At 64.2% G+C, this 55515-nt stretch carries 58 protein-coding genes and 1 tRNA gene (2 of these 59 only partly in view); 34 read left to right on the top strand and 25 right to left on the bottom strand.

What is annotated here, in order from left to right; genetic code table 11:
* Together FG93_RS19515 and pcaB are read right to left on the bottom strand one after the other, a co-directional pair.
* Window positions 1–735, bottom strand: the 5' portion of a protein-coding gene (locus FG93_RS19515; protein WP_081881664.1) for an aconitase X catalytic domain-containing protein. 525 nt of this gene lie to the left of the window's left edge; the window shows 735 of its 1260 coding nt (coding positions 1–735); the start codon lies at window positions 733–735; its stop codon lies beyond the left edge, outside the window.
* A 1-nt stretch (window position 736) separates the two neighbouring features.
* A complete protein-coding gene (gene pcaB / locus FG93_RS19510) occupies window positions 737–2095 on the bottom strand; it encodes a 3-carboxy-cis,cis-muconate cycloisomerase (RefSeq protein WP_043237229.1) in 1359 nt (452 codons plus the stop codon).
* Window positions 2096–2261: 166 nt separating this feature from the next.
* Here pcaB and FG93_RS19505 point away from each other — a divergent pair, with 166 nt between their 5' ends.
* A complete protein-coding gene (locus FG93_RS19505; RefSeq protein ID WP_043237227.1) occupies window positions 2262–2714 on the top strand; it encodes a carbon monoxide dehydrogenase subunit G in 453 nt (150 codons plus the stop codon).
* Between the two features lie 101 nt (window positions 2715–2815).
* On the opposite strand, the gene FG93_RS34060 is transcribed toward FG93_RS19505, so the two are convergent.
* Complete coding sequence (locus FG93_RS34060) at window positions 2816–4159, bottom strand: methyl-accepting chemotaxis protein (RefSeq protein WP_161783849.1); 1344 nt, start codon at window positions 4157–4159, stop codon at window positions 2816–2818.
* Here FG93_RS34060 and FG93_RS33875 point away from each other — a divergent pair.
* The 14 genes from FG93_RS33875 to FG93_RS19435 all read left to right on the top strand — a co-directional run bounded on the left by FG93_RS33875 (window position 4149) and on the right by FG93_RS19435 (window position 16179).
* Window positions 4149–4274: a hypothetical protein gene (locus FG93_RS33875; RefSeq protein WP_280114150.1), complete on the top strand. Its 126-nt coding sequence runs from the start codon at window positions 4149–4151 to the stop codon at window positions 4272–4274. The two genes, FG93_RS34060 and FG93_RS33875, sit on opposite strands and share 11 nt — an antisense overlap.
* A 243-nt stretch (window positions 4275–4517) precedes the next feature.
* Window positions 4518–5018 carry a (2Fe-2S)-binding protein gene (locus FG93_RS19495; protein WP_043237226.1) on the top strand — a complete coding sequence of 167 codons (501 nt, stop codon included), beginning with the start codon at window positions 4518–4520 and terminating at the stop codon, window positions 5016–5018.
* An 84-nt stretch (window positions 5019–5102) separates the two neighbouring features.
* Entirely contained in the window at window positions 5103–7466 is a 2364-nt protein-coding gene (locus FG93_RS19490) for a xanthine dehydrogenase family protein molybdopterin-binding subunit (RefSeq protein ID WP_043237224.1), read from the top strand.
* A gap of 17 nt (window positions 7467–7483) precedes the next feature.
* Entirely contained in the window at window positions 7484–8287 is an 804-nt protein-coding gene (locus FG93_RS19485) for a xanthine dehydrogenase family protein subunit M (RefSeq protein ID WP_043237223.1), read from the top strand.
* A gap of 79 nt (window positions 8288–8366) precedes the next feature.
* Window positions 8367–8750 carry a RidA family protein gene (locus FG93_RS19480; protein WP_043237221.1) on the top strand — a complete coding sequence of 128 codons (384 nt, stop codon included), beginning with the start codon at window positions 8367–8369 and terminating at the stop codon, window positions 8748–8750.
* 29 nt (window positions 8751–8779) lie between these two features.
* Entirely contained in the window at window positions 8780–9688 is a 909-nt protein-coding gene (locus FG93_RS19475) for a MoxR family ATPase (protein ID WP_043237220.1), read from the top strand.
* A 110-nt stretch (window positions 9689–9798) separates the two neighbouring features.
* Complete coding sequence (locus tag FG93_RS19470) at window positions 9799–10173, top strand: nuclear transport factor 2 family protein (protein WP_043237218.1); 375 nt, start codon at window positions 9799–9801, stop codon at window positions 10171–10173.
* A gap of 76 nt (window positions 10174–10249) precedes the next feature.
* Window positions 10250–11494: a VWA domain-containing protein gene (locus tag FG93_RS19465; protein ID WP_244448662.1), complete on the top strand. Its 1245-nt coding sequence runs from the start codon at window positions 10250–10252 to the stop codon at window positions 11492–11494.
* Window positions 11495–11532: 38 nt separating this feature from the next.
* The gene (locus FG93_RS19460; RefSeq protein ID WP_043237324.1) at window positions 11533–11856 is read left to right on the top strand and encodes an XdhC family protein; all 324 of its coding nucleotides are present in this window, start codon (window positions 11533–11535) and stop codon (window positions 11854–11856) included.
* Complete coding sequence (locus FG93_RS19455; RefSeq protein WP_043237217.1) at window positions 11856–12482, top strand: LysE family translocator; 627 nt, start codon at window positions 11856–11858, stop codon at window positions 12480–12482. The genes FG93_RS19460 and FG93_RS19455 overlap by 1 nt, the downstream gene beginning before the upstream one ends.
* Before the next feature lie 3 nt (window positions 12483–12485).
* The gene (locus tag FG93_RS19450) at window positions 12486–13178 is read left to right on the top strand and encodes an XdhC family protein (protein ID WP_043237215.1); all 693 of its coding nucleotides are present in this window, start codon (window positions 12486–12488) and stop codon (window positions 13176–13178) included.
* Window positions 13175–14776 (top strand): NTP transferase domain-containing protein, encoded by a 1602-nt coding sequence (locus tag FG93_RS19445; RefSeq protein WP_043237214.1) that lies wholly within the window; start codon window positions 13175–13177, stop codon window positions 14774–14776. Before FG93_RS19450 ends, FG93_RS19445 begins: the two co-directional genes overlap by 4 nt.
* A gap of 459 nt (window positions 14777–15235) precedes the next feature.
* Window positions 15236–15505: an usg protein gene (locus tag FG93_RS19440; protein WP_043237212.1), complete on the top strand. Its 270-nt coding sequence runs from the start codon at window positions 15236–15238 to the stop codon at window positions 15503–15505.
* A gap of 77 nt (window positions 15506–15582) precedes the next feature.
* Window positions 15583–16179: an exopolysaccharide biosynthesis protein gene (locus tag FG93_RS19435; RefSeq protein ID WP_052513943.1), complete on the top strand. Its 597-nt coding sequence runs from the start codon at window positions 15583–15585 to the stop codon at window positions 16177–16179.
* Between the two features lie 12 nt (window positions 16180–16191).
* On the opposite strand, the gene FG93_RS31300 is transcribed toward FG93_RS19435, so the two are convergent.
* The 9 genes from FG93_RS31300 to FG93_RS19390 form a co-directional block, all read right to left on the bottom strand.
* The gene (locus FG93_RS31300; RefSeq protein WP_052513942.1) at window positions 16192–18417 is read right to left on the bottom strand and encodes a bifunctional diguanylate cyclase/phosphodiesterase; all 2226 of its coding nucleotides are present in this window, start codon (window positions 18415–18417) and stop codon (window positions 16192–16194) included.
* Between the two features lie 85 nt (window positions 18418–18502).
* A complete protein-coding gene (locus FG93_RS19425; protein ID WP_043237211.1) occupies window positions 18503–19252 on the bottom strand; it encodes a peptidase in 750 nt (249 codons plus the stop codon).
* A gap of 203 nt (window positions 19253–19455) precedes the next feature.
* On the bottom strand, window positions 19456–20283 hold the full coding sequence (locus FG93_RS19420; RefSeq protein ID WP_043237209.1) for a transglutaminase family protein: 828 nt from the start codon (window positions 20281–20283) through the stop codon (window positions 19456–19458).
* Window positions 20284–20367: 84 nt separating this feature from the next.
* A complete protein-coding gene (locus FG93_RS19415; protein WP_043237319.1) occupies window positions 20368–21309 on the bottom strand; it encodes an alpha-E domain-containing protein in 942 nt (313 codons plus the stop codon).
* A 70-nt stretch (window positions 21310–21379) separates the two neighbouring features.
* On the bottom strand, window positions 21380–22795 hold the full coding sequence (locus FG93_RS19410; protein WP_043237208.1) for a circularly permuted type 2 ATP-grasp protein: 1416 nt from the start codon (window positions 22793–22795) through the stop codon (window positions 21380–21382).
* Between the two features lie 559 nt (window positions 22796–23354).
* Window positions 23355–24095, bottom strand: coding sequence for a DNA repair protein RadC (radC, locus tag FG93_RS19405; protein ID WP_043237206.1), 741 nt, complete (start codon window positions 24093–24095; stop codon window positions 23355–23357).
* Complete coding sequence (gene map / locus FG93_RS19400; RefSeq protein WP_043237204.1) at window positions 24092–24916, bottom strand: type I methionyl aminopeptidase; 825 nt, start codon at window positions 24914–24916, stop codon at window positions 24092–24094. Before map ends, radC begins: the two co-directional genes overlap by 4 nt.
* A gap of 111 nt (window positions 24917–25027) precedes the next feature.
* The gene (locus FG93_RS19395) at window positions 25028–25645 is read right to left on the bottom strand and encodes a hypothetical protein (RefSeq protein WP_043237202.1); all 618 of its coding nucleotides are present in this window, start codon (window positions 25643–25645) and stop codon (window positions 25028–25030) included.
* Between the two features lie 42 nt (window positions 25646–25687).
* Window positions 25688–27082: a selenium-binding family protein gene (locus FG93_RS19390; RefSeq protein WP_043237315.1), complete on the bottom strand. Its 1395-nt coding sequence runs from the start codon at window positions 27080–27082 to the stop codon at window positions 25688–25690.
* 177 nt (window positions 27083–27259) lie between these two features.
* On the opposite strand from FG93_RS19390, the gene FG93_RS19385 reads away from it, so the two are divergent.
* The 4 genes from FG93_RS19385 (at window position 27260) to gpt (ending at window position 31895) form a co-directional block, all read left to right on the top strand.
* Window positions 27260–28117 (top strand): FkbM family methyltransferase, encoded by an 858-nt coding sequence (locus FG93_RS19385; protein ID WP_043237201.1) that lies wholly within the window; start codon window positions 27260–27262, stop codon window positions 28115–28117.
* A gap of 220 nt (window positions 28118–28337) precedes the next feature.
* On the top strand, window positions 28338–29096 hold the full coding sequence (locus tag FG93_RS19380) for a molybdopterin-binding protein (protein ID WP_043237200.1): 759 nt from the start codon (window positions 28338–28340) through the stop codon (window positions 29094–29096).
* Window positions 29097–29433: 337 nt separating this feature from the next.
* The gene (locus FG93_RS19375; protein ID WP_052513941.1) at window positions 29434–31269 is read left to right on the top strand and encodes a PAS domain-containing methyl-accepting chemotaxis protein; all 1836 of its coding nucleotides are present in this window, start codon (window positions 29434–29436) and stop codon (window positions 31267–31269) included.
* A 116-nt stretch (window positions 31270–31385) separates the two neighbouring features.
* Entirely contained in the window at window positions 31386–31895 is a 510-nt protein-coding gene (gene gpt / locus FG93_RS19370; protein WP_043237198.1) for a xanthine phosphoribosyltransferase, read from the top strand.
* A gap of 72 nt (window positions 31896–31967) precedes the next feature.
* Here the strand turns inward: gpt and FG93_RS19365 are convergent, their stop codons facing one another.
* On the bottom strand, window positions 31968–32897 hold the full coding sequence (locus FG93_RS19365; RefSeq protein WP_161783848.1) for a DMT family transporter: 930 nt from the start codon (window positions 32895–32897) through the stop codon (window positions 31968–31970).
* A 296-nt stretch (window positions 32898–33193) separates the two neighbouring features.
* On the opposite strand from FG93_RS19365, the gene FG93_RS32955 reads away from it, so the two are divergent.
* The 5 genes from FG93_RS32955 (at window position 33194) to FG93_RS19340 (ending at window position 37451) form a co-directional block, all read left to right on the top strand.
* A complete protein-coding gene (locus FG93_RS32955; protein ID WP_161783847.1) occupies window positions 33194–33349 on the top strand; it encodes a hypothetical protein in 156 nt (51 codons plus the stop codon).
* A gap of 219 nt (window positions 33350–33568) precedes the next feature.
* The gene (locus FG93_RS32505; RefSeq protein ID WP_210165833.1) at window positions 33569–34771 is read left to right on the top strand and encodes a hypothetical protein; all 1203 of its coding nucleotides are present in this window, start codon (window positions 33569–33571) and stop codon (window positions 34769–34771) included.
* A gap of 277 nt (window positions 34772–35048) precedes the next feature.
* A complete protein-coding gene (locus FG93_RS19350) occupies window positions 35049–36629 on the top strand; it encodes an AMP-binding protein (protein ID WP_052513939.1) in 1581 nt (526 codons plus the stop codon).
* A gap of 36 nt (window positions 36630–36665) precedes the next feature.
* Entirely contained in the window at window positions 36666–37322 is a 657-nt protein-coding gene (locus tag FG93_RS19345) for a DUF1190 domain-containing protein (RefSeq protein ID WP_043237194.1), read from the top strand.
* A gap of 43 nt (window positions 37323–37365) precedes the next feature.
* Window positions 37366–37451, top strand: a tRNA-Leu gene (locus FG93_RS19340).
* A gap of 26 nt (window positions 37452–37477) precedes the next feature.
* On the opposite strand, the gene FG93_RS19335 is transcribed toward FG93_RS19340, so the two are convergent.
* Complete coding sequence (locus FG93_RS19335; protein WP_043237192.1) at window positions 37478–38089, bottom strand: DUF938 domain-containing protein; 612 nt, start codon at window positions 38087–38089, stop codon at window positions 37478–37480.
* A gap of 240 nt (window positions 38090–38329) precedes the next feature.
* Between FG93_RS19335 and FG93_RS19330 the strand changes: the two genes are divergently transcribed.
* Both FG93_RS19330 and FG93_RS33165 read left to right on the top strand, forming a co-directional pair.
* Window positions 38330–39592, top strand: a complete 1263-nt coding sequence (locus tag FG93_RS19330; protein ID WP_043237308.1) for a hemolysin family protein — start codon at window positions 38330–38332, stop codon at window positions 39590–39592.
* Window positions 39589–39846, top strand: coding sequence for a hypothetical protein (locus tag FG93_RS33165; protein ID WP_043237191.1), 258 nt, complete (start codon window positions 39589–39591; stop codon window positions 39844–39846). Before FG93_RS19330 ends, FG93_RS33165 begins: the two co-directional genes overlap by 4 nt.
* A gap of 99 nt (window positions 39847–39945) precedes the next feature.
* On the opposite strand, the gene FG93_RS19320 is transcribed toward FG93_RS33165, so the two are convergent.
* The 4 genes from FG93_RS19320 to FG93_RS19305 all read right to left on the bottom strand — a co-directional run bounded on the left by FG93_RS19320 (window position 39946) and on the right by FG93_RS19305 (window position 42890).
* A complete protein-coding gene (locus FG93_RS19320) occupies window positions 39946–40263 on the bottom strand; it encodes a hypothetical protein (protein ID WP_043237190.1) in 318 nt (105 codons plus the stop codon).
* A 63-nt stretch (window positions 40264–40326) separates the two neighbouring features.
* Window positions 40327–41514 (bottom strand): FAD-dependent monooxygenase, encoded by a 1188-nt coding sequence (locus tag FG93_RS19315; RefSeq protein WP_043237307.1) that lies wholly within the window; start codon window positions 41512–41514, stop codon window positions 40327–40329.
* A gap of 85 nt (window positions 41515–41599) precedes the next feature.
* Window positions 41600–41851: a zinc-finger domain-containing protein gene (locus FG93_RS19310; protein ID WP_043237189.1), complete on the bottom strand. Its 252-nt coding sequence runs from the start codon at window positions 41849–41851 to the stop codon at window positions 41600–41602.
* 73 nt (window positions 41852–41924) lie between these two features.
* A complete protein-coding gene (locus FG93_RS19305) occupies window positions 41925–42890 on the bottom strand; it encodes a heparan-alpha-glucosaminide N-acetyltransferase (protein WP_161783846.1) in 966 nt (321 codons plus the stop codon).
* A 94-nt stretch (window positions 42891–42984) separates the two neighbouring features.
* Here FG93_RS19305 and FG93_RS19300 point away from each other — a divergent pair, with 94 nt between their 5' ends.
* Together FG93_RS19300 and cysE are read left to right on the top strand one after the other, a co-directional pair.
* Window positions 42985–43752 (top strand): alpha/beta fold hydrolase, encoded by a 768-nt coding sequence (locus FG93_RS19300; protein ID WP_043237187.1) that lies wholly within the window; start codon window positions 42985–42987, stop codon window positions 43750–43752.
* 187 nt (window positions 43753–43939) lie between these two features.
* Entirely contained in the window at window positions 43940–44788 is an 849-nt protein-coding gene (gene cysE, locus FG93_RS19295; protein WP_043237186.1) for a serine O-acetyltransferase, read from the top strand.
* Here cysE and FG93_RS19290 read toward each other — a convergent pair.
* On the bottom strand, window positions 44779–45675 hold the full coding sequence (locus FG93_RS19290) for a LysR family transcriptional regulator (RefSeq protein ID WP_210165832.1): 897 nt from the start codon (window positions 45673–45675) through the stop codon (window positions 44779–44781). The genes cysE and FG93_RS19290 overlap by 10 nt on opposite strands.
* Window positions 45676–45808: 133 nt before the next feature.
* On the opposite strand from FG93_RS19290, the gene glyA reads away from it, so the two are divergent.
* Window positions 45809–47131 carry a serine hydroxymethyltransferase gene (gene glyA / locus FG93_RS19285; protein ID WP_043237182.1) on the top strand — a complete coding sequence of 441 codons (1323 nt, stop codon included), beginning with the start codon at window positions 45809–45811 and terminating at the stop codon, window positions 47129–47131.
* Between the two features lie 102 nt (window positions 47132–47233).
* Here the strand turns inward: glyA and FG93_RS19280 are convergent, their stop codons facing one another.
* The gene (locus FG93_RS19280) at window positions 47234–47887 is read right to left on the bottom strand and encodes a TetR/AcrR family transcriptional regulator (protein WP_043237181.1); all 654 of its coding nucleotides are present in this window, start codon (window positions 47885–47887) and stop codon (window positions 47234–47236) included.
* Window positions 47888–47984: 97 nt separating this feature from the next.
* On the opposite strand from FG93_RS19280, the gene FG93_RS19275 reads away from it, so the two are divergent.
* On the top strand, window positions 47985–48431 hold the full coding sequence (locus FG93_RS19275) for a hypothetical protein (protein WP_043237179.1): 447 nt from the start codon (window positions 47985–47987) through the stop codon (window positions 48429–48431).
* 157 nt (window positions 48432–48588) lie between these two features.
* On the opposite strand, the gene FG93_RS19270 is transcribed toward FG93_RS19275, so the two are convergent.
* Window positions 48589–49965 carry a serine hydrolase gene (locus tag FG93_RS19270; RefSeq protein ID WP_043237303.1) on the bottom strand — a complete coding sequence of 459 codons (1377 nt, stop codon included), beginning with the start codon at window positions 49963–49965 and terminating at the stop codon, window positions 48589–48591.
* A 202-nt stretch (window positions 49966–50167) separates the two neighbouring features.
* Between FG93_RS19270 and FG93_RS19265 the strand changes: the two genes are divergently transcribed.
* Entirely contained in the window at window positions 50168–50380 is a 213-nt protein-coding gene (locus FG93_RS19265; protein WP_043237178.1) for a DUF3126 family protein, read from the top strand.
* 14 nt (window positions 50381–50394) lie between these two features.
* Here the strand turns inward: FG93_RS19265 and FG93_RS31295 are convergent, their stop codons facing one another.
* Window positions 50395–51108: a hypothetical protein gene (locus tag FG93_RS31295; RefSeq protein ID WP_152579516.1), complete on the bottom strand. Its 714-nt coding sequence runs from the start codon at window positions 51106–51108 to the stop codon at window positions 50395–50397.
* A gap of 184 nt (window positions 51109–51292) precedes the next feature.
* Between FG93_RS31295 and FG93_RS19255 the strand changes: the two genes are divergently transcribed.
* Window positions 51293–51622: a hypothetical protein gene (locus FG93_RS19255; RefSeq protein WP_043237301.1), complete on the top strand. Its 330-nt coding sequence runs from the start codon at window positions 51293–51295 to the stop codon at window positions 51620–51622.
* A 58-nt stretch (window positions 51623–51680) separates the two neighbouring features.
* Window positions 51681–52211 carry a gamma carbonic anhydrase family protein gene (locus tag FG93_RS19250; protein ID WP_043237299.1) on the top strand — a complete coding sequence of 177 codons (531 nt, stop codon included), beginning with the start codon at window positions 51681–51683 and terminating at the stop codon, window positions 52209–52211.
* A 228-nt stretch (window positions 52212–52439) separates the two neighbouring features.
* Here FG93_RS19250 and FG93_RS19245 read toward each other — a convergent pair whose 3' ends face one another.
* The 3 genes from FG93_RS19245 to FG93_RS19235 all read right to left on the bottom strand — a co-directional run bounded on the left by FG93_RS19245 (window position 52440) and on the right by FG93_RS19235 (window position 54904).
* A complete protein-coding gene (locus FG93_RS19245) occupies window positions 52440–52961 on the bottom strand; it encodes a transglutaminase-like cysteine peptidase (protein WP_244448661.1) in 522 nt (173 codons plus the stop codon).
* A 705-nt stretch (window positions 52962–53666) separates the two neighbouring features.
* Window positions 53667–54281, bottom strand: coding sequence for a PilZ domain-containing protein (locus tag FG93_RS19240; RefSeq protein WP_052513935.1), 615 nt, complete (start codon window positions 54279–54281; stop codon window positions 53667–53669).
* A gap of 59 nt (window positions 54282–54340) precedes the next feature.
* The gene (locus FG93_RS19235) at window positions 54341–54904 is read right to left on the bottom strand and encodes a PAS domain-containing protein (protein WP_244448660.1); all 564 of its coding nucleotides are present in this window, start codon (window positions 54902–54904) and stop codon (window positions 54341–54343) included.
* A gap of 440 nt (window positions 54905–55344) precedes the next feature.
* On the opposite strand from FG93_RS19235, the gene FG93_RS19230 reads away from it, so the two are divergent.
* A protein-coding gene (locus tag FG93_RS19230; protein WP_052513934.1) for a rhomboid family intramembrane serine protease crosses the window boundary here: on the top strand, window positions 55345–55515 show its beginning. It continues 651 nt past the right edge of the window; the window shows 171 of its 822 coding nt (coding positions 1–171); its start codon is at window positions 55345–55347; its stop codon lies off the right edge, out of view.

The raw sequence follows: 55515 nt of genomic DNA, 5'->3' as shown, positions 1-55515 counted from the left end.
AACCCCCCCGGCCGAGGCTGCGGCCGCACCGAGCGCCTTGAGACGGTCCTCCGTCGTGCAATCCTGAAGCCCCTCGATGACCACGACCGTACTGCCGGCTGCGCGTCCGAGAAAAGTGCCGAGCACAGGGTAGAATACGTCCGACCGACGCAGGTCTTTCGAGAGCCCGCCGACATCGAGCAGCAGCTCCGCAACGCGATTCTCGGCGCGGTGGAGGCCATAATCCGGGGCGCGACCGGCGATCGCGCAGGCGATGTCGAGGAAATCGCCGTAGCGGTTGGTGCGCGCTCCGAGCACCGAGTTGCAGAAGACGACGGCATTCGACTCGCCCCAGGCGACGTCGCTGCCCTGCGCGGGGCGGTGTCCGGCCTGGTAGGGCGCACAGGTCCAGCTCGGTTCGCAGCCCATCGCCTCATAGGCGCGCATCATGCGGGCCGCCATATCGCGCTGAGGCGCGGCGAGGCGGATGGCAGCGCAGCCGGCGGGGGCAAGCGAACCGACATTCAGCGTCGCCCGTACGGCGACCCTGGCGCCGCCCTCGACCAGCTTCTCCGCGAAAAGCGTGCCGGAATCGCCGTGGTAGAGCGCGCCGTCGATATGGGCCGAGGCGACGTGGATCAATCTCTGCGCACCCATCAGGCGGGCGGCTTCGGCGACGATGCGCAAGGCCATCGCTGAGCCGCCCCCTCGTACGCCGGAGGCAATCGCCCGTTCCTCGTCGGTCAGCTGCAGCATGTCAGTCCATATACTCCCGTTCTTCTTCGTAGAGGGTGAGTATCCGGTCGATGATGCTGTCGGTCGCTCCGCGATAGGTCGCGGGATCGAACAAGGTGTCGAGTTCGTTTTCACCAAGGCGGCCGGCGAGCGCCGGATGCTCCGAGAGAATGGACTTGAGATGCCTGCCGCTGGCCACGCAATCGCGGCTCGCCTCTTCGAGCAGGTGATGTGCCTGGGCCCGACCGAACGACGCTGCGAGCGCGAGCGAAACCCGCTCGGCCATGACCAGGCCGTTGGTGAGCTCGAGATTCTGCCGCATCCGTTCCGGAAAGACCTGCAGGCCCTCGATCAGCGCAACACTTTGATTGAGCGCCGCACCGGCGATGATGAAGAGTTCGGCAAGCGTGCGCCATTCGGCATGCCAGCCGCCCATGGCGCGCTCATGCTCCTGAGGCATGGCCGCGAGCATGGTCGAGACCAGTCCCGGAGCGCGCTTTGCTCCGGCGAGGATCAGCGTGCACAGCACCGGGTTGCGCTTGTGCGGCATGGCCGAGGAGCCGCCCTTGCCGGGGGCTTCCGGCTCGGCGAGTTCGCCGATTTCGGTCTGCGCCATCAGTGCCGTGTCCTGGGCGATTTTGCCGAGATGGCCCATGACGATGCCAAGCTCCGCCGCGATCCGCGCCGGCCGATGCCGCTCGGTGTGCCAGGGCGTCAGGACCGCGCCCGGCATCGTCCTGCTGAAATTCTGGAGCACGGCTTCAGCCTTGTCGCCGAGCGAGGCCAGCGTCCCGGCTGCTCCGCCCAACTGGTGCGAAGCCTGGCCGTAAATCATGAAATCGTCGTGGAAGCGGACGATTGGCCCAAGCCACTGCGCCAGCTTGACACCGAAGCTGATCGGCACGGCATGCTGGAGGAAGGTGCGCCCGATCATGGGCGTGTTGCGATGGCGCCTCGTCAGGTCGGCGAGGGCATGGGCGAGACGGGCGGAGCGCTGAAGGATCAGCCGGTAGGCCATGCGATATTGCTGGGCCTGGCCGGAATCGATCACGTCCTGGCTGGTTGCGCCGTAATGCACCCATTTGGCTGCTTCGGGATCGACCGCGGCGACGCGGCCGGTGAGTTCCTTGACCAGCGGGATTGCTGGGTTGCCTGCCAGAGTCGCGGCTTTGCCGATCGCACCGATGTCATAAAGTTCGGCCTTGCAGGCCGCCGCAATCACCTCGGCTGCGGCTGCGGGGATGACGCCGGCAACCGCCTCCGCTCGGGCGAGAGCGGCCTCGAAATCCAGCATGCCCTGCAGAAGCGCCCCGTCTTCGAACAGGAATGCCATCTCGTGATCGGCGAAGAGCTCGCCATAGAGCCCGGGCAGGTCACTCATGCCGGCTCCGTGTATTCGGAAACGCGTGGCGCAATGCAGGCTCGCTCCCCTTGTCTAGGCCGGCGCTTTCCGATCAAGGATAGGCCAATGGGTTCTTGGATAGACCCGAGGCGCGCTCGCCCGCAACATGGGTCTTTCGGCGCAGCCAAGATGGAGGAGTGACGCCGTGGCGATGACGATGAATGGCGAGGTCACCTTGCCCGCCAGCAAGGATGTGGTCTGGGTGAAGCTCAACGATGCCGAGGTGCTGAAGGCCTGCATTCCCGGCTGCGAACAGCTCACCAGGGACGACGATACGCATTTCTCCGCGGTGGTGAAGGTCAAGCTCGGGCCGGTGAAGGCAACCTTCCGCGGCAAGGTCGAGCTCGCCGATCTCGATCCGCCGAACGGCTACCGGATCGCGGGCGAAGGCGAGGGCGGTATCGCCGGATTCGCCAAGGGTGGCGCCAAGGTGGCGCTCAGTGATGCGGAAGCAGGGCAGACTTTGCTGAGTTACGAGGTCGAGGCGCAGGTCGGCGGCAAGCTGATGCAGCTCGGCTCCCGTCTGATCGATTCGGTCTCGAAGAAGCTTGCCGACGAGTTCTTTGCGAATTTCGCCAAGGCGGTCAGCGAAGGCTGAGCGCGCCTAAAGCATCGGCCCGAAAAGTGGATTGCGGTTTTCGGGAAAGCCGATGCGAACGCAGGAGGTAGATCACCGGATACGGTAGCCGGTCCGGTGATCTAGGAGACCTTGCGCAGCGAAGCGAGAGCCTCGCTGACAGTCGCTTCCGCGGCTCCGATCTGGAGCGCGATGTCCGATGCTGCGGTGTTGGCACGTTCGAGCGCTCTTGCTGTCGTGGCCAGGCCATGGTTGACGGCGGTTGCGCTAGCAATGGCCTCGTCGGAGCTGTTTGCGACCTCGGCCGCATCGCGGGCAATGCTGGTCGTGTTTTTTTTCAAGCAGAAGACGGCATACGAGATGGCTTCGGAATCGCCCCTGATCTCGCCAATCGTCTCGCCGATCGACGCAGAGTGGACGCTGCAAACCTCGGCGCTGGCGGCCAGTTCGGCGATCTGGCGGGCAATATCCTGCGTCGCGCTCGCGGTCTGGGTCGCCAGCGATTTCACTTCGGAGGCAACGACGGCGAAGCCACGGCCTGCCTCCCCGGCGCGTGCGGCCTCGATGGTGGCATTCAGCGCAAGCAGATTGGTCTGTGCCGCGATATCGGCGATGAGCCCGACCACGGTGCCGATGCTGCCGGTGACCTCGCGCAGTTTTGCGATGGCCGAATTCATTGCTTCCGCATCGTCAACGGCCCGATTGGCAATCTCGAGGCTTTGCCGGGCGCGGTGTCCGATCTCCGCGATGTTGGCCGACATCTCTTCGGTGGCGGCAGCTGTCTGGATCGCCTTTTCGCGCACGAGGGCGGAGGCGTGGGCGAGGCTACCGATCTGATTCTTGATGAAGGCGGTGGCGTCAGTCGTCTCGACGGAGGTCGAGACGAACTGCTCGACGGCGCCGCTGATCGTCGTATCGAGGCGACCGATACGGGACTTCATCAGCGCAGCGGCGTTGTCGAGGGCCTGTCCGCGCCGTTCCGCCTCGCCAGCCTCGATCTGCTGATCGATCGTGATTGCGGTGTTGATGTCGTAGGTCAGGATCCGCTCGATGATATAGAGATCGCGGCCCACATTCTTCGGGGATAGGACGAGACGCCAGCGGCTGGCGACCGAGATCGCCTGGAACAATGCGAAGGCGATCGAGACGCGTGGACGTGGACCGACCTTGGCGACGCGCTCCAGCACGCATAGCCGCTCGATCGAGTCACAATAGGCTTCGCCGAACTCTCCGTCGAACAGCTGCTTGAAATGCGCGGCTTCGGCCGGATAGAGCGTTTCGGAAACGGGCTCGACCGTGCTGCGCAGAGGCGCATGGATCATGAAGGCGCGGGCGAAATCCTTGGCAACGAGGCCGTCGATCACCCGGTCGACTATGGGGCGATAGCTTCGCAAGCGGTCGCGCTGGGCCTCGTCGAAGCCGATCGCGCGCAGCCGCCGCTGGATTTGATCAGAGATGGTCGACACCGACGCGTTCATGATCCCGACCAAAGCTTCGATAGCGATCAGCAAAGCTGCGATTGCCCGCGTTAACATTCTGCGAATGCAGAAGGTCGTTGCGCGGGCTTTCGGACGGCTGTGATTGTTGCAGTGCAGCGAGAGTGCTTGGCGAAAACAGCACTCAAAGGTCGCAAAATCGGCGCTTCATCTTATCGCCATCGCGCTTGACCGCGCAAAATCCCGGGTCCACATTCCGTTTCGAGCTGTTCCAAGAAAAAACTGCCTGATGAGGCTAGAGGTTTCGCGAACGGCTCCGGTTTCGGATTTCAGTGGCTGGGAGGGTCATTGGCCGGGTGCCGGACGTAGGGTCACAGGAGATGTGCTCATGGCCACGGTTTCGTTGACGGTGAACGGCAAAGCCGTCACCGCGAATGTTGATCCTCGCACCCTGCTGGTGCAGCTCCTGCGCGAGAACCTGCGATTGACCGGTACGCATGTCGGATGCGACACCAGCCAGTGCGGCGCCTGTGTCGTACATCTCGACGGCAAGGCCGTGAAGTCCTGCACCACGCTCGCTCTTTCGGCCGAAGGCGCGACGGTGATGACGATCGAAGGGCTCGCCGTGAGCGGTGTCCTGCACCCGATGCAAGAGGCCTTTCGCGAGCATCACGGTCTGCAATGCGGCTACTGCACTCCGGGCATGATCATGGCCGCGGTCGATATGGTGAACCGTCGTGGCCATTCGCTCGATGAAGCGACGATCCGCGACGATCTCGACGGAAATATCTGTCGCTGCACGGGCTACCACAACATCGTCAAGGCGATCGCCGCCGGGGCAGAGGCGATGGCTAGGGCGGCGACCCCGACGCGCAAGGCTGCCGAGTGACGCCTTCGGCCGGCGCGCTCCCGCGCAGGCCGGTTCTCAAGCCATGAGGCGTCCGCCAGAGGCGCCGTGCGAGGAGGGAACACCATGTCCGCAACCGGAATCGGCGCCGCTGTCCGCCGCAAGGAAGATCACCGTTTCATCACCGGCCAGGGCCGCTACACGGACGACATCAGCCGGCCGGGCCAGGCCTACGCCTACTTCTTGCGTTCGCCGCATGCCCATGCCACGCTCAACAGGATCGACGCCAAGGCCGCAGCGAAGATGCCCGGCGTGCTTGGCATCTACACAGGCGAGGATCTCGCAGCCGACAAGATCGGCGGGCTGATCTGCGGCTGGATGATCCATAACAAGGACGGTTCGCCGATGCGTGCCGGCCCGCATCCGGCACTGGCGCAGGGCAAGGTCCGCTATGTCGGCGACCATGTCGCGGTCGTGGTGGCCGAGACGCTGGCGCAGGCCAGAGACGCGGCCGAGGCGATCAGCGTCGATTACGGCGTGCTGCCGGCGGTGGTCGACACGGCGAGTGCTGCGACCTCGAAGACGCAGGTCCATGCCGAGTCTGCCGACAACACGGTCTATAACTGGCATCTCGGTGACAAGGCTGCGACGGAGAAGGCCTTCAAGGCGGCCAAGCACGTGACGAAGCTCGACCTCGTCAATAATCGCCTGGTGCCGAACCCGATGGAGCCGCGCGCGGCCGTCGGTGATTACGACCAGGGCGAGGGCGCCTTCACGCTCTACACCACCAGTCAGAACCCGCATGTCGCGCGGCTCGTGCTCTCCGCCTTCATCGGCATCGCGCCGGAGAACAAGCTGCGTGTCGTCGCGCCGGATGTCGGCGGCGGTTTCGGCTCCAAGATCTTCATCTATGCCGAGGAGACGGTCTGCGTCTGGGCCGCAAAGAAGGTGGGCCGACCGGTGAAATGGACCTCGGACCGCACTGAGGCCTTCCTCTCCGACGCGCATGGCCGCGACCATGTCACCCATGCCGAGCTCGCGACCGACGCGGATGGCAAGATCATCGGCATGCGGGTGAAGACGACGGCCAATCTCGGCGCCTACCTCTCGACCTTCTCCTCGTCGGTGCCGACCTACCTCTACGCTCCGCTTCTGTCGGGCCAATACGATATCCCGGCGATCTATTGCGAGGTCGATGCGGTCTACACCAACACGGCTCCGGTCGATGCCTATCGCGGCGCCGGCCGCCCAGAGGCGACCTTCGTGGTCGAGCGCCTGGTCGAGATTGCGGCGCGTGAACTCGGCAAGGATCCTGCCAAGTTCCGGATGCAGAATTACATCAAGAAGTTCCCGCATCAGACCCCGGTGATCATGATGTATGACACCGGGAACTATGCCGCCTCGATGAAGAAGGCGCTGGAGATCATCGACTATAAGGGGTTCGCCAAGCGCAAGCGGGACTCGGCCCGCAACGGCAAGCTGCGCGGTATCGGCTTCTCCTCCTATATCGAGGCCTGCGGTATCGCACCGTCGGCCGCGGTCGGCTCGCTGGGGGCGGGTGTCGGCTTGTGGGAATCGGCGGAGGTCCGGGTCAACCCCGTTGGAACCGTCGAGGTGCTGACCGGCTCGCACAGCCATGGCCAGGGCCATGAAACGACCTTTGCCCAGCTCGTCAGCGACCGGCTCGGTATCCCGATCGAGAATGTCTCGATCGTCCACGGCGACACCGACAAGGTCCAGATGGGCATGGGTACCTACGGCTCGCGTTCGGGCGCGGTCGGCATGTCCGCGATCGCCAAGGCCGTCGACAAGGTCATCGCCAAGGGCAAGAAGGTCGCGGCCTATGTGCTGGAGGCGGACGAGGCCGATATCGATTTCAAGGATGGCAACTTCCGCGTGAAGGGCACGGACAAGACGCTCGATTTCGGCTCCTGCGCGCTGCAGGCCTATATCGCTCACAAATTCAACGGGCAGGATCTCGAGCCGGGGCTGAAGGAAGGGGCATTCTACGACCCGACCAATTTCACCTTCCCGGCCGGTGTCCATATCTGCGAGGTCGAGATCGATCCCGATACCGGCATCACCAAGATCGAGCGTTGGGCGGCTGTCGACGATTTCGGCATCGTGATCAACCCGATGATCGTCGAGGGCCAGGTCCATGGCGGTATCGCACAGGGCGTCGGCCAGGCGCTGCTCGAAGGGGCGCGCTACAATCAGGACGGCCAGCTCGTGACAGCGAGTTTCATGGATTACTGCATGCCGCGCGCGGACGATCTGCCGTCCTTCGATGTCGGCATGACGGTGACGCCATGCCCGTCCAATCCATTGGGCATCAAGGGCTGCGGCGAGGCGGGCGCGATTGCATCTCCGCCGGCCGTGATCAACGCCATCACCGATGCGCTCGGCCATGAGGAGGTCACCATGCCGGCAACGCCGCAGGTGGTCTGGCGCGCAGCGCAAAAGAGCATCAAGCGAATGGCCGCCGAGTGATCTGAAAGGACAACACCATGTACGCTTTCACCTATCATCGCCCGGCCACGGCGCGTCAGGCTGCCGGCCTCCTCGCCAAGAAGGAGGATGCCAAGCTGCTGGCCGGCGGGCACACCTTGCTGCCCACCATGAAGCAGCGCCTCGCTTCGCCGACCCATCTCGTCGATCTCGGGGGCTGCGCCGATCTCAAGGGCATCGAGCGCAAGGGCCGCAATGTCGTCATCGGCGCGATGACGACCCATGCGGAAGTGGCGGAATCGGCTGTCGTCCAGGAGGCGATTCCGGCTCTCGCCTCTCTCGCCGCCCATATTGGCGACCCGCATGTGCGCCATCGCGGCACGATCGGCGGCTCTGTCGCCAATAATGACCCGGCGGCGGATTATCCGGCGGCGCTCATGGCGCTCGGCGCCACCATCGTCACCAGCAAGCGCAAGCTCACCGCCGCGGAGTTCTTCACGGGCCTCTACGAGACGGCGCTGGAGGAGGGCGAGATTGTCGTCAGGATCTCCTTCCCGCTGGTGTCGAAGGCAGGCTACGCCAAGTTCCGCAACCCGGCCTCCCGCTATGCGCTGGTCGGCGTCTTCGTTGCCAAGCGGGGCTCGGAAATCAGTGTCGCGGTGACGGGAGCCGGCGAAGGCGGCGTCTTCCGTTGGCCGGAAGCCGAGACCGCGCTGAAGGCCCGGTTCGCTGCAAAATCCCTTGATGGCATCAAGCACACGGCCAAGGGCATCAATGCCGACATGCATGCCGATGCCGACTATCGGGCGCACCTGATCGGCGTGATGGCAAGGGAAGCGGTTGCCAGGGCGACGGGCAAGTAGCCGAAGCCGATTGACCTTTGACGGAATCCTCCCCCACACAGGGGAGGATTTTTGCTGATTGGCTGGTTGCGAGCGGAACATGGACAAGATGGTCATCACGGCGCCCGAGGCGCCCGAGGCAGCTGGCGGCTATGCCCAGGCCCTGCTGGTTTCCGGCGCCAGCCGACAGCTTTACATCAGCGGGCAAATTCCGAGCACGCGCGACGGAACGGTGCCGGAGAGCTTTGCCGAGCAGTCTCGGTTGGTCTGGCGCAATGTCGAGGCCCAGCTTCGCGCTGCCGGCATGACGCTCGACAACCTCGTCAAGGTCACGACCTTCCTCTCGGATCGCCGCTATGCCGCGGAGAGCCGGCAGTCGCGCAATGAAATCCTCGGCGACCGGAAGATTGCGCTCTCCGTCGTCATCGCCGGTATCTTCGACGAAGCTTGGCTTCTCGAGATCGAGGCCATCGCTGCGGCCTGACCGGCTCTGCTTTTCGTCGCGAGAATCCCTTGAAAACTCCCGAATCCATCGACGCCACGCTCTCCCTCCTGCAATCGCAGGGCTATGTCGCCGATCGGGCTCTGGCGACGGTGCTGTATCTGGCCTTGCGCATGAAACGACCGCTCCTGCTGGAGGGCGAGGCCGGCACGGGGAAGACCGAGATTGCCAAGGTGCTGGCGGCCGCGCTCGGGCGTCGCCTGATCCGGCTACAATGCTATGAGGGGCTCGATCTCGCTTCAGCAGTCTATGAGTGGAACTATGCGGGCCAGATGATGGCGATCCGTCTTGCGGAGGCGGGCGGCGCTGCAGGGGATCGTGCCCGACTCGAATCCGATATCTTCTCGGAGCGCTATCTGGTCAAGCGCCCGCTCTTGCAGGCGCTGGAGCCGCAGGAGGGCGGGGCGCCAATCCTGCTGATTGACGAACTCGACCGCACCGACGAGGCTTTCGAGGCCTTCCTGCTCGAGGTTCTTGCCGACGCACAGGTGACGATTCCCGAGCTTGGCACCATCAAGGCGGCCGAGCCGCCGATCGTGATCCTGACCTCGAACCGTACGCGCGAGATCCACGACGCGCTGAAGCGCCGTTGCCTCTATCACTGGGTCGGTTACCCGGACACCACCCGCGAGCTTGCCATCCTGAAAGCCCGCGCACCGGAGGCCCCGGTCAAGCTGGCAAAGCAGGTCGTCGCCTTCGTGCAGGCGATCCGCAAGGAGGAGCTGTTCAAGGCGCCGGGCGTCGCCGAGACGCTCGATTGGGCAGGTGCGCTGGTCGAACTCGATGCGGTAGCCCTTGACCCCGCGATCGTCTCCGACACGCTGGGGGCACTGCTCAAGTACCAGGACGACATCCAGGCGATGCAGGGCTCGAAGGTGAAGGAGCTGCTGGATCAGGTGAGGGCGGACGTGCGGGGATAGGCACGCCTGCGTCGGGACAGGCCTTGTGTCACCCACCAACGTCTTTCCCTTCATTCGCGTCGCAAACAAGTGGATGCCCGGGACCGGCCCGCGCGTGATGGAGCAAGCAGATGAACGACGACATCAAGGCCATCGAAGCCGCAACCTGGACTTATCTCGACGGGCTCTATGAGGGCGATGTCGGCAAGCTGAGCCAGATCTTCCATCCGACAAGCGCGCTGACCCAATCGCTCCATGGCGAGCTCAAGATCGTGCCGCGCGCCGAATGGTTCGAGGCCGTGCGCAATCGCCAATCTCCGAAGGCGGCCGGAATGGAGCGTAGCGACCACATCCTGACCATCGATCTGGTGGGCCCGGCCCTGGCCTTGGTGAAGGTGAAATGCCAGATGCCGCCGCGCTACTTCACGGACCTGCTCTCCTTCGTAAGGGTCGATGGCAAATGGGTGATCGCGCAGAAGGTCTTCATGACCGAGACGGCAGCGTGATTGCGCTGCGCTGCCGTGGTTGGCCCTGGGCCGACCACCTACGTCTTGAAGCGTGGAGACAATGTGGAATGACTACATGGATGGTCGGGGTGAACCCGACCATGACGGCGAGCCCTCCATGACCGGCAAGCTGCCTGAGAATATCGTCTATTTCGCTCGCGCACTGCGGATCGCCGGTGTGCCCGTTGGTGCGGGGGCGGTGGTCGAGGCGGTCGAGGCGCTGGCAGATGGTGCACTCGGTGCACGCGATGACGTCTATTGGGCGCTGCATGCGATCTTCGTGAAGCGGCACGAGGACAGCGTAGTCTACGATCAGGCCTTTCGCCTGTTCTGGCGGCGGCGCAACCTGATTGAGAAGATCATGGCGCAAATGTCGCCAGTTTCTCCAGGGGCGGACAGCCGGCCGGAGAAGGCGGAAGCCGGTGCGTTGCGGGTCGCGGAAGCCTTTGCTCCGCCACGAGACGAGCATGACGAGCCCCCGGTCGAACTGACCGAACTTTCGGCGCGCCTCACCGTCTCCGATCGCGAAATGCTGAAGTCACGCGACTTCGCCCAGATGAGCGCGGCGGAGATCGCCAGGGCCAAGCAGCTGATGTCCGAGCTGCGCCTGCCGGCGGACACCGTGCCGATGCGGCGCTTCCAGGCATCGCATGTCGGCGCGCGCATCGACCCGCGCCGCACCTTCCGGCGTTCGCTCAGGGGCGGAGGCGGCTCGATCGACCTGGCATTCCGCGAGCGCGCCGAGATTCACCCACCTGTCGTCGCGCTCGTCGATATTTCGGGCTCGATGGCGGAGTATTCGCGCATCTTCCTGCATTTCCTGCACGCCATCACGGAGAAGCGCCGGCGCGTGCATTCCTTCGTCTTCGGTACGCGGCTGACGAACGTCACGCGCATGCTGCGTGCGCGTGACCCCGATGAGGCGCTGGCGCTCGCGGGCAAGGCGGCGCCCGACTGGGAGGGCGGCACCCGCATCGCGGATGCGCTGCACAGCTTCAACCGAGTCTGGTCGCGGCGCGTGCTTTCCGGTGGCGCGGTGGTGCTGCTCTTCACCGACGGGCTGGAGCGACATCTCGACGGCGAGCTCGCCTTCGAGATGGACCGGCTGCATCGCTCCTGCCGCCAACTCGTCTGGCTCAACCCGCTGCTGCGTTTCGATGCGTTCCAGGCGCGGGCCAGCGGCATCCGGGCGATGCTGCCGCATGTCGATTCGTTCAGGCCGATTCACAACCTCGCGGCGATGGCCGATCTCTGCGCCGCACTCTCGTCGGACGCAGACCGGAGAAGTGATCCGCGCCTGTGGTTGAAGAAGGCGGGGTGAGGCATGATCTCATCTGCACCGCAGCGGGAGCTCTCGCCATGATCAGCACCGATACCGATATTCTCGCCACTGCCGAGAGCTGGGCCAAGGCCGGACGCGGCGTGGCGCTTGCCACCGTGATCGAGACCTGGGGCTCTGCTCCGCGCCCGGTGGGATCGCATCTCCTGATCGACGAGGAGGGAAATTTCCTCGGCTCGGTCTCGGGCGGCTGCGTCGAGGGCGCCGTGGTGGAAGAGGCGGCCGACGTGATCGCCGATGGACAGGCGCGCACGCTTGAATTCGGTGTCGCCGACGAGACGGCCTGGAAGGTCGGGCTCTCCTGTGGCGGCCGCATCCGGGTCTATGTCGAGAAGGTGAACTGATGGCTTCCTGGGAAACACTCGCCGCCTTTGCGGTGCTGACGATCGCCGTCGCCTATTTCCCTGGTCCGGCGCTGCTCTACACCGCGGCACAGACGATCGCGCACGGCCGCCGCGCCGGCTTCATGGCGATGTTGGGCATCCATCTCGGCTGCTATCTGCACGTCATCGCCGCTGCCTTCGGTCTCTCGGCCGTGTTCAAGCACGTGCCGGAACTCTATGTCGCGGTGAAGCTCGCCGGCGCGCTCTATCTCGTCTGGCTCGGCATCGTCATGATCCGCTCCAGGCTGGGCGGAGCCGACGTCGAGGTCGCCCCGCCCAAGACCGTGAAGCGGGCATTGCTCGATTCCTTCATCGTCGAGGTGCTGAACCCCAAGGTGGCGCTGTTCTTCATCGCGTTGCTGCCGCAGTTCGTCGACCCCGCTTCCTCGCTGCCGGTCTGGGCGCAGTTCCTGATCCTCGGCACGATCGTGAATTTCGCCTTCTCCTCGGCGGATCTCGTGACGGTGCTGGGAGCGTCGGCAGTCATCAAGACGATGAAGACCAAGGCGGGATTTGCCTTCGGCCGCTGGCTCGGCGGCTCGTTGATGATCGGCCTCGGTGTCAAGCTCGCGACCGACAAGGGCTGAGAGATGGATCTTTCGCTGCTCTCCGCGCTCAATGCCGAGCGCGCCGCGCGCCGTGCCGCGGTGCTGGTCACTGATACCGGAAGCGGTGCGCAAAGGCTGGTGAGGGAGGTCGATCTCGCGAACGATCCGCTGGCCGATCTGCTCGGCAAGCAATTGCGCACGGGCAAGAGCGGCACGATCGAAGCGGAGGGCACAAGTTACTTCCTGACGGTGCAGGCGCCTCCACCGCGCGTCATGGTCACCGGTGCGGTGCATATCTCGCAGGCGATGGCGCCGATGGCGAAGCTGCTCGATCTCGATCTCATCATCATCGACCCGCGCACCGCCTTCGCGACACCCGAGCGCTTTCCCGATGTGACGCTGGTGCCGGAGTGGCCGAATGAAGCGATCAAGCAGCTCGGGCTCGACGGCTATACCGCCTTTGTCGCCCTGACCCATGATCCGAAGATCGATGATCCCGGGTTGGAGGCGGCCTTGCGATCGGACTGTTTCTATATCGGGGCGCTTGGCAGCCGGAAGACGCATGGCAGGCGCATCGAACGCCTGACGGCGGCGGGCTTTGACGAGGCGACGCTGACGCGTATCCATGCGCCGATCGGCCTCGACATCGGTGCCGTCTCCCCATCCGAGATCGCGCTCGCCATCCTGGGCGAGATCGTCATGACGCTGCGCGGCCCTCGCAGGTCCCTCTCATGAAGTTCGGCCCGGTCGCTATCGCCGACGCTGTCGGCTCTGTTGCGGCGCACTCGGTGCGCGCAGGCGAGGTCATCGTCCGCAAAGGGGCAACGATCACGGAGGACGATGCGCGGCGCCTGGCGGGGGCTGGCGTCACCGAACTCGTCGCGGTCCGGCTCGAAGCCGGTGACGTCGACGAGAATGTGGCTGCCGAGCGTCTTGCCAGGGCGCTCGCCGGGCGCGGCGTGGTGACCGAGGCTCCCTTTACCGGCAGGGTCAATCTCTTTGCCGCGGCTGCCGGCGTCCTGATGCTCGATGTGCAGGCGCTCGAAGCTTTCAACACCATCGACGAGGCTATCACCGTTGCGACGTTGCCTGCCCTCAGGGCGGTCGTTGCTGGCGAAATGGTCGCGACGGTGAAAATCATTCCCTATGGTGTCCCAGGCCAGCGCGTCGAGGACGCGATCGGGCGGATCGGCGCGCTCCGCCCGATCGCGGTCAACGAATACCAGTCCAAATCGGTGGCCGTGATTTCGACATTGCTGCCGGGCCTCAAGCCTTCGGTGGTCGACAAGACGCTGCGGGTGATGGCCGAACGCCTTGCTCCGGCAGGCGCACGTCTTGAATCGGACGAGCGTGTGCCGCATCAATCGGGACCGCTCGCGGAGGCCATCCGCAAGGCGGTGGCGGGGCCGGCTGAAATCGTCGTCGTCTTCGGCGCATCGGCCATCACCGACCGCAGGGACGTGATCCCGCTGGCGCTGCAAGAGGCAGGCGGGCGTATCGAACATCTCGGCATGCCGGTCGACCCCGGCAATCTGCTGCTGCTCGGCGAACTCGACGGCAAGCTGGTGATCGGCGCCCCCGGCTGCGCCCGTTCACCCAAGGAGAATGGTTTCGACTGGGTGCTGCAACGCGCGCTTGCCGGTGTCCCTGTGACCCGTGCGGACATTCAGAAGATGGGGGTGGGCGGCCTGCTGATGGAGATCGTCACGCGGCCGCAGCCGCGTGCTCCTGGTCATCAGGCCGTGGCAGCCGTTGCCGGACTCGTGCTCGCGGCCGGGCGCTCGACCCGGATGGGGGAGCGCAACAAGCTGTTGCAGATGGTACGTGGCGAGCCTCTCGTTCGTCACGCTGTGAAGGCGCAGCTTGCCTCCCGCGCTGCGCCTGTGCTGGTGGTCACCGGGCATCAGGCGGCCGAGGTCAAGGCGGCGCTCGCAGGGCTCGATGTCGTATTCGTGGACAATCCCGATTTCGCGGCCGGCCTTTCCAGCTCGGTCCGCGCCGGCCTCGGAGCCTTGCCGGACGATGTTCCTGGTGCGGTGGTCTCACTCGGCGACATGCCGAACGTGACTCCGCAGGTGATCGACCGGCTTTCGGAGGCTTTCGCCGACCGGCCCGACGCTCTCGCCGTGGTGCCAACCCTGTTCGGCCAGCGCGGCAACCCGGTACTCTTGTCGCGTGCGCTTTTCCCGGCGGTGGAGCGCCTCTCGGGCGACCAGGGGGCTCGCCGCCTGCTGGACGCGGCTGGAGAGTCGGTCGTGGAGGTACCGCTCGACGATCCCGCGATTGCGATCGATGTCGATACGCCTGAGGCACTGAAGGCACTGACCGGATAAGGGGTAGGCAGTCCGCAGTCGCCAACGGACGCCGCGCGTCGCAGCCTGGATGCCGACGCAGGGCCGTGAATCGCATGTCTCGGGATAGGCGCCTGTCGACATGGCGACCTCGGACGGATTGCCGCGTAGGTCTCGCAGACTCGCCGCTCCCAAAGCATCGGCCCGAAAAGTGGATTGCGGTTTTCGGGAAAGCCGATGCAAACACAGAAGGTTAGATCATCGAACCGGATACGATATCCGGTTCGATGATCTAGACGAGACGCCCAGTATCTGGTTCTCGATCCCGTCGGCGCGGCCATGCGGCGCGTGCCGCATGCTCAGCCCGCGACCGACGATGGCTAGGGCTACACGCGATGTGCGGTCGCTTTGGCATTGGTTTTGCAAGATTTTGTTAACCAGGCAGGCGCAGCCTCAAGAAATCGGCTACACTTTCATCGCATCGCGACGAGGGAGGGGGCGATGGTATCAGAGGACTTCATAAAGCAGCTCAAGGGCTACGGGCTGACCACGGCGACGATTCTCTATCGCATGCCGGATCATCCCAGTGTGCTGCAGACCTTCATCTGGCAGCACTATGATGTGGCGCCGCGCTTTCCGGTGCTCCGCGATTTCCTAGACTTCTGGCGTCGTGAGCTCGACGGGCCGCTGCATTCAGTGGTCGTCGCGCATTCGCGTCTGCTCAGGCCGGCCGAGATCGTGAACGTGAACGGCGTGCTGACGCTGCATTGAGCGTCTGCGCCGAGGGCGCTTGTTGGGCAAAGGGCGAGCGTGCTAGGTCGCAGCTCCCCAATGGCAGACCATCACGCTTGTCATCGCCCTTGCGCACATCTGGACTACTGACGGCTCTCGCGACCTTGCCCGGTGAGCGTATTCCCGTCGGAACTATCGTCGCAGCTCTGAAGGATCGGACCTACGCGCTGCTCGTGGTCCTGCTCGGGCTGCCGAACTGCCTGCCGATGCCACCGCCAATTCCGCTGGTCTGCGGGCTCGTGCTTGCCTTCGTGGCGGCGCAGATGCTGGCCGGGCGCGCCATGCCCTGGTTGCCCGAAGGGCTGCTCGGCAAGACCATCGGCAAACCGGAACTGGCGAAGGCCGTGTCGCGCGCGCTGCCTCCCCTCGTCCGGCTGGAACGAATTTCGCGGCCGCGCCTGACGATGCTGGGAGGGACGGTGGCGATTCCGATCCTTGGCCTGCTGATCTTGATCCTCGCCCTCGGCCTCGTGGTATCGGCGCCGTTCATCGGACAGATTCCGCTCGGTCTTGCCGTCTGCCTGGTGGGGTTGGGGCTGGTCGAGCGGGATGGGCTGTTCATCATCGCGGGGACGCTGGTCGGTATTGGCGGCCTTGTCCTGAGCGCCGGATTTGCCTACGCGATCGTCAGCGGGATTTCTGAACTGATCTGACGATTGGCGCCGTCAGGCCGCAGCGAGACTGGCGGCGAATGGCATATCGAGGGCGCGTAACCGCTCGATCTCCTCAGGCGGAACCGCCTTGGAGAACAGGAAGCCCTGTAGCTCGTGGCAACCGATCGCCTGCAGGAAGCGGTGCTGCTCGGGCGTCTCGACGCCCTCGGCGCAGACCCGCAAGCCGAGAGCCCGCCCGAGATGCACGATCGAGTGGACGAGGATCGCGGATTCGCCCGTCGTCTCCATATATTCCAGGAAGGATCGGTCGATCTTGATCTTGTCGAACGCGAAACGCCGCAAGTAGATCAGACTGGAATAGCCGATCCCGAAATCGTCGAGTGCGAGGCCGATACCATAGGCGCGCAGGTCCATCAGCGCGGCCTCGGCGGCGTCGGCGTCTTCGACGACGACGCCTTCGGTCAGCTCCAGCTCGAGGCGGCTCGGATCGAACCCGGTTTCCTCGATGATCCGGATCGTGTTCTGGACGAAATCCTTGTGCCGGAACTGCACCGGCGAGACATTCACGGCAAGCCGCAGTTCCGGCCAGTGTTTTGCTTCGAGGCAGGCACGGCGCAGCACCCATTCGCTCAGAGGCACGATCAGCCCGCGCTCCTCGGCGACAGCGACGAATTCCGAGGGAGGCACCATGCCATGGAGCGGGTGTGGCCACCGCACGAGGGCTTCGACGCCGGTGATGACGGTCCCGTCGACAGAAACCTGCGGCTGGAAATGCAGCTGCAATTCGTCCCTTGCTATGGCCTTGCGCAGGTCTTCCTCGACGACGCGCTTCATCTGGAGCGCGCGGTTCATGCGCGGCTCGAAGAAGGAGTAGCGGTTCCGGCCCTCGTTCTTGGACTGGTAGAGTGCCGTATCCGCCAGTCTGAGCAGCGTCTCGCGGTCGTGGCCGTCCTGGGGAGCGAGCGCGATACCGATCGAGCAGCCGATCACGGTGTCGATGCCCATCAGGTTGAAGGGGCGTGTCAGGGCTTCGAGAATGCGCTCGCCGAGAGCGGCGCTGCCGCTGGCATCGTGCAGATTGGTCTGGATGATGCCGAATTCGTCGCCGCCAATGCGGGCGACGGTATCGCCGGTACGCATGACGCCCGCGAGCCGTTCCGCGACCTGCCGGATCAACTCGTCGCCGGCCTTGTGGCCATAGGTATCGTTGACCGATTTGAAGCGATCGAGATCAAGCAGGATTACGGACAGTCCTGTCTTGGTCCGGCTGATCTGAGCCAGTTCCTGGTCAAGCCTGAGGTCGAAGGTGCGCCGGTTGGGCAGAAGCGACAGCTCGTCCTGCGCGGCGAGGCGCTGGATCTGCACTTCGCGCAGCCGGATTTCATTGGCGGCTCCGCGCAGACGCCGGATCGCATAGAGCAGGATGCCGGCGAAGATCAGTCCCGCTGCGGCCAGGGCCCAGATGAACTGCCGGATCATCGCATCCCCGGGGCGCTCCGGTGTCCAGGTCAACCAGGCCCTGGTGACGCCGTCGGGAGCGGCGAGGTCGCGGCGCAGCAATGAATCGGCGGGCATCGTCCGGGTGATGCGCAGCCCGCTGATGCGATAGCGCGTTGCCATCTCGTCCAGGATCGTGCTCGTGACGCGCCGATAGCCGATGAGGTTGATCGGCGCGTCCGCCTTCTGGAGGTGGAGATTGAGAACCTGCTCGAGATCGGCGGTCAGAATGGCCAGAACTTCGTGGCCATCATAGATCAGGCTCGAACGGAAGCCTGGGAGGAACCCTGTGCCGGCTGCCGTCTTGCTGGTCACTGGAGTCTGCGACGGGCTCGGGAGCGTGGGATCGAAGAGGCGCAGGCCTTCGTAGCCCGCCTGATAGGCTTCGGCGTTGTTCTCCACGCCTGCAAGGACGCGGCCGCTCTTGGTGACGAGATAGACGCCGTCAAATTCCTCGAAGCGCTGGCTCAGCTTTGTGAAGGCCCATCGGAGTGTTGCTGCTGGAATGGCCGGGTGGAACGCTGCCTGCAGCGTTCCGGTCGAAGCCAGGCTTTCCAGCCGCAGGCGCCGCAGCCGGAGTTGGTTCTCCATCGCGGCCTCGATCCGGTCGCGCTGCCGCGTTGCTTCAACGGTATTCGCGTTATGCGCAATCGTCAGGACGACGGTGATCGCAGCTGCCATGACCAGCATGAAGGCACAGGCGAGCGTCGTCACGGTGCTGGTGAGCATCCGCGCCGAGGAGTCCGCGTTGGTCGTCTTCGCGACAGAGGGCGAATGCATCAAGGGTCTCAGAACCGTCGGAACCTGCACCTTTGCAGCCGATTCTTGATATCCGGTTGCTAAACAGGCCCGCAGTCGTCAAATTTCAACCTCCGGATGGTCCGTAGGGAGGGCGCGGGATCGCCTGATGCGCCGCGCGCAGTGCAGCGGACCAACGCTCGCGCAGATCATGGAAATAGGGTTCCCCGGCCTCGATACGCCGGTTGAGCTCCGGTTCTTCGGCATTTCGCCGCATCACGATCAGGTCGATAGGCAGGCCGACTCCCAGATTCGAACGCATGGTCGAATCCATCGAGATCAGGCCGACCTTCAGCGCATCATAGAGATGGGTCTTGAAGGTCACGGCCCGGTCCAGAATCGGCTTGCCATATTTGTGCTCGCCGATCTGGAGGAAGGGGGCATCCATGCCGCATTCGATGAAATTTCCCGCGCCGTAGACCATGAAGAGCCGCATGGGCTGGCCCATGACCTGGCCTCCAAAAAGCAGAGAGATATCGAATTTCAGCCCGGCTTCCGCCAAGGCCGGGCCGTCCATCTCCCGGACGGTGCGAACCGCGCGGCCGACGAGCTGCGCTGCCCGGAACATCGAGCCAACGCTCTGGAGCGTGTCGAGTTCTCCGGTCTCGGGGTTGAGCAACCCCTCATGGAGCAGGCTCACCACCGATTGGGTGACAGAGAGGTTGCCTGCCGTCGCCAGGGCGAAGCTGCGTTCGCCCGGCCAGGAGAAGACATGCAGCTTGCGGAAGGTCGAGATGTCATCAAGCCCGGCATTGGTGCGGGTGTCGGCGATCATCACGAGCCCGTCCTGCACAAGAAGTCCGGCGCAATAGGTCACAGGCTGGTTCCTTCAAATAGATCATCGGACCGGATATCGTATCCGGTCCGATGATCTAACCTTTTTGTGTTTGCATCGGCTGTCCCGAAAACCGCAATCCACTTTTCGGGCCGATGCTATAGCCGGTCCGGACGCGTTCATGCGTCCTGGGACATCTTGATCGGGCAGCCATCAGGCGGCTGCGGCAGTCGCGATCGCTTCGCCTATTGATTGGCGAGCTGCGCGTTGGCTGCGCGAGCGCTGACCAGCACGGCGAGGTTTTCGCCGCTGCCGCCCTTGCGTGCGCCGCGGACAGGCGCCGCATCGGAGAAATCGAGGCCGGCTGCAATGCGGACATGCGTATCGATCGGGCACAATCCGTTGGCGCAATCGAAACCGATCCAGCCATAATCAGTGAGATGCGCCTCGGCCCAGGCGTGCGCCCCCTCCGCCTCGGGCAGGGCATCGGATTGCGCGACATAGCCGGAGACATAGCGGGCCGGGATTCCGAGCTGGCGTGCGCAGGTCATGAAAATATGGGCGAGGTCCTGCGGAATACCGCCGCCTGCCGCGAAAGCAGCCGCCGCCCCGACACCAGTACGCTGGCCGGACCGGTCGCAGGCAAGGAGGTCGTGCAGCGCCTCTGTCAATGCGTGCATCTTGGCGAGCGGCGTCGCGTCGGCGCGCGTCGCCGTCATGGCGAAGTCGCGCAAGGCATCGTCAGGAGTCGTCAGCAGGGTATCGCGCCGGAACACTTCGGGCGGCACGCGCTCGATCGTTCCGCGAATGACGCCGGCGAGATCCAGGGTCTCGATGACGCCGCCGACATGGATCGCGAGATCAGAGATCGGACCATCAGCCGAGAAGGTATGAACGATATTGCCGTGCGCATCCTGACCCGCGCGCAGATTGCCGTCGACTGTCGGCTCGATGCGCCAGGACATCACATGCTGGCCGTCATGATCGCGCGGGGTCAGCCGCAGGATCTGCGTCAACTGTCGCACGGGCTCGTCATAGGCATAGGTGATCGAGTGGGAAATCCTGATCCGCATGGGCGATCGCTGTCTCGATGGGCGCGTTGGTTTCCGGTCCATATCTAGCGTTCGGCGGGCGGGCAGGCGAGCCCGCCGCGCTCCTTATTGCAGATATTGCTCCGAGATCGTGAGGCCGAGGCGACCGTTCTCGCTGATGAAGTCCGAGATGAATTCGTGGAGCCCGTGCTGGAAGACGGCGTCGATTCGGGCGTTCGAAAGGCTTGCCAGCGTCTTGCGGGCGTGGCGCTGGGCCGGGCCGTGACGGCCATAGGCGTCGCCGAGAGCGTCGAGGAAGCGTGAGATGTTCTCGTAGCAGGCGGCGAGCGAGCGGGGCATGCGGCGGTTGAGGATCAGCAGATCGGCGATCAATTGCGGTTTCACGGCCTCGCGATAGACCCAGTGATATGCGGTCAGTGCCGAGACCTCGCGCAGCACTGTGGTCCATTGGAAATAGTCGAGCGAGCCGCCGACCTGTTCGCTCTCGGGCAGCAGGACATGGTATTTCACGTCGAGGATGCGGGCCGTGTTGTCGGCACGCTCGATATAGACGCCCAGCCGCGAGAACCAGTAGCTGTCGTCGCGCAGCATGGTCCGGTAGGCCGAGCCGTCGAACACCAACGAGACATTCTTCACCCAGTCGAGGAACCTGGCGAACTCCTCGCGGTCCATGCGCTTCTTCTCGAAGCGTTGCAGTTCCAGCCAGGCGCTGTTCAGCGCGTCCCACATTTCCGAGGTGAGCGCGGTGCGCACCGCGCGGGCATTGGAGCGGGCAAGCGCAAAGCAGTTGCGGATCGAGGACAGGTTGTCCGGATTGAAGGTAAGGAAATCGCAGACATTGCGCTCATTCGCCTCGCCATAGGCCTTGGCGAAGGTCTCCTCGCAGCCGGCGGTCGCGACCGCGCTGTGCCATTCGGTACCGGCTCCACCATAGGATGAGGGCAGGTTGGTGAGCCGCATCGTCGCATCGAGGATGCGGGCGAGATATTCGGCGCGCTCGACGTAGCGGGAGACCCAGTAGAGGCTGTCGGCGGTGCGGGAGAGCATGGTCAGATCCGGCCTTTTCGCAATGCGCGGGGCGTCCTGGAAACGGGAATGCGGAAATGCGCGGTTGCCATCATGCATCGAGCACCCAGGTGTCCTTTGTTCCGCCGCCCTGGCTGGAATTGACCACGAGCGAGCCTTCCTTCAGCGCAACGCGGGTGAGGCCGCCAGGCACGCAGGAAATGCCGTTCGCGCCGGACAATACATAGGGCCGCAAGTCGACATGCCGCGGGGCGACGCCGGACGCGACGAAGGTCGGGCAGGTGGAGAGCGCCAGGGTCGGTTGGGCGATGAAGCCTTCCGGCTGCGCCTTCAGCTTTTTGCGGAAGGCTTCGATCTGGGCCTTGTTGGCGTGGGGGCCGACAAGCATGCCATAGCCGCCGGAACCGTTGACCTCCTTGACGACGAGCTTCTCGAGATTGTCGAGCACATAGGCATTGGCCTCCGGCTCGCGGCAGCGGAAGGTCGGGACGTTCTTCAGGATCGGCTCCTCGCCGGTGAAGAATTTCACGATCTCCGGCATGTAGCTGTAGACCGCCTTGTCGTCGGCGACGCCGGTGCCGACTGCATTGGCGAGCGTGACGTTTCCGGCCTTGTAGGCGCCGATGATGCCCGGTACGCCAAGCACCGAATCCCCCCGGAAGACCAGTGGGTCGATGAAGTCGTCGTCGATGCGGCGGTAGATCACGTCGACGCGCTTGGGCCCCTGCGTCGTGCGCATGTAGACGACATCGTCCTTGACCAGCAGGTCCGAGCCCTCGACCAGCTCGATGCCGAGCTTGTCGGCCAGGAAGGAGTGCTCGTAGAAGGCCGAGTTGTATTGCCCGGGCGTGAGCAGGCAGATCGTTGGGTCGGATGAGGCGCTGCGCGGCGCGACCGAGCGCAGGGTCGCGAGCAGCTGGTCAGGATAGTTGTCGACCGGTGCGACGCGGTGCATCGCGAAGAGCTCCGGGAAGAGCCGGAGCATCACCTCGCGGTTCTCCATCATGTAGGAGACACCGGAGGGGGTGCGGGCATTGTCTTCGAGCACATAGAACGTGTCAGCATCGACGCGCACGATGTCGATGCCGGCGATGTGGCAGTAGATGCCGTGCGGCACCTGGAAGTCGACCATTTCCAACTGGTAGCACGCGTTGCGATAGACCAGGTCCGGCGGAATGATCCCGGCCTTCAAGCATTCCTTTGGCCCGTAGACGTCGGCGAGGAACATGTTCAAAGCGGTGACGCGCTGGCGCAGGCCCTTCTCGAGCTTGGCCCATTCCGGCTTGGTCAGTACGCGCGGGATGATGTCGAACGGGATCAGCCGTTCGGTCGATTCTTCGTCGCCATAGACGGCAAAGGTAATGCCGATGCGTCGGAAGAAGAGTTCGGCCTGGCTGCGCCGCAGAGCCAGCATTTCGGGTGGAGCTTCCTTCAACCAACGATCAAGCGCTTCGTAAGCGGGCCGCAATTCGGCACCGGTGCCGGTCATTTCGTCGAAGGCGACCATGTCAGGCGTCTTTCCCCGTTTTGACCAGCCTATGCGCATTCGTGACGGTTCGGGAAGGGGGCGATTGATCACTGATAAATCGGGCCGTGCCCAATCCTTGGGCACCATCCGCGCCGATTGCGACGTGGTGCAGGTGCAGGCTGTCCTGGGCGCCTTGGGCAGGGTGCGGGACGGAGCCGTCTACAATGCGTCTTCGCCGATGCTACGCTGGCCTGGCCGATCAACTGGATGATCAGCGCAGCCAGCCACTCGGTCGCCCGCGCCTCATCGGTCCTGCCGCACAGGACCTCGCCGGACACAGATTCGGCCGCTGCGCCGCGGCCGGGGCTCTATCTGCCGGAAGTCGATCCTGGCGCCCAATTACTATGTCGGCCGTATGAAGGAGTTCTGTGCTCAGTTCCGCAGGGCCTGACGCAGAGTGTGAGTGAGCCCGATTGCGGCGCAAAGCTTCGCGCCGCCTAGATCGTCGGACCGGACATCGTATCCGGTTCGAAGATCTAACCTTCTGTGTTTGCATCGGCTTTCCCGAAAACCGCAATCCACGTTTCGGGCCGATGCTTTAGATCAGCCCCAGCCCCCGGAAGCTCACATGCCCGTCGCGGCCGACGATGACGTGGTCATGGATCACGATGCCGAGGGGCTTGGCGATATCGACGAGTTCGCGCGTCATCTTCACGTCGGCACCCGACGGAGTCGGGTCACCTGAAGGATGATTATGCGCGAGGATGATCGCGCTCGCCGAGAGTTCCAGCGCGCGGCGCATCACCTCGCGGGGATAGACGGGCGTGTGGTCGACCGTGCCGGTCTGCTGCACCTCGTCCGCGATCAGCGCGTTCTTCTTGTCGAGGAAGAGGATGCGGAACTGCTCGCGTTCGGCAAAGGCCATTGCCATTCGGCAATAGTCGAGAACCGCAGACCAGGACGACAGCACCGGGCGTTTCGCCACCGCTCCCCTGGCCATGCGCTGCAGGGCAGCCGCGACGATCTTGAGATCCTGCGCAACCCCCGCGCCGACGCCCTTGACCTCGGTCAATCGCGCGGCCGGCGCGCCAAGCACCTCGGCGAAAGAGCCGAAGCGCTGGATCAGCTCCTTGGCAAGCGGTTTCACGTCGCGCTGCGGGATGGAACGGAAGAGCAGGAGTTCGAGCAGCTCGTAGTCGGGCAGGGTGTCCGGTCCCGCCTCCTGGAAGCGGGCGCGCAGCCGTGCACGGTGACCGTGATAATGCGGCACAGCAACGGCCGCGGGCTCTTCCGGCGGCGGCGGGACCTTTGATCCACGCTGACCGCCATCTTGTTTCATCGCGCCGCGAGCGGATTGTCGCGGCCGGCCGGCGACAGGGTGAAGATCTCGCAGCCGGTCTCGGTAACGCCGACCGTGTGCTCGAACTGGGCCGAAAGCGAGCGGTCGCGGGTTACCGCCGTCCAGCCGTCGGAGAGCACCTTCACGCCCGCCTTGCCGAGGTTGATCATCGGCTCGATGGTGAAGAGCATGCCGGGCTTGAGCAGCACGCCCTCGCCGGGGCTGCCGTAATGCAGGATGTTGGGCGCATCGTGGAAGACCTGGCCAAGGCCATGGCCGCAGAAATCGCGCACCACCGAGCAGCGCTCGGCCTCGGCATAGCGCTGGATGGCGAAACCGATATCGCCGGTCGTAGCGCCGGCGCGCACGGCCCTGATACCGCGGAGCAGGCTCTCATAGGTGATTTCGACCAGCCGTTCGGCCTTGCGGGGAATGTCGCCGACACCATACATCCGGCTGGAATCGCCGTACCAGCCATCGACGATCAGCGTGTAGTCGATGTTGAGGATATCGCCTTCGCGCAGAGGTTTGTCGTCCGGGATGCCGTGACAGACCACATGGTTGATCGAGGTGCAGATCGATTTGGTATAGCCGCGATAGAACAAGGTCGCCGGATAGGCGTCATTGTCCATGGCGAACTGGAAGGCGAGTTCGTCAAGGCGCTGCGTAGTGACGCCGGGCCGGACGTGCTCGCCAAGCATGTCGAGGCCTTCTGCGGTCAGACGGCCGGCCTTGCGCATGGCCGCGAAGGCTTCGGGACCATGAAGTTTGATGGCCGGTTCGCGCATCCGCGCCCGTCCCAGATTTTCGTCGAATGTCATGATGGGCAAGAAGCTCCTTGCCCATCATATCTATTGCGTTTGGCCGGCTGCGCAAGATGATCGCGCGCAGACCAGTTCGACTGACGGGGGCAAACCGTGCCTTGGCGGTCCTCAGATGACCAGGCCGAGACCGGTCGCCGCCAGAACGATGATCCAGAGCGTGTCGAGATTGATCCAGCCTCGGCGCAGAAGCGCCAGACCCAGCCATTCATAGACGATTGCCGCAATTGCGGCTGTTACCGCGAGCATTGCGGCCATGTGCAGGGCGATGGCGGCCAGCGAAACCGGCAGCGAACCCATGGCAGTCAGTTCCCGCGCCGGCGTCGCAGCAAGGCAGAGCGGGATGATGACCGGCACCAGCATCAGGCCGGCACCGTGGCTGGTCGCCATCAGGAATGACCAGATGCCAAGTCCGGCAAGCCCCGTCTGCATGCCGACGCGAACGCGATGCCGGTGGCCGAAGAAGGCATGGGAGGCCGCCCAGCCCAGAAGCAGAAAGCCCGCGACCCTTTGCAGCGCTCCGTGGTCGATGATGGTCCCGAGGGCAACAACCGCTGCGACCACCACGGCGACCGAGGCCGCATGCCCCAGCGCGATCGGAAGAAGGGACAACCACATGACGCGACGACTCTCGCGGTGCAGGCCGAGGGCAACCGCAAAGAGCCAGCCCATAGCCGGGTTCAGGCCATGGAAGGCCCCGAGCCCGGCGAGCATGAGCCAAGGCGACATGTCAGCCTCCCGTTGGAGCGATCATGCCGGGGACTGGGGGCATCAGGGATAGCAATAGGAATCGGACGAACAGTCGCCACCCTCCAGCCTGACCTGATGAGGCCGGTGCCCCTTGGGCCAGTCGACGAAGAACCTGTCGTCGAAGCGGATGCCGCCCTTTTCTGCGACATCGAGCTTCACCATCCAACCGTCAATTCCATCGGGATAGAACTGCGGGTCGATGGCCCCGTAGAGCGAGTTGGTGAAGTAGACCCGCTTGCCGTCGCGGCTGATCTCGACCATTTGCGGGCCGCCGTTGAGATGGCCGTTCTTCGCTCCGGGATGGGAGGTGCGGGAAACGATGCCGCCAATGCGGACCCTTCCGGTTTCCACAGGTTTGAACGGATCCGACACGTCGTACTGAATCATGTCGCCGGTGCCCCAGCAGGACACGTAGAGGTAGCGATCGTCCATCGAGAGGTCGATATCCGTGACAAGGGGCGCAACCGCATTGAACCCCTTCAGGACCGGTGGCAGGAGATCGGGATCGGCCGGCTCCGCGGGGATCTCGATAACCTTCCTGACCGCCCATCTCGTACCATCGCGATACCAGGTCCAGATCGAGGCGGAGAGGTCCTTTAGGCTGATGACGCAGCCGACGAAGCCATAGGCCTTCCTTGGGTCATGGGCCGGGCGCAGTTCGAAGACGAGCTGGTGCTCTTCGCCGAAATCGATCTCCTGCAAATGCTTGCGCGTGTGCAGGTCCCAGAAGTGCAGGCGTCGCCCGTATTTGCTGCCGAGCAGGACCTCGGGAATCAGCCCATCCTCGAACGTGTCCGGCGTGCCCCACTCGCTGGTCACCATGGTGTCGTGGCCGAGATGCCACCAGAAATCATAGGCGAGCTTCTGCGGGCCACGGTCCATCTCCCATTGCCCCAGCACGTCGAAGCTGACGGGGTCGAGCAGGAAGATGCCGCCGGGCTCCTTGCCTTCGGCATTGCCGAGCGCATTCACGTAAATGCCCTCCGGCCCGCAATGAATGGTGTGCAACCGCGAATACCTTGCCTTCTCGGCGACCTCCTGGGGCTCGATGACCCGCGCGATCGTCGGTTTCCTCGGATCGGGTCTGGTGTCGATGATATGCAGCCGCGATGAGCGCAGCCCGGGAACGACAAGGTAGCGCCGCTCCATATGGGGGTGCGGCGCATTCGGGCACAGGCAGGATGAGCAGGCATTCCAACCGAAATGATGCAGCTCATCGCCCGTATTCGGCATCTCGACCTGGCCGACGATCTGCGCATAGCTCGAAGATGCGGGGTCGACGTCGACGACGGCGATCGCGTCGGGCGTCCTGCGCTCCGGATCGAAGGAGGCTACATAGGCCAGCCGCTCGGCGGGCGCCTTGGCTGCCAGCCGAGGCGAGGGGTAGAAGGAAGGATCGGGTCGCCAGCTTACCATGATCATTCTCCCGAGCACCCCAGCGCCCCGGACAACAGGTCTCTGTATAGCCTAGGCACAGCGTTGCGGCTTGTTGTTTTCTGGCTCGAGATGGAGGCAGGGGGGCAGCGGAACCTGGGCTGCTTGATCGATCAAGTTGCTGGCGCGTGACCGCTTTGACGTGTATCAGGCGCTCCAATGGCAATGAACGATATCCAATCGACGGAAGCCCGTCCCTTCGGCGCTTTCGCACCTCAGGGGCTCGTGGCCCGCATCATCCACTGGACGCGCGGCGCTCCGGACAGCTACCTCGGCCGCAAATTCGCCTATGCGCTGCGCCGCATCGGCCTGAGTTCGCTTGCCGGCCAGCCGGTCGATATCGAGGCGCTCGGCGTGCAGATGCGCCTCTATCCGGACGGCAATGTCTGCGAGAAGCGTGTGCTGTTCACGCCGCAATATTTCGACCGCTTCGAGCGCGAGCTGCTGACGGACCGGGCGCGCCAGTGTGAAGGCTTCCGCTTCATCGATATCGGCGCGAATATCGGCGCCTATTCGCTTTGTGTTGCGGCTGCAGCCGGCCCCGGAGCACGTATCCTGGCCGTCGAGCCGCAGCCCGAGGTTTTTTCGCGCCTGACCTTCAATATCGCACAAAATCCATTTGGCTCGGTCAAGGCGGTTGCCTGCGCACTGGCCGACAAGCCGGGTGAATTGACGCTGTTTCTCGACCCGACCAACCGTGGCGAGTCAAGTGTCCGCATCCTGCGCTCCAGCGCAGGCAGCACGGTGCGGGTGCCGGCGACGACGCTGCTCGCCCTGATGGAGAACGAGGGCTATGACCGTCTCGACGCGGTCAAGCTCGATGTCGAGGGCGCAGAGGACCTGATCCTCGAACCTTTCTTGCGCGATGCGCCCGAAGCGCTCTGGCCGCAACTGATTGTCATCGAGGACTCGCGCAACCGTTGGCAGAGCGACCTTATCGCTCTGCTGACCGCGAGCGGTTATGTCCTCACAGCGCAGACCCGCCTCAACCTCATCTTCGAACGCAAGCGCGGCTGACTTTTTCGCCGCTGATCAGCGCTTCATGCATGGCGAGCAGGCCATACACGGCGTTTCTGCCGCTTGAGCCGTTCGCGCCAAGGTCCTAGCTCTAAAGCGTGATCAGGAAAGCTCATGTCGCAGCGCTCCGACCCCGGCGCGGCATGAGTGGGCGGCGGATCAGCATCATCGTCACGAGCTGGCGGCATGTCCTGCCGTCCGGCATCTGGAGGAGCCGGCCATGACCGACGCACCGCTGAATCGTCCCCCTGTCACGGCCGCGATCCTGGTAATCGGCGACGAGATTCTGTCGGGGCGGACGAAGGACAAGAATATCGGTTACATCGCCGAGTATCTGACCAATATCGGCATCGAGTTGCGCCAGGTCCGGGTCGTGCCCGATTCACTCGACGAGATCGTCTCTGCGGTCAACGCGCTGCGCTCCCGTTACACATATGTCTTCACCACGGGTGGCATCGGCCCGACCCATGACGACATCACGGCCGACTCGGTTGCTGCGGCTTTTGGCGTGCCGATCGATGTCGACCCGCGCGCGGTCGCGATGCTCTCCGAGCGCTTTCCGCCGGACCAGCTCAACGAGGCGCGCATGCGCATGGCGCGCATCCCCGAGGGCAGTGAACTGATCGCGAACTCCGTCTCGAAGGCTCCCGGCTTCATCATCGGCAATGTCATCGTCATGGCGGGCGTGCCGGCGATCATGCAGGCGATGCTCGACGTGGTCGGCCCCACGCTCAAGACAGGCACACGCATTCTGTCGGACACAGTGCGGGCGGGGCTGCGCGAAGGCGATATCGGCACGGCTCTCGGCGAGATCGCTCAGGCTCATCCGCAGGTCGCGATCGGCTCCTATCCCTTCTGGTCGGAGACCGGGCCCGACACCAATGTCGTGGTGCGCTCACGCGACCCTGAGAGGTTGGGTCAGGCGATGGCCGCAGTGAAGCAGATGATCGAGCAGGAGCAATCTCGCTTACGTCGATGATATCTTTTTTACATAGTTATCTTCCTGAATATATTTATATTTTATTCAATGTATTACATTGATTGCTTTTGATAGGTGGCGGATTGTACGGTGATTAGGTCTTTATGAATAAAAGATATAGTTCCATATGTATTCGACCGAACGAATGCATCATGATTTTTTGATGTTAAACCATTTATAAACCGTCAAATATCAGTATCAACTTGCGGTCGGCTTGCCGGCGGCGCTCATGTCGGCGCGGCGGTTCCGGGGGGGACGGTGTCGGCGCGGGCTGCATGTGTCCGGCCCGCGCGGATTGCTCTGCGCTCCTGTGCCGGAACAGCGATCGGGGGGTTGCATGTCACGCCTTTCCAACCTGTTCTCCAATCGACGCGTTGCCGCCCAAGTGGCGGCGATCAACCGCTCACAAGCCGTCATCGAATTCGATCTGAACGGCACGATCCTGAACGCCAACGAGAACTTCCTGAGCGTGCTGGGCTACACCCTCGGTGAGATCAAGGGGCAGCACCACCGTATGTTCGTCGATCCGGCCGAGCGCGAGAGTGCGGCTTATCGTTCGTTCTGGGAGGATCTTGGACGGGGCGAGTTTTCGACCGGGCAGTATTTGCGCGTTGGCAAGGGCGGCAAGGAGGTCTGGATTCAGGCCAGCTACAACCCGCTCCTTGGCGCTGGCGGCAGGCCGCGGGGTGTGATCAAATACGCCTTTGATGTCACGGCACAGAAGAACCGCCTCGCTGATCTTGAGGGGCAGCAAGCTGCCATCAGCAAGGCGCAGGCGGTGATCGAATTCGATCTCAAAGGGCATGTGCTGACGGCCAACGAGAACTTTCTTGCCGTGCTCGGTTATTCGCTTGACGAGATCCGGGGCCAGCATCACCGCATGTTCGTCGATCCGGTCGAACGCGAGAGCGTGGCCTATCGCCAGTTCTGGGAGCGCCTCGGGCGCGGCGAATACGCTGCCGCGCAGTATCGCCGCATCGGCAAGGGCGGCAAGGAGGTCTGGATCCAGGCATCCTACAATCCGATCTTCGATGCCAAGGGCACGCCCTTCAAGGTCGTGAAGTTCGCGACCGACATCACCGCGACTTTCCGCGGCCAGCAACTCGAGGCTGCGGTGAAGGAGACCGGCGAAGTCATCGCTCGCGCCAAGGGCAAGGACCTGACGGGGCGCATCGCGCTCGTGGGCAAGACCGGCGAGGTCGCCCAGCTCTGCGCCGGTGTCAACGATCTGCTCGACACTATGTCCGAGGTGGTTGGTTCGGTCCGCGACATCTCACACCAGATCGCCAGCGCCTCGAGCAAGATCTCGTCCGACAGCGCCCAGCTCGCCGAGCGGACCGAGGCCAATGCCTCCAGCCTGCAGGAAACTGCCGCGACAACCGAGGAACTCGCGGCTTCCGTGAAGCACAGCGCCGGTCACTCCCGCACGGCCGTTAGCCTCGGCCATGAGGCGCGCGACGTCGCGGAGCGCGGCGGCACGATCGTTGCCGAGGCGGTGAGTGCGATGACGCGGATCGAGCAGGCTTCGGCCGGTATTTCCGAGATCATCTCGATGATCGACGGCATCGCGTTCCAGACCAATCTGCTGGCGCTGAACGCAGCGGTCGAGGCGGCCCGCGCGGGGGATGCCGGGCGCGGCTTCGCGGTCGTGGCAACCGAGGTGAGGGCGCTCGCCGCGCGTTGCAGCGAGTCCGCCAATGGCGTCAAAGCGCTGATCGCCAATTCGAGTGAGCAGATCCATGCCGGCGTCAGTCTGGTGAAGAATGCCGGTGCGACGCTTCAGGAGATCGTCTCAGCCGCGAGCCGCGTCGCCTCGACGGTCAACGAGATCTCGGAAGCAACGACCGAGCAGGCCAACGGCATCGATGAGATGGCCAGGACCGTCGCCCATATGGACGAGATTACCCAGCAGAACGCGCTGCTTGCCGATGAAAGCTCGAAGGTGGCGCAGGGGCTGAGGCAGGATACCGAGCGCCTCAGCGCGATGGTCGCTGCGTTCCGGCTCCAGGAGAGCGAGGCTCGCTTCGAGACCGTGATTGCGCGCCAGATCGAGCAGAGGGCGCCGCATCTCACCAGGGCGACATCCGGCGCCCCTTTATCGCAGACGAAGTCGGCACCGAAGCTGAGGCGCGTCGCGGCGGGCGGCAATGCCGATGGCTGGTCGGAGTTCTGAAACCCGCTGAAACACCACCGATTGGGGATGAAGCGGGGCGCACCTCTTGCCAGCGCCCCGCTTATAGGCTTTCCGGATTGTCACAGAAACCGTGACAGCCGCCCCGGAGCTCTCCCATGGCCGAACCGACCTCCAACAAGGCCTTCCCCGTCTCCTGGGACCAGTTCCATCGCGATGCGCGCGCGCTCGCCTGGCGGCTGGCCGAGAAGGGGCCCTTTGAAGCCATCGTCTGCATCACCCGCGGCGGCCTGGTACCGGCGGCGATCATCTGCCGCGAATTGGGCTTGCGCCTGATCGAGACGGTCTGTGTCGCGAGCTACCACGACTACAAGAACCAGTCCGAGCTCAAGGTGCTGAAGGATGTTGCCCCCTCGATCAAGGCGATTGGTGACGGCAAGGGCAAGGGCGTGCTGGTTGTCGATGACCTCACCGACACCGGCAAGACGGCGCGCGTCGTGCGCGAGATGCTGCCCAATGCCCATTTCGCCACGGTCTATGCCAAACCCGCCGGTGTGCCGACGGTCGATACCTTCGTCACCGAGGTCAGCCAGGACACCTGGATCTATTTCCCCTGGGATATGGGCCTGGCCTATGTCGAGCCGATCGCGAAGGATCATAAGGGCTGAGGTCAGGCTTCGCCGCTTGTGCGGTCATTCCGGGGGGCAGCGGGGTGTTCGGAAAGACAGGGCCGGGGCTCGTTACGCCAGGCTGCGAGCACGCAACGCGATCAGCATGCCGGTAATCGCGAGCGCCATGCCGGCGATCTCGATCGGGGACGGCCGCTCGCCGAGCAGGAGCGCGCCGGAGAGAGCGGTGACGACCGGCACCAGCGGCAGGAACAGGGCGGCCCGCCCGGCGCCGAGGGTGGCGACGGCCTGCGTGTAGAGAAACAGCGCGAAGGCGCCGACCAGCAGCCCTTGATAGATCGCCTGGAGCGCGACGGCTGAAAGTGCCACCTGCGTCAAATGCACGGGCAGCACGAGCGCCACGAGCGGCAGGAGTGGCACTGAGAGCAGGCAGGTCGCCATGGTGACTTCGATCGCATCCGCGCCCCAACGCCGGCACAGCAGGCCGAAGACCGACCAGAGCAAGGCAATCAGCACGAAGAGCATATCGCCAACCCAGGCGCCTTCGCGCATCGGCGTATTGGCGAGGGCCTCCATCGAGAACAGCGCGACGCCGAGCACGATGACGCTGAGGCCGGCGAGGCGAGCGGTGCTCGCGCGCTCGCCGAGTACCCACCAGGCAAGCAGCGCGGTGCAAACGGGGATAAGCCCGGGCGAGATGACGGAGGAATGCAGGGCGGGGGCGAAATGGGCGCCGCCGACCAGGATCAGGCTGTAGATCGGGCCGACGATCGCCGTCAGGATGAGGGCGCGCCGCCAGCCGAGCTTGCCGACCGGAAATGACTTCATACGCCTGAGCGCGAAGGGCAGGAGCACGAGCGCGGCAGCCGCGAAGCGCAGGATCGTGACATCGGCGGCGGTCATGCCATCCGCGACCGATTGCCGTGAGATTACGGCCTGAATGCCCCAGATCGCCGCCGCCAAGATGCCGCAGACAAAGCCGAGCCAGGGGCGTTGCTGCCTGGCGGGGGGCAGCGATTGCGGCCGGACGGCTTGATTCACGCGAAAACTCTCGGAGGGGCGGCGCGGCAGCGCCATATGCGGGCTGCGGCCATCGCGCGACAAGCGCGGCAGACAGGCGAGGGGGGCTGTCGGCGGCGCATGGCGCAGCAACGGGAGAGTTCCTGGCAGTGGGGCGAAGCGACGATTGCTCGCCTCGCCCTCGCGCTTGTCCTGGCAATCTTGCGCCCACGCCCGATAACTCAGGCCGACGAGGAAAGGCTGTAGCGGACGCCTATCGCAAACACAGTTGCTGGACCTGGGACGACGACTGAGCATGGTTCGATGAAGAATGTTTCATGGAAGCGCCGCGCGAGGCTTCGGTGACGGCAGCGCACCGGCACCTCTTTCCGCTCAATTTCTTCACCATTGGCGAGGAGCGGCCGAGGAATTGGCTGCCTCCGGTCATGACGATTTCGGCGGCCTTCGCGCTCACCCTTGCGGAAGCAATCTGAGCCGGATGGATTTTGGGTCTGATGCTCGCTCTGACGGGGCGTTGGCAGCGCCGGTCCGGTAGGCGCTTGGTCGATTGCGCCGCGCGGCCGTGCCGGCGATGCAGGTGAGGAGAACCACTTAAAGCCTTGTGGCTTCGCCGCTTCCTGGGCGCGCGATCATCATTCCCACGGCCTTGCACTGACTAAAAAGTGATATAACATTTGTTGCGGCGCACATTTTTGCCGCAAATCGAGGCTAGTGAGCGGTTGCCCGGCAGGGTTCGGCAAGCTCAGATCGCCAACTCTGTGCCTGCGCTTAAGCCTATCATCGATATCCATGTCTTCCTCTTGGTCATAAGTCCGAGATCCTTCTCTCTATGGTCGATTGGCACTCGCCGCAAATGTTGGTTTGCGGCGAATTGTATTGCCGATCATCATAAGAAAAAAGAAAGGGGCGGAATGATTTCATTCCTTCATCTTAAGGCTCGCAGCATCGGCGCTGGTGCGCTGCTCCTCCTGGCCGCCTGCCTGGTTGTCACATTCACCTTTACGCAGACACCGGCCGAAACCCGGTCTCGCTCCGGAGCCGTCTCGTCGCCTCCGGCAGCCACATCCCAGTCATCCCGTGATTGGGCGCCCTATGATGTTCCTGGAGATGCCACGCCCTGGCGCGATGGCGGCCTTCGCCAAACCGTCGATCGTCCTGCTGCGGCACCGGCCAATGCTGGTTCGGGCATTTCCGTAGATAGTGTGACGGCGTCCGTGGACACGGTGACGGCTCCGGCCGCCAAGTTCGTGAGTTCGGCGCTGCGGCCGATCACCTTCAGCCTTCTGATCGCCAAACCTGGAGAGTTGTTGAAGTCAGCTATCAAGGTGATGCATCTGCTCGGCATCATTCTGGGGCTGGGCGCCGCGACGGTCCTCGATCTCGTGATCGTCAAGTTCCTCATCTCCGGAAAGATCAAGGCCGACCAGGTTGCGATGGTCAAATTCATGACCGGTATCGTATCGGCTGGTCTTGCGGTGCTCTGGATTTCCGGAATTCTGTACCTGACGCATTACGCGGTGTTTGATCCGGTAAAGCTTTGGAACGAGAAGGTCTGGGCCAAGATCGCGATCGTCGGCGTCCTCACGATCAACGGCTACTTCATCCACCATACCGTGCTGCCGCTGATGGAAAAGCAGGTCGGGCGGTCGCTCTTCGCCGGTCTGACTCGCAAGCAGATTGCGATGATGATGACGTTCGGGACGGTCTCGGCGACATCCTGGTATGTGCCTCTGATTCTGGGCGCCATGCCGCATTTCAACTTCATCGTGCCGGCTCCGCGGCTGCTCGTGGCCTATGCGCTCATCCTGCTCATCGCCATCGCGGCGACCCATGGCATGGTTGATACGATCCGGCGCCGCGGCGGTCTGCAGCCCCGGTTGCAACCCGCAATCTGACGCCACAATGACGGCCTGCGCGCCTGGTCGGTACGCAGGCCGGACCTGCAAATCGATGGGCGGTTGCCTGGTCGCGAATGACCAGCCAACCGCCCTTCTGCGTTCGACGGGGAATTGCGTCTCAAACGGGCGCCGATGCGGTTGCGCCAGATCGGGCTGGATGCGACTGCCGCTCGAGCGGAGACAGAGGCTGCTCCGTCGCATTCGCGTTGAAACCAGGCGCTATCCGGCTACGGTGAACCTCCAGAGGAAACGCCAGCCGGGAGCAGAGCCAGATATGGCCGCCACCGAATTGACCGCGTCGGATTTCGACGCCAAGGATGCGCGCACCACGCTGTTCCGGGCGCTGCTTCAGGCCATTGCGCGGCATGGCAAGGGCCGCGTCGCGCTCGAGGATCCGGAGCGCCAGCCGGTGACCTTCGGCCGGGTCGTGCTGGGTGCGCTTGTTCTCGGACGAAAGCTTGCTGCGGGCACGGAGCGGGGAGAGCGTGTCGGGCTGATGCTGCCCAATGTCCAGGGCATGGCGGTGACGCTGTTCGGGCTTTCAGCCTATGGCCGCGTGCCGGCGCTGCTGAACTTCACGGCAGGGGTGAAGAACCTGCGGGCGGCAGCCGAACTGGCCGGCTTGAAGACGATCGTCACCTCGCGCCGCTTCGTCAACCAGGCCAAGCTCGACGATGAGATTGCGGCGCTCGGCGAGGGCAGGCGGGTCGTCTATCTCGAGGATGTCCGCCGGGAGTTGACCAGCTTCGACAAGATGTTGGCCGCCATCCAGAGCCTCGCACCGGCACTTGCCCTGCGGGCTTATGAGAGGCAGCCGGATGATCCGGCGGTGGTGCTGTTCACCTCCGGCACCGAGGGCAAGCCAAAGGGCGTGGTGCTGAGCCATGCCAACCTGGTCTCGAACACCCGCCAGATATTTGCACTTGCAGCGGGCTTTCTCTCCGAGCGCGACATCGTCATGAACGCGCTGCCCGCCTTCCATTCCTTCGGCCTGACCGCGGGGCTGCTGATGCCGCTGCTGCACGGCATGAAGGTTGTGCTCTATCCGAGCCCGCTCCACTACAAGCAGGTCCCGAAGCTGATCGGCGAGATGGGCTGCACCTTCCTGTTCTCGACCGATACGTTCCTGCAGGGATATGCGCGCGCCGCCGATCCCGACGATCTGAAGAGCGTGCGCTATGTCGTGGCCGGAGCCGAGCGGGTGAAGCCGGAGACACGCGCGATGTGGCAGCCCTACGGCACCACGATCCTCGAGGGCTACGGCTGTACCGAATGCTCGCCGGTGCTCGCCTGCAACACTCCGGTCGCGACCCGCGAGGGTAGCGTCGGAAAATTCCTGCCCGGCATCGAGGCACGGCTCGATCCGGTCGAGGGCATCCATGAAGGCGGGCGGCTAAATGTCAGCGGCCCCAACGTGATGCTGGGCTATCTCAGTGCGGACGAGCCTGGGCGCGTCGCGCCGCCCGAAGGCGGCTGGCACGATACCGGTGATATAGTGGTGATCGAGGACGGATTCGTCAGCATCCGGGGCAGGGCCAAGCGATTCGCCAAGCTCGGTGGCGAGATGGTCTCGCTCGCCGCGGTGGAATCAATGGTGGCGGGCCTCTGGCCGGGCTTCAACCATGTCGTTGTCGCGCTGCCTGATGCCCGCAAGGGCGAGCAACTCGTGCTCGTCACCGAGAAGCCTGATGCCGACAAGAACGCGCTGCAGGAAGCAGTGAAGCTGCAGGGCTTTCCTGAACTGTGGACACCGCGCGCCATTCTGGTCGCACGCTCGATTCCGGTGCTGGGCAATGGCAAGATCGACTATGGTGCGGCGCGCGAGCTTGCGGCGACGATGCGGGCGCTGCTGTGACGCCACAATTCTACGGTTAATGCCCGATTCATGATTATGACGGCCGCCTCTTCCCTTGCCGCAACATGGCGCGTCGCAGCGCTCCTGCCGGCTCTTTCCTTTGCGAATCCAGCCGATCTCGCGGCGCAGGCGCCGAACCAGATCTACGAGCGGCGCGACGAATGCATCGAGGCGGGACGGCTCACCGCGGCGCAATGCGATTTCGCCTATCGCAATGCCCGGGCCGAATTCGAGGAGAAGGCGCCGCGCTATGCCTCACGCGCCCTGTGCGAGCGCAGCCACAAACGCTGCGGCGCGCAGGTGACCACGACGGGCGGCTGGGACTCCTTTGGCCGGGGTGGCGCGACCTATGTGCCACGCTTTACCGGTGTCCGCGTCACGGGTGAGGGGGCGGCGAGCCGTGCCGTACCGGTGGTCGAGGGCGCGACGAGGATCGCCTTCACCGGCCGTCCGATAACGACGCTCCAGGACAAGATTGGCGGGCGACGCGGCGTCATCGGCCTGGCCAGCTCCATTGGAAGAGGCGGGCGCGGCCACGACCCGCAAGAGAGCGGCCCCTATGTGAAGCGCGGTGACCGGGACGACACCGTACGTGTGCCGATGGAACAGAAGCGCATCGGCTCTGATGTCGCGCCGGGGCTCTATGTCGATCCCGATGGCGTCGAGTGGTACAAGCCGGCCCGCCGGCATTGAGGCGCTTGCGCCCGGCGTCTGCTGCCGCTAGGGCTGCCTCCAGGCGGACGTGGCGAAACTGGTAGACGCACGAGACTTAAAATCTTGCGCCCTAAAGGCTTGCGGGTTCGAGTCCCGCCGTCCGCACCAAGTCGATTTTGCAGCGATTGCGCGGATCAACCGCGCGGCCGGCGGCGAAAGATCACGCTCAGATTGTTCGCGGGCATCTCGATTACCTCCGGCCCACTGAGGCCAGCCTCTGCCGCCAAGGCGGCGACATCGTCGAGTTTGCGCAGGCCCCATTCCGGGTTGCGGGCCCGCAGGCTTTCATCGAAGGCGAGATTGCTCGGCTCGAGGGCGCGCCCAGGGCGGCGGTAGGGGCCGTAGAGATAGAGCGGTGCGCCGTCCGGCAGCAGCCTGCCGGCCTGCGTCATCAGCCCCTGCGTCGCGGCCCAGGGCGAGATGTGGATCATGTTGATGCAGATGATGGCATCGGCGGAGTGGACCGGCCATTCGGCTGCGGCGGCATCGAGCTGCACAGGCGGGCGAATATTGGCGAGCCCGCTCTGCCCGCTCCAGGCTGCGGTGCTGATGAGCGCGTCCTGATCAGGGTCGGAGGGCTGGAAAGTCAGGGCCGGGAGGGCGGCGGCGAAATAGCTGACATGCTCGCCCGAGCCGCTTGCGATCTCCAGGACCAAACCGGTGGCGGGAAGGATCTTGCGCAGGATGTCGAGGATTGGCTCACGATTGCGCAGTGTCGCGGGGGCGAAGAGGCGTGGATCAGTCATGGGTCGCGGCTCGCTCCGGAAGTATCGACGCTGTCATCGAAGGCCGGGTAGAAAGATCACCTCCCCCCGTCCCGCCTACAGTTAAGGCACGAAGCTTCTTCGCGCCTGTCAAAACTTCGCAATCACAAACTTCAAGCTTACCCATCGCCAAGTCGCCGCGATGCGCTATAAGGAGCGCGAAAGCAGGCCGATTTTGAGCGCGGCCCTGCATGCTGCGGGCGGGTTTTGTTAACCGAGATCCTGATTGTCGTCGCGTTGACCGTCATTAACGGTCTTCTCGCCATGTCCGAACTCGCAGTGGTCTCCTCCCGTCCGGCGCGGCTCAAGGTTCTCAGCGATCAAGGCAGCAAGGGTGCAGCGACGGCGATACGCCTCGCCGAGCATCCCGGCCGTTTCCTTTCGACGGTGCAGATCGGCATCACGCTGGTCGGCGTCCTGTCCGGTGCCTTCTCCGGCGCGACGCTGGGTGCACGTCTGTCGGAATGGTTGATGGAGCAAGGATTCTCCAACCGCGTCGCCGATGGTCTTGGCGTCGGGACGGTCGTCGTTGCCATTACCTATCTCTCGCTGATCATTGGCGAACTTGTGCCGAAGCAGATCGCCTTGCGCGATCCCGAGCGGGTAGCGGCGCGCGTCGCGCCGATGATGTCGTTCCTGTCGCGCATCGGTGCGCCGCTGATCTTCCTGCTCGATATCTCCGGCAAGGCCGTGCTGGCGCTGCTCGGCCAGAAGGGCGAGTCGGAAGAACGGGTGACCGAGGAAGAGGTTCGCACCATCATTGCCGAGGCCGAGACAGCCGGCGTGCTGGAACGCGACGAACGCGAGATGATCTCGGGAGTCATGCGCCTTGCCGATCGTTCGGCCCGTGCGCTGATGACGCCGCGTCGCGAGGTCGAGGTCATCGATCTCTCCGATACAGCCGAGGAGATCCGCGCGCAGGTTCGTGCCTCCAAACGCTCCCGGCTCCCGGTTCAGGATGGAGAATCGGACGCGATCGTCGGCGTTATCGTGGTCAAGGATATGGTCGATTTCCTGTCCGGCGGCAGCGCTGAGGATCTGCGCGCGCTGGTACAGGAAGCGCCGGTGGTGATGGACACCGCCAATGCCCTGCTCGTGCTGCGGGAAATCAAGTCCTCGCGCGTCCACATGGCGCTGGTCTTCGATGAGTACGGCCATTTCGAAGGCATCATCACGCCGGGAGACGTGCTGGAAGCGATCACTGGTGTCTTCCAGGAGGAGGATGAGGACGAGTCGCCGATCGTCACGCGCGCGGACGGCTCCTATCTCGTTGCGGGCTGGATGCAGGTGGACGAGTTCTCACACGAACTCGGCATTCACATTCCGCGCGATGCCGATTTCCAGACGGTTGCCGGCTTCATCCTGGCCGAACTCAACCATCTGCCCAATGTCGGAGAGTTCTTCGAGAAGGGGCATTGGCGCTTCGAGGTGGTCGATCTCGATGGGCGCCGCATCGACAAGGTGCTGGTGAGCCGGCTGGATTGAGCGCTATCACGGCGGCCGTGGTCGGCGTGATCGCAAATCTCGCGCTCTGGTTCGGACTGCCTGTCCTGTTCCGCGAAATCCGGCGCGTCGAGTTGCTCGGTCTCGCACCCGCCGGTGCTGGCTTCAATCGACTGGCGTTCAGCCCTGCTTGCGGGGCCGCGATGATTGCGATGCTGCGCTTCGCGGTCGGGATGACCCGACGCCTGCGCTGCGGCCGGCCTCCTGCTGTCGCGTTTGCCTGCCTGAGCGCCTGAAGCATCGGACCGAAAAGTGGAATCCATTTTCCGGAGAAATCCGATGCTACGCAAAGAGATAGATCGCCAATTGGGTCCTAGGACGCAACGGCGATCTTGTCAGCGCCGCGGCGGCTCGCCGGGCTCGATGATGCGGTATTCGGCATCGATGACCTCGACGCGCGCGGTGCCGGCACGGGCCTGCGCGAAGGGATCGCGCTGATCGAATCCAGCCGCCTTGAGCTTGCTCTTCAGGCGCCAGGCTGCGATCGCGCCGGCAGCGAGCACGACGGGGATGAGGATCAGGGCGAGGCTTGCGGCGAGCAGGAACAGCGTCACGCCAAGAACGAGGCTTGCTGCCATGGTCAGCCAGGACGCCCAGCGCGGCATGCGAGTCCTCTGGCCGGCGAGCTGCTCGTAGAGATTGACGCGGATCATGTGGTCTCCATCCGATGGGTCCACATCAGAGATAGGAAGTGAATGCGGCGAACGCGAGATGCCCTACGCTTGCAATCGCCAATCGTAGAGCCAGTCGAGACGCTGGCGCATGCCCTCTGGCCCAAGGCGGCGCAGTGCGAAGTTGCGCGCGATGCTCCAGGGCCATTCCAGGTGATAGGCCCGGCCGTTGCTGCGGCTCGTGGCCTGGACGCGCCTGGCGCGCTCCTGCCGGGCCGTGGCATAGGCCGCGAGCGCTGCCGGCAGGGCTGCGGCACCGCCCTGCTGGAGATGAACCGTCAGTTGCTGCGTGAGGATGCCGGCGTCCTCTATCGCCAGCGCGGCGCCTTGCGCCATGAATGGCAGGACCGGATGGGCGGCATCGCCGAGCAAGGCGATCCGCCCCTGCGCCATCGCTGCCGGCGGCCGGTCGAAGAGCGACCAGACCAGCCAGTGCGGCGCCGCCGCTGCAAGCTTGTGCAGTTCGGGCTCGGCCTTGGTGAGATGAGTGGCAAGTTGCCCGGCCTCTCCGTCGCGGGACCAGCCTTCGCGCGCCTCCTTCGCTTCGCGAATGACGACGAGATTCGTCTCGCGACCGCCGGAGACAGGGTAATGCACGGCATGGCGGCCGGGGCCGAGATGCAGGGTCACGACGCCGGGCGTGGCGCGGCCGCCGGCGTTCGGTACCAGGGTCCGCCAGGCTTCATAGCCGGTGAAGACGGGCGGAGCTGTGTCGCCGATGAGTTCGCGGCTGCGCGACCAGAGCCCGTCGGCGCCGACCAGCGCCAGTGCCGAAATGGTTTCGATCTGGCCGGATTCGGTCGCGAGCGTCGCGGTGATGCCGTCCGCGTTCTGGGAGATGTCGCGCAGGCCGCGGCCGACCATAAGCCGGATGCCGGGCAGGGAGCGGGCGGCATCGAGCAGCAGGGTATGCAGGTCGGTTCGGCGTATGGTGCGGAAGGGCGTTCCGGTGCCGACCGTGGTCATCGGCATTTCAGCCAGCGGAGAACCATCCTGCCAGCGCCGGACAACGAGGCGTTCGGCGATCACGGAGGCGCGCTTGACGGCCAGGCCGAGATCGAGAGCCTCGAGGACATGCCCGGCATTCGGCGAAAGCTGGATGCCTGCACCGGTCTCGCCGAAGCCGGTGCGCTTTTCCGCGACCGTCACCGAGAAGCCGCGCCGCGCCAGTGCAATGGCGGCTGAAAGCCCGCCGATGCCGGAGCCGGCGATCAGGATATGGGGAGCGGACACGGCTGTCTTCGGCAATCGGATGCGCCGGCGACCGGCACGACCGGTCGCGATGGGAAGCGGTGGGCGTCTTGAACGCCGGCGCCCGTCACGCTGCCTTGACTGCCTCGTGATGGGCGCATTCCGGCGGTGTGCAGGCGCCTGCCGAGAGCGAGGGGGCGTATTTGAACAAGGTCGAGCAATAGGGGCAGATGATCTCGCCGTCCGAGCCCATGTCGAGGAAGACATGCGGGTGATCGAAGGGTGGCTTGGCCCCGATGCACATGAACTCCTTCGCGCCGACATGGATGACGGCAACGCCGGGCTGGTTATGGAAATGCGGGATGCCCGTATCGGCCATGGATCATGCTCTTGCGTTGATTTGCCCCACCTCTAACCCGTCACGCCGGCCTGCGCCAGTGTGCGCAAGCGCCTCAGGGCGCCCGGAAGCAAGCGCCTGCAATGGATCCGGTGCGCGCGCTTTCGTCACGGGTGAGCGTGTTCGACAGAACCTTCCGCCAGAGTCCCTCGCGCTTGAGGCCATCGATCGCGCAGTTGCACGCCTTCTCGCACACTTGCAGAGAGGTTTCGGCGCTGACACAGCTGCGCAGGCAGGAGATCAGAAACGGGCGGGCTTCCTGCTCGGGGCCGACGGCCAGCCGCATGACGATGAACAACACTCCAATGAAGATCGGCTGGTGCAGCAGGTAGACGCTCAAGCTGTTCCGCCCGCCCCAGGCGATGACGCGAGCCGGAAACGAGCGCGCCTGCCAGTTGCTCCAACTTCCCTGCTTGGCCAGCGCTATCTTTCCGAGAAACATGCCTGCCAGCACACAGCCGAACCAGGGCACGATCGGCACGAAATCGGCGGTTGACCTGGAGATATGAGCGAAGCCGAGCCAGAGCAGCCAAGGCTGGTCGAGCACTTGCGGCGGAGGAAACAGCGGCAGCGCGAAAAACAGGGCGCTGAACAGGAGCAGCACAAAGGCCGGCAGCCGCAGGAAGGGCAGGGCGAGCACGCTGGCGAGCGCGATATGGTGGAGGATGCCGAAGTAGATGAAGCTCCCCGGCATGGCGAACCAGGTCGCGATCGTGACCAGCGCCGCAGCGCCCGCGACCATGGCCAGCCGGCGGAAATAGGCGGGGCGGTTCAGGCCCTCGCGCGTCGCCAGCACCAGGTTGAAGCCGACGATGGTCAGGAAGGAACCGGCGATCAGGCGCGCGAAGGCGCTCCAGCCGGGATGAGCGGGGACATCGGTTGCAATCAGATCGAAATGGGAAAGATCATAGGCGAAGTGGTAGACGAACATCGCCAGCAGAGCGAGGCCGCGGGCAAGATCGACAAGGTCGATCCGGCGGCGTGGAAGCGGCGATGTCGGGGCCGTCTCGGCGTGGCTCATATCAGTCTTCATAGGCAAGCGGCGGAAACACAGCTACACAAAGTCGCTCCTGCATGGCAGGTGAAGCAGACCCCCGCAGCTTCCGCGACGTGCCATGCAGAAATTCTCCTCGGACGGCATCAATCTTGCTTTCATCGACCTCGCCCCGACCAATGACGCGCCGCGCGGCGAGAGCATCATTCTCGTCCATGGCTTTGCCTCCAGCCATATGGTCAACTGGGTCAATACGCAGTGGACGAAGACATTGACCCATGTGGGTTACCGGGTCGTTGCGCTCGACAATCGCGGCCATGGCCAGAGCGATAAACCTCATGAGCCGGAAGCCTATTCCTCGCACATCATGGCGGAGGATGTGCGCCGTCTGATGGATCACCTCGAGATCGCGCGGGCCGACGTGATGGGTTATTCGATGGGCGCGCGCATCTCGGCCCATCTCGCGCTTGCCCATCCGCAGCGCTTGCGCTCGCTGCTGCTCGGCGGACTCGGCATCCATCTCGTCGAGGGCGTCGGCCTGCCGCTCGGCATTGCCGACGCGATGGAGGCGCCCTCCCTCGATGTGCTGAGCGATTCGATGCAGCGGATGTTCCGCGCCTTTGCGGACGCCAACAAAAGCGATCTCAAGGCGCTCGCAGCCTGCATTCGTGGATCGCGCCAGACGCTCACGCCAGACGAGGTCGGACGTATCGTGATGCCGACCCTGATCAGCGTCGGAACGAAGGACGATGTCGCGGGCTCCGGGCAGGAACTCGCAGCGCTCATCCCGAATGCGGAGGCTTTCGGGATCGAGGGGCGCGATCACAACCTCGCAGTCGGGGACAAGACCCACAAGCAGGCGGTGCTCGATTTCCTGAGGTGGCTCTAAGCCGACGCTTTACGCCCCCCCCCGATGAAACAACTGCGGATGCAATGGTTTGCGGGGTGGTGTTCCAGAGTTGATCCCCAGTCTCCCTGCGGTCAGGGCAGGACATGCCAGCGTTCTTGTTTGGCATTGCAGCATGCCGCCGTGCTAGAGTGCGGTTCTGAAACACACCGTATTCCGGAGAACGATCATGCCGTCAGGGCGCTCCGTCGTAGAATCGCGCCATCCGGTCACCGGGCTCGACAGGGTCGATCCGGTTTGGACCCGGCTGCGGCGCGAGGCCGAACAAGCGCTCAGCATCGAGCCGGCGCTGGGCAACCTGATTCTGGCCTCGATTCTCAACCAGCCGAGTTTCGAGGCGGTGATCAGCCATCGCGTGGCGGCGCGGCTCGCGCATCCCGCGCTTGGGGCGGATTTGATCGAGCAGGCCTTTGCCGAGGCCATCGCTGCGGACCCCGAGATCGCCCAGGGCATGCGTGCGGATGTCCTGGCGGTGCTCGACCGTGACCCGGCCTGCAACCGGCTGATCGAGCCCGTGCTCTTCTTCAAGGGCTTCCACGCCCTGCAGGGCCATCGGCTGGCGCATTGGCTCCTCAAGCAAGGGCGGCGCGACTTCGCGCTTTATCTGCAGAGCCGTTCCTCCGAAGTATTCCAGACCGACATCAATCCTGCAGCGCGCATCGGCAAGGGCATTTTCCTGGACCATGCGACGGGCCTCGTGGTCGGCGAGACGACTGTGATCGAGGACGATGTCTCGATGCTGCAGGATGTGACGCTGGGCGGCACCGGCAAGGAGTGCGGCGACCGCCATCCGAAGATCCGCAAGGGTGTCCTGATCGGCGCCGGCGCCAAGATCCTCGGCAATATCGAAGTCGGCAAATGCGCCCGTGTCGCAGCCGGTTCAGTCGTACTCACTGCGGTTCCGCGCAACACCACCGTCGCCGGTGTGCCGGCGAAGGTGGTCGGCGAAGCCGGTTGCGCCGAGCCGTCGCGCTCCATGGATCAGATTCTCGCCGGGGACTGCGGCGCTCACATCTGAGCACCATCCCGCCCGGACGTCTGCAGCCAATCCGCTACCTCCTTGCGGCGTGGATGGCCTTGCGCCGGCAGCAGCAGGGTCATCCGGTCCGGTGTCGCCAACGCAGGTGCGAGCGGTGCAACCAGCCGGCCATCGGCAAGATGGGGCTGGAGCAGGCTGAGCCGGCCCATCAGCACGCCCGCGCCTGACAGCGCAGCATCGAGCGCGACGCTGTAGAGCGAGAATGACGGGCCGCGCGCCGGGTCGACGATCTCGCGGGCATCGATGGAAGCCAGCCAGCGCGCCCAGTCGTTGCGCCAGACCGCGTCGTGCAGCAGGGTCTCATGGGCCAGGCCGGCAACGGTTCGGAGCCGGGATGCGACGGCGGGAGAGCAGACCGGTGTGATCGCATCAGGGTCGAGCGCGAGCGCCGGTGGGGCGACCTCGCCTTCCGCAAGATAGAAGATGGCGATGTCGCAAAGCTCGTGCCTTGCGTTCGGTGGCTGCTCCATGGCCGAGACCGAGACCTGCAATCCGGGGAACGCTTGTTGAAGCCCGGCAAGACGCGGTGAGAGCCATAGCTGGGCGATGCAGGGCAGGGCGGCGATGATGAGCGTTCGGCTCTCATGCCCGCCGCCCAGTTCCTGCATCGACGATGCCAGCAGATCGAAGCCGCGGCTGAGGCGCGGCAGCGCCGCCCGGGCAGCCGGTGTCAGGGCGACGCCTTGTGGCAACCGCCGGAACAGTTCGACCCCGAGCGCGGCCTCCAACTGCCGAATCTGCTGCGTCACCGCACCAGCCGTCACTCCGAGTTCGTCTGCTGCCTTGGCAAAACTCTCGCAGCGCGCCGCAGCCTCGAAGGCGCGCAGCGCGTTGAGCGGGGGCAAGCGCGGGCGTGGCGGCGTCACGGGCATGGCAACCTGTCGGAGCCTTAGATTTTCTCCGTCTCGCGGCGACGATAACTCGTTTGCGCCAGTCGCGGCAAACGGCTCCAATCACGGCGTTCCGCGCGTTGCGGTTCGACCGGATGGAGAAACGGACATGGCGGCGTTGGGCAGGCGCGACTGGGTGCCAGCGGCAAGCGAGGATTACGTGCTCACGGTCGCCGAGACCGTCGCCTTGCAGGATCTCGATGCGACCGAACGGGCGATCCACGCATTGACGACGGAGAATCGTGCGATCCATGAGCGCGACTGCGTCAATCTCAACCCTGCAACCAATATCATGAACCCGAAGGCGGAGGCGGCGTTATCGGCCGGCCTGGGAGCGCGGCCCTCGCTCGGCTACCCCGGCGACAAATACGAGATGGGGCTCGAGGCGATCGAGAAGATCGAGATCATCGCTGCAGAGCTTGCAGCACAGGTCTTTGGCGCCCGATATGCGGAAATCCGAGTGCCATCGGGTGCCATCGCCAATCTCTATGCCTTCATGGCAGTGGCGAAAGCGGGGGACTGCATCATCGCGCCGCCCGGCGATATCGGCGGCCATGTCACTCATCATGGTGCCGGTGCGGCCGGGCTTTACGGCATCATCACCCATCCCGCACCGGTCGATCCACTGAACTACACCGTCGATCTCGGCAGACTGCGTGAGGACGCACTGCGACTCCGCCCGAAGCTGATCAGCATCGGCGGCAGCCTCAACCTGTTCGCGCACCCGATCCGTGAAATCCGTGCCATCGCGGACGAGGTCGGGGCGATTGTGCTGTTCGATGCCGCGCATATGTCCGGCATGATTGCCGGCCACGCCTGGCAGCAACCGCTGCAGGAGGGGGCACATCTGATGACGATGAGCACCTATAAGAGCCTGGGTGGCCCGCCTTCGGGCCTGATCGTCACCAATGACGCCGACCTCGCCAGAAAACTCGATGCCATCGCCTATCCCGGCTTGACCGCCAATTTCGACGCGGCAAAATCCGCGTCTCTCGCCATCACGCTGCTCGACTGGAAGGCCCATGGCCGCGCCTACGCAGATATGATGGCGCAGACCGCGAAGGTGCTGGCCGATGCCCTTGTCGAGCGGCAGGTGCCGGTCTTTGCTCGCGATCGCGGCATCACGACATCGCATCAGTTCGCCATCGAGGCCGCCCCTTGCGGTGGCGGGCAGGCGGCAGCGAAACGGCTTCGCGAGGTCAATATCCTGAGCTGCGGTATCGGCCTGCCGATCGCGCCCGTCGCAGGCGACGTCAATGGCCTGCGGCTCGGGACGCCCGAGATCGTGCGCTTTGGCATGACGCCCGCCGACATGCCTGAGCTCGCCGGCTACATCGCTGAAGGTCTGAGCGGTGCTCGACCCGCTGAGGCTGTCGCACAGGATGTCACGGCCTTGCGCAGCCGTTTCACGAAGCTGCACTTCATGCGCTGATGTGGCGGTGGTCCGCCAGGTTGAATGAAACAGACGCAGGTCCCTTCAAGAGCCTTCTCCGCGCTCTTGAAGGCACTCAAATACGGGGAGAGAAGCCCCGGATTACGATGATGACCGCGCTGTTACTCGGCCAATGAACAGGCGAAGGGCAAGCCTCATGGCCTGCGACGGCGGCTCGGTGGGGTGCCATTCCGGAAAATGTCCGTCGATCGCCATGCGAGCGAGGCCATAGACGAGCGCGCGGGCCGCCAGCACCAGATGGTCGAAGTCCAGCCCCTCGGCGAGCTGACCTCGTTCGCGGGCCCTGGTCAGCAGATCGATCATCACCTGCCGGATCGCTTCGTTCTGGCTGCGCAGACTCGCGGAAGCGTCGAAGTCGATCAGGGTCCGGGAACTGATGATCTCGAAATGGGTGGGGTTAGCGATCGCCCACCGAAGGTAGCCTTGTCCGATGGCCTCAAAAGCGGCCAACGGCTCCCCACTGCCGGCGTTTGACTGAGACTCGGCGACGGCGTCCGTCAACCGGCTCATTGCCTGCTCGGCAACGGCAGTCAAGAGCGCGGCTTTCGAACGGAAATGCCGAAACGGCGCTCCTGGCGATACCCCGGCGCGCTTTGCGGCTTCGCGGACGGACACCTGCTCGACGCCGCGTTCTTCGATTATTTCTACTGTCGCGGCGATCAGGGCTTCGACCAGATTGCCGTGGTGGTAGCGCCTAGGGCGTTCGGCGTTCTCGGAATGCGGGAGCTTGGTCATGCCCGACCGTTACCATGAAGCCAAAATGTAATCAGAGATTATTTTCCTTGCAGGAGGACGCCATTGGTGTAATCAATGATTACATAGGAGATTCCCCATGCTCAGTTCTGTTCTGAAAATCAGCTTGGCCTTGATGGCGCTCTCACTCTCGGCCGCACAGGCACAGGAACGTCCAATGCTTGAAATCGTCTGGCCTAAGGCCGGAATTATCATCAATTTGGGCGACGATCCGGAGAAGGCGATCGGCGTAGTCGTGAAAAGCAACTTCGCGCTGCGTCCCGCCGGGCAATGCGGCGAGAGCCGGCAATGCGGCCACGTTCACATGAAGATCGATCCTGACGGCGACACCTGCAACATCCCCGGCCGCCCGTACAACAGCATGAACAGCGACTTCGGCGGCGAGCTGATCAAGGCTCGCTTCGGGCATTGCCCCGTCTCAACCGGCACACATGTCGTCGGGATACTGCTTGCGGATGATCACCATCGTCCCATCCTGGTGGACGGAAAACCGGTTACGGCGCTGGTGACCGTAACGACACGATAAGGGCGGCACCTCTGCACGCTCCTGCGGCCATGCGTGAACTCCCCGCTGTATCGCGCGGGGCTCGGGTGGCACGCGGCCTGCGGAAGGTCGTGACTATCGATGTCACGGCGATCCGCAAGAGGTTCAGGCAGTTGCTTTCCTGAGTCAGTCCGGCCGCCTAGGTGCTGCCCTTTGCATAGCGATCGAGCATCTCGGCGCGCAGCGCATGTTCGGAGACGAGGTGGGCGCCGCCGAGCCAGACCGACTCGATTGCGCCGGTGCCGTCGCGGACCAGGCGTGCTGTCTCGCCTGGACTGTTGAAGCCCGACGCCTTGCTCACGCGGCCTTGGTCAGGAGCCTCGACCGTGATCTCGCCGGCGTCGAGGAAGGGAGTGAAGAGGGTCGGGCTGGCGCAGAACACCTTGTTGCTGACGGGGACGAGATCGCCGCAGGCCCAGATGCTCCACCAGCGCCCAACCCAGCCTTCCGTCTGGGGGGAGGGGCCACCCTCTTTCGAGAACGTCCGGAAAATGTGGATGATGCCGTCGAGCCATTGATGGGCCAGCCCGTCAATGGCGTTGGTCAGGACCGAGATCGTCAGGCCCTGCTGCGGCAGAACGACGGTGCGGGTGATGAAGCCCTGGAAGCCGCCGGAATGGCCGAACCATTTCCAGTCGCCATGTCCGCCGGAAATCGTGCCAAGGCCGTAATGGCGGCCAAGGCTGGCTTCGTCATCCGGCCAGAGGCGGCGGCTCATCTCGCGGCGGCTGAGCGGAGACAGGATACTGTGCTCTGCCCGCGGGGAGAGCTGCGCGAAGTAACGTGCGACGTCCGCTGCAGTGGCCACGAAGCCGGCGGCAGAGGTCATGGCGTGTCCGGGGTTGTCTCCGGGAATGACCACCCTGCGCCCGAGCGGCATCCTGGGGCTGTGACCCCTGGCCATGGGGCGGTCTGCCCAGAGACCGATATCAGGCCGGGTTTCGCTCAACTCCGCAGGGGCGACGACCTCATCGGCAATCCAGTCACGATAGGCCCGGCCCGTCACCGCTTCGATGACGAGGCCGAGAAGGCCGAAGCCATGGTTCGAGTATTTGAAGCGCTGCGAGGGCGGAAAGGGTTGCGCAACCGAGAGATCGGCGATCAGCTCGTCCTTGCTGAGATAGGGCTTGCGGTCGAAGAACTGGCCATTGTTGGCGCCGTCTCGGGTCAGGCCGGCACTGTTCGAGAGCAATTGCGCCAGGGTCACGGCGGCGACGTCAGGATGCAGTCCGGGGACAAAACTGCCGACCTTGTCATCGAGCCTGATGCGGCCTGCCTCGACCAGCCGCAGGATTCCGGCTGCCGTGAAGGTCTTGGAATGCGAGGCGATGCGAAAGCCGTGGCGCGGCGTCAGCGGCTCGCCGGTTTCGATGTCGGCGCTACCGAAGGCAGCCTCCAGGACGATCTTCTGGCCGCTTGCGATGGCCACAGCGCAGCCCGGCTGGTCATGATGGCGGCGCTGGAATTCGAGCCAGCTCGAGACATAGTTCAGGGCAGCGGGCAGCCAAGGCGTCATCGGGCAATCCATCATTGGCGATGTGGGGGAAGGAGCATGGCACGTTCGCCGCAAGGGCGGCAGATATGCAGGAGCGCGCCGTCATGCGGGTATGACGCAACGCGAGGTCCGGATCTTCCGTTGAACGAGGCCGGAACAGCCTTTCGCTTGCCCTCGCAGCCCGGTCATGGCATCCGTCCCGCCACTCTGAAAGGACCAACCCGTGGACAAGACAGAACTCGCCAAGCTCGAAGCCTATCTTCGGCGCACCTTCGCCAATCATGGCATCAGCGTGCGGGCGCGCATGAAGAAGACCGACTCCGCCGAGGTTTATCTGGGTGAAGAGTTCATCGGCATCATCCATGTCGACGACGAGGATGGTGATCGCTCGTTCAACTTCACCATGGCAATCCTCGATGTCGATCTCGAAGACTGAGGGCCATCCGCGGCTCAGCGCATCATCCCGTCGATGGTGCGCCTGACGCCGCCGACCATCAGCTCCCAGTCGGCGATGACGGCGCGGGGAAAGCGGATGTTCACATCAAGCCCGCGATGCCGGAAGGTGACGCGGCAGAGTTCGTCGAGCGGGGCGGGGCCGGTATTCACCGGGCAGCGCGCGGCAAAACCTCGCCCGTCCGGCACCGAGACGTAAAGCTCGTCGCCCTCATAGGGTGAGCCCTTGCGGAACCCGCGTACAACCAGCCCGCCCGGGTTGGACCAGACCGTCGGAGTCAGGAAGCGGGCATAGACCGAGAGCTGCGTCGCCGGCTCGTTGACCTTGTCGGGCGGGCTCAGCGTCACCAGCAGCTTGCGGCGGCTTTGGGCGGTCACGGGACCGAAGCTCGGCCAGTCGAGACGCAGCCTGGTCATGCCGACCACCCGCTCGCTGTCTTCATGTTCAGCCCCGGCTAGATCCTGCGGAACCAGAAGCGAGACCTCGCCGACGCGCGCCGGCTGGAACTGCGTCACGGGTGCCGTTGTCAGGCGATGGCCGTAAAGCGCGTATGCGGTTGCTGCCGCGGCAACGAGCAGGATGGCGCCAGCCGCCTTCAGCAGCGCGCCGTCGGCGCGAGGCAAGGGCGGCGGCGGTCGATTCAGGCGCGCACGGACCACCGTGGTGAGGCCGGCGGCGCGTTGGGGCGAATGGTGCGCGTAAGCGGTCAAGATCCAAGCACCTCGATAACAGGTGCCAGTGACTGAATCAGACCCGCCTTAATGCTCCGTAAACCATGTGGATTGCGCGAGGATTGCGGCGCGGCCCAAGGGTTAACCATCGTCAACGAGATTTCTTCACACTTCGTAAACCATGCGGCACAGTCCAGGCGCGTTCTCGCCCGGAGCCGTGACGTTGCGTATCGAACCCGCTGCCGTCGAGGCACTCCAGTCCCTGTTCATCGGCTTTGCCTTTGCCGGGCTGATGGCGAGCGCCTTCGAGCTGTTCACCGAGAAGCGCGCTGATTTCCAGTTGCTTCAGACAGGAGGGCTGGCCGCAGTCGCGAGCGTGCCGGTCGTCGTTTTCAGCGCGCCGTTTCTCATCCTGCGCAATACCGTAAGGGGCCGCCGCAGCGATGGCCGACCCTTCGCCTTCGTCATGCTGGCGAGCATGGCAGCTTCGCTCTGGAGCGTCGCCTCGGGGCGCGTGGTGCTCGATCTGCTGCATTTCGTCGGCGGCGCTTGACGAGGCCGCCGGCCGGCCTGCAATCCTCGCGACAGGTTTGCAGAAGGATGATCCGCCCATGCCGCTCTATTCGCTCGACGGGACTGCTCCCCAATGCCCTGCCGAAGGCCAGTGGTGGCTTGCGCCCGACGCGCATGTGATCGGCAGGGTGAAACTCGCTGCGGGCGTCGGGATCTGGTTCGGCGCAGTGCTGCGCGGCGACAATGAATGGATCGAGATCGGCGAGGACAGCAATATCCAGGAGGGTTGCGTCCTGCACACTGATATGGGTTCGCCGCTGCGCGTCGGCTTCGGCTGCACCATCGGCCATCGAGCGATCCTGCATGGCTGCATCATCGGAGAGAACAGCCTGATCGGGATGGGCGCGACGGTGCTCAACGATGCGAAGATCGGCCGCAACAGCCTGGTTGGCGCCAATGCTCTCGTGACCGAAGGCAAGGAATTCCCGGAGAACTCGCTGATCGTGGGCTCGCCCGCCCGCGCCATCCGCACCCTCGACGAGGTGGCGATTGCCGGCATCGCGGGCTCGGCCCGTGCCTATGTCGCTCGCTGGAAGCAGTTTGCCGCTGGGCTCAAGCAGATCGGCTAAAGCATCGACCCGAAAAAGAGGATTGCGGTTTTCGGGAAAGCCGATTCAGACAAATGGTCAGATCATCGGACCGGCCAGGTCCAGAATGGAGGCGGGCCGACGCCTCGGGGAGAAGCGCCGGCCCTATGGCGAAACCCGGCCTGGGGACGGGGTGGGGTGGGGACGTGACCGAGCCTCGCCGTCCATCTGGCCGCGGCAGCGTGGTGCTGCGGCCAGTCTTGTTCGTCTTCAGCGCACTGAGGCGACGGTCGGCGTCGAGAGACCGCCGAGCGAGGTCCAGCCCGTCTGGTATTGCGACTCGCGCTTGACGTAGACGTAGCCGGTCTGGCTCCACGGCAGGATCGCATTGCGCTTGTTGTCGAGCACGTAGTCGCCGCGATCCGTGCGGATCATCAGCACGGCGTGGCCGGCATTCTCCTCGTCGATCACGACGGTCATCAGCATGGCGCGACGGGGCACGCCGGCTTCGGCGAGACGCTTGCGCTTGAGCAGGGCATAATCCTCGCAGTCGCCCTTGCTGTCGGTCGGGATGTCCCAGCGATCGACGACGCCCCAGTGATCCTGGTCCGTGATCGCTTCGATCTCGCGGTTTGTCTTGTTGTTGAGAGCAATAATCGCCTTCCAGAGCTTTGGCGTCATCTCGACGTGCTCCGGCTCCTGAGTATTGACTGCGCATTCGACCGGATTTCGCTTGCAGAAATCCGTCCAGGCATAAGGCGCCCGGGCATCGCCCGAGGCTGCAATCGGCATGGCGGCGGCCGGCAGAGCTGCGACCTGTTGGGCCTGAACCGATGAAATTCCAGCGACTGCGATCAGTGCAGCCAAAACAGAACCCCGATGAATAGAAAGCATGTCGTCCCCTTTCCTGTCCCTGGGGCAGACGATGCGCGAGGCGGATGGACGCCGGTTGAAATGGAAACAAGCAATTTTATGTAATTAGGCGCTCCGTATTCGGATCATCTCGCAGTATAAATCAACGTCAAATGCCGAAGTAAGAAATGTGAGCGCTGTGTTTTCGGTTTGTTAACTGTGACAGTTCTGGAGGTTGTGCGCAGGTTTCATTAACGCTGTGAGGAACGCGAAGAGACGCATGCCTGAATGAGGAGTGTCAGCCGTCCAGCGTGCCGACATTCCGGCCAGGCGAGGCGCATGACCCGATCCGTGCCCGAGCCCAATTCGCTCCGGTGTGGCTCTTGGATTTCATTGCCGCCCCCGGGGTGATGCCGGCAGCGGTCGACGTCGATCGGCTGGCTCCGGCTTAGATCATCGGACCGGATATCGTATCCGGTCCGATGATCTAAGCTTTTGTGTTTGCATCGGCTTTCCCGAAAACCGCAATCCACTTTTCGGGCCGATGCTTTAGGGTCCCGGAGCGGCCAGACCGAGCGGACGCTCAGGCGTCATGCTGCATGAGACAATGTCTTGAAACGGGGAGGCCGTGATTCCCCGTCCGGATCAGAGCTCGAGATTCTCGTCGAGCACATCGGCAGAGAGCGGGAAGCGGAACTCCGCCGCGTAGCCGCCATCGAAGCGGCGGACGACCTTGGCTGCTGTGCCCCCGACCTTGACCGGCGTGTTGATCGGCAGTTGCTGCTCGGTCGAAAAGGCGACCCCCGACAGCGAGATGTCGATTACACGCACGACATACTCCGAACCGTCATCGAGCGTCAGCATCGAACGGGGATTGCGCGGAATGATGCGCTCGTGACGTCGGTCCTCGGGCAGCCCCAGTTCATCGCGATTGGCCAGCCATGTCAGCTGGGCGGTGAATTTCTCGCGCTTGCGGCTGGTCGCGGTGATGGTCATCGCGAAGCCTTCGAGCGTTGTGCGGACGGCAATGCCCTCGATACGCCCGAGATGTTCGAGGTAGACGATGACCCGATCGCCGGGATGAGCCTTGGCCGGAGCGATGAGATGCAAGCCGCCCGGTGAAATGTCGACCGTCTGGCAGGGGTACTCCATGCGGTTCGGAAGCATGTAACGACCGAGCAGCACCACCTTCATACGCTGATGCCGCCTGCGCTCGACAGGGCGGATGGCCGGACGGGAGGTGTGCTGCGCACTGAGCATCGGATCAGCCTGATTCGGGCCGACCCTAGCTGCGGGAGGGTTAACGATACGTTCGCTCTTCAGTTTCTGCCGCCAGGAAGGACCAGGAATTTCGGCGGCATGGAGCGTGCAACGGGTTCAGGCGCGCGCTGGCTGTGGGCCGACGGCCACAGCATGCGGAGCGAGATCATGCGCATGGAGGCCAGAGTGTCGAGCCCAAGCCATTCCGGCGTAAGGGCGGGCGAGAGCGCGCCCAGGACGCGGGCATGGGTCCGCCCGCGATAGCGCAGCGGCAGCAACAGCAGTTCGAGATAGACGGGAGAGCCATTCATGGTTTCGGCTGAGAGGCCAGCGACGGCGCCGGCGGTTTCATCCATCACGGTCTGCACGAGGCGGCGCATTTCGCCTTGAGCTTCCACGTCCGGCCAGAGTGCAGCAAAGGCGCGCCCGCGCAGTTCGCTGCCGAAGAGCGCACATAGCCGCGTGCCGGCCAGCCGAAAGACAGGCCCGATCGGCTCATTCTCGAGAACGAACGTATCGGCGAGGGCATGACGCAGCGCACCTGGTTCGATCTCGCCCCGTTCCGGCGCGGAACGCTCGCCACGCAGCACGTCCCAGTAATCGAACACAAGGCGGGTGCTCATGTTTTTCATTCTGACATCCTGTCCTGTCTGCATACGCCGCAAGTCCGAATACGTGTCGCAAAGGCACATATCCGTCAGAGCGCGGGACGTTTCGGTCCCTGCCGAATCGCGAGACGCAGTGGGCATGCCGTCTTGCCATGGGGGGCGGGCAGGGCGACGGGCGCAGGCTCGTTAGGGTTAACCAAATCTTAGCTTTGTGGATAACCCGTTAAAATGCTTATCAAATGCAAGACAGTTCAAGGGGCAGCCGCGAGGCGGGCCTGGGGTCCAACTGGGGTGAATGGGGGGCGTGACCGTGCTGCCGGATGCTTCGCGCTTCGGCAGGGCCACAGCCGAGAAAGGGGAGAGCCCGTGGCTCTCCCCTTTTTCATTCGGCCCGCGCAAAAGGAAGCACCGGCCGGCTTGCGTCGCAGGCGCTGCTTCGGCAAGGGTTGCCCAGCATGTCCCAGATTCCCGCCAGCCCGTCGGCTCCGCCAGAGCGCGAGCCGATCCTGAACCTGCCGTCCGCCGTCGTCTGGTTGATCGCCGCGCTCGCGCTGATCCAGGCTGGGCGCTCGGTGCTTTCGGACTATGACGACTTCGTATTGATGTCCTGGCTCGCGTTCATGCCG

It is taken from the genome of Allobosea sp. LC85 (assembly GCF_000735605.1).
Classification (GTDB): domain Bacteria; phylum Pseudomonadota; class Alphaproteobacteria; order Rhizobiales; family Beijerinckiaceae; genus Allobosea.
Note: the sequence above shows the minus strand (reverse complement) of the source record. Positions and strands in the feature narration are given on the sequence as shown.

What these genes read in the sequence shown, in the direction of transcription:
- pcaB (WP_043237229.1), bottom strand. Translation starts at nt 2,095, where the DNA reads ATGAGTGACCTGCCCGGGCTCTATGGCGAGCTCTTCGCCGATCACGAG.
- FG93_RS33875 (WP_280114150.1), top strand. Translation starts at nt 4,149, where the DNA reads ATGGTCGACACCGACGCGTTCATGATCCCGACCAAAGCTTCGATAGCG.
- FG93_RS19495 (WP_043237226.1), top strand. Translation starts at nt 4,518, where the DNA reads ATGGCCACGGTTTCGTTGACGGTGAACGGCAAAGCCGTCACCGCGAAT.
- FG93_RS19490 (WP_043237224.1), top strand. Translation starts at nt 5,103, where the DNA reads ATGTCCGCAACCGGAATCGGCGCCGCTGTCCGCCGCAAGGAAGATCAC.
- FG93_RS19485 (WP_043237223.1), top strand. Translation starts at nt 7,484, where the DNA reads ATGTACGCTTTCACCTATCATCGCCCGGCCACGGCGCGTCAGGCTGCC.
- FG93_RS19480 (WP_043237221.1), top strand. Translation starts at nt 8,367, where the DNA reads ATGGACAAGATGGTCATCACGGCGCCCGAGGCGCCCGAGGCAGCTGGC.
- FG93_RS19470 (WP_043237218.1), top strand. Translation starts at nt 9,799, where the DNA reads ATGAACGACGACATCAAGGCCATCGAAGCCGCAACCTGGACTTATCTC.
- FG93_RS19465 (WP_244448662.1), top strand. Translation starts at nt 10,250, where the DNA reads ATGGATGGTCGGGGTGAACCCGACCATGACGGCGAGCCCTCCATGACC.
- FG93_RS19460 (WP_043237324.1), top strand. Translation starts at nt 11,533, where the DNA reads ATGATCAGCACCGATACCGATATTCTCGCCACTGCCGAGAGCTGGGCC.
- FG93_RS19455 (WP_043237217.1), top strand. Translation starts at nt 11,856, where the DNA reads ATGGCTTCCTGGGAAACACTCGCCGCCTTTGCGGTGCTGACGATCGCC.
- FG93_RS19450 (WP_043237215.1), top strand. Translation starts at nt 12,486, where the DNA reads ATGGATCTTTCGCTGCTCTCCGCGCTCAATGCCGAGCGCGCCGCGCGC.
- FG93_RS19445 (WP_043237214.1), top strand. Translation starts at nt 13,175, where the DNA reads ATGAAGTTCGGCCCGGTCGCTATCGCCGACGCTGTCGGCTCTGTTGCG.
- FG93_RS19440 (WP_043237212.1), top strand. Translation starts at nt 15,236, where the DNA reads ATGGTATCAGAGGACTTCATAAAGCAGCTCAAGGGCTACGGGCTGACC.
- FG93_RS31300 (WP_052513942.1), bottom strand. Translation starts at nt 18,417, where the DNA reads ATGCATTCGCCCTCTGTCGCGAAGACGACCAACGCGGACTCCTCGGCG.
- FG93_RS19420 (WP_043237209.1), bottom strand. Translation starts at nt 20,283, where the DNA reads ATGCGGATCAGGATTTCCCACTCGATCACCTATGCCTATGACGAGCCC.
- FG93_RS19415 (WP_043237319.1), bottom strand. Translation starts at nt 21,309, where the DNA reads ATGCTCTCCCGCACCGCCGACAGCCTCTACTGGGTCTCCCGCTACGTC.
- FG93_RS19410 (WP_043237208.1), bottom strand. Translation starts at nt 22,795, where the DNA reads ATGGTCGCCTTCGACGAAATGACCGGCACCGGTGCCGAATTGCGGCCC.
- radC (WP_043237206.1), bottom strand. Translation starts at nt 24,095, where the DNA reads ATGAAACAAGATGGCGGTCAGCGTGGATCAAAGGTCCCGCCGCCGCCG.
- map (WP_043237204.1), bottom strand. Translation starts at nt 24,916, where the DNA reads ATGACATTCGACGAAAATCTGGGACGGGCGCGGATGCGCGAACCGGCC.
- FG93_RS19395 (WP_043237202.1), bottom strand. Translation starts at nt 25,645, where the DNA reads ATGTCGCCTTGGCTCATGCTCGCCGGGCTCGGGGCCTTCCATGGCCTG.
- FG93_RS19390 (WP_043237315.1), bottom strand. Translation starts at nt 27,082, where the DNA reads ATGGTAAGCTGGCGACCCGATCCTTCCTTCTACCCCTCGCCTCGGCTG.
- FG93_RS19385 (WP_043237201.1), top strand. Translation starts at nt 27,260, where the DNA reads ATGGCAATGAACGATATCCAATCGACGGAAGCCCGTCCCTTCGGCGCT.
- FG93_RS19380 (WP_043237200.1), top strand. Translation starts at nt 28,338, where the DNA reads ATGACCGACGCACCGCTGAATCGTCCCCCTGTCACGGCCGCGATCCTG.
- FG93_RS19375 (WP_052513941.1), top strand. Translation starts at nt 29,434, where the DNA reads ATGTCACGCCTTTCCAACCTGTTCTCCAATCGACGCGTTGCCGCCCAA.
- gpt (WP_043237198.1), top strand. Translation starts at nt 31,386, where the DNA reads ATGGCCGAACCGACCTCCAACAAGGCCTTCCCCGTCTCCTGGGACCAG.
- FG93_RS32955 (WP_161783847.1), top strand. Translation starts at nt 33,194, where the DNA reads ATGGAAGCGCCGCGCGAGGCTTCGGTGACGGCAGCGCACCGGCACCTC.
- FG93_RS19350 (WP_052513939.1), top strand. Translation starts at nt 35,049, where the DNA reads ATGGCCGCCACCGAATTGACCGCGTCGGATTTCGACGCCAAGGATGCG.
- FG93_RS19345 (WP_043237194.1), top strand. Translation starts at nt 36,666, where the DNA reads ATGACGGCCGCCTCTTCCCTTGCCGCAACATGGCGCGTCGCAGCGCTC.
- FG93_RS19335 (WP_043237192.1), bottom strand. Translation starts at nt 38,089, where the DNA reads ATGACTGATCCACGCCTCTTCGCCCCCGCGACACTGCGCAATCGTGAG.
- FG93_RS19320 (WP_043237190.1), bottom strand. Translation starts at nt 40,263, where the DNA reads ATGATCCGCGTCAATCTCTACGAGCAGCTCGCCGGCCAGAGGACTCGC.
- FG93_RS19310 (WP_043237189.1), bottom strand. Translation starts at nt 41,851, where the DNA reads ATGGCCGATACGGGCATCCCGCATTTCCATAACCAGCCCGGCGTTGCC.
- FG93_RS19305 (WP_161783846.1), bottom strand. Translation starts at nt 42,890, where the DNA reads ATGAGCCACGCCGAGACGGCCCCGACATCGCCGCTTCCACGCCGCCGG.
- FG93_RS19300 (WP_043237187.1), top strand. Translation starts at nt 42,985, where the DNA reads ATGCAGAAATTCTCCTCGGACGGCATCAATCTTGCTTTCATCGACCTC.
- cysE (WP_043237186.1), top strand. Translation starts at nt 43,940, where the DNA reads ATGCCGTCAGGGCGCTCCGTCGTAGAATCGCGCCATCCGGTCACCGGG.
- glyA (WP_043237182.1), top strand. Translation starts at nt 45,809, where the DNA reads ATGGCGGCGTTGGGCAGGCGCGACTGGGTGCCAGCGGCAAGCGAGGAT.
- FG93_RS19280 (WP_043237181.1), bottom strand. Translation starts at nt 47,887, where the DNA reads ATGACCAAGCTCCCGCATTCCGAGAACGCCGAACGCCCTAGGCGCTAC.
- FG93_RS19275 (WP_043237179.1), top strand. Translation starts at nt 47,985, where the DNA reads ATGCTCAGTTCTGTTCTGAAAATCAGCTTGGCCTTGATGGCGCTCTCA.
- FG93_RS19270 (WP_043237303.1), bottom strand. Translation starts at nt 49,965, where the DNA reads ATGACGCCTTGGCTGCCCGCTGCCCTGAACTATGTCTCGAGCTGGCTC.
- FG93_RS19250 (WP_043237299.1), top strand. Translation starts at nt 51,681, where the DNA reads ATGCCGCTCTATTCGCTCGACGGGACTGCTCCCCAATGCCCTGCCGAA.
- FG93_RS19245 (WP_244448661.1), bottom strand. Translation starts at nt 52,961, where the DNA reads ATGCCGATTGCAGCCTCGGGCGATGCCCGGGCGCCTTATGCCTGGACG.
- FG93_RS19240 (WP_052513935.1), bottom strand. Translation starts at nt 54,281, where the DNA reads ATGCTCAGTGCGCAGCACACCTCCCGTCCGGCCATCCGCCCTGTCGAG.
- FG93_RS19235 (WP_244448660.1), bottom strand. Translation starts at nt 54,904, where the DNA reads ATGAGCACCCGCCTTGTGTTCGATTACTGGGACGTGCTGCGTGGCGAG.